At 47.1% G+C, this 57671-nt stretch carries 53 protein-coding genes (2 of these 53 only partly in view); 33 read left to right on the top strand and 20 right to left on the bottom strand.

The features are described from left to right. From GJR95_RS03310 to GJR95_RS03295, 4 genes are all read left to right on the top strand, one after another. A protein-coding gene (locus GJR95_RS03310; protein ID WP_162384533.1) for an aminotransferase class IV crosses the window boundary here: on the top strand, positions 1 to 402 show its 3' portion. It extends 396 nt beyond the left edge of the window; 402 of the gene's 798 nt are visible here — the last part of the coding sequence; the start codon falls outside the window, past its left edge; the stop codon is at positions 400 to 402. Positions 403 to 771: 369 nt separating this feature from the next. Further along, positions 772 to 1596, top strand: coding sequence for a nucleoside triphosphate pyrophosphohydrolase (mazG, locus tag GJR95_RS03305; protein ID WP_232541065.1), 825 nt, complete (start codon positions 772 to 774; stop codon positions 1594 to 1596). A 16-nt stretch (positions 1597 to 1612) separates the two neighbouring features. Then, positions 1613 to 2344 (top strand): metallophosphoesterase family protein, encoded by a 732-nt coding sequence (locus GJR95_RS03300; RefSeq protein WP_162384532.1) that lies wholly within the window; start codon positions 1613 to 1615, stop codon positions 2342 to 2344. A 36-nt stretch (positions 2345 to 2380) separates the two neighbouring features. Beyond that, a complete protein-coding gene (locus GJR95_RS03295; protein WP_162384531.1) occupies positions 2381 to 3343 on the top strand; it encodes a polysaccharide deacetylase family protein in 963 nt (320 codons plus the stop codon). A gap of 23 nt (positions 3344 to 3366) precedes the next feature. On the opposite strand, the gene GJR95_RS03290 is transcribed toward GJR95_RS03295, so the two are convergent. The 4 genes from GJR95_RS03290 to GJR95_RS03275 all read right to left on the bottom strand — a co-directional run bounded on the left by GJR95_RS03290 (position 3367) and on the right by GJR95_RS03275 (position 7498). Then, on the bottom strand, positions 3367 to 4101 hold the full coding sequence (locus tag GJR95_RS03290) for a potassium channel family protein (protein ID WP_162384530.1): 735 nt from the start codon (positions 4099 to 4101) through the stop codon (positions 3367 to 3369). A 191-nt stretch (positions 4102 to 4292) separates the two neighbouring features. Beyond that, on the bottom strand, positions 4293 to 5243 hold the full coding sequence (locus GJR95_RS03285) for an aldo/keto reductase (protein ID WP_162384529.1): 951 nt from the start codon (positions 5241 to 5243) through the stop codon (positions 4293 to 4295). 203 nt (positions 5244 to 5446) lie between these two features. After that, complete coding sequence (gene guaB, locus GJR95_RS03280; protein WP_162384528.1) at positions 5447 to 6919, bottom strand: IMP dehydrogenase; 1473 nt, start codon at positions 6917 to 6919, stop codon at positions 5447 to 5449. A gap of 156 nt (positions 6920 to 7075) precedes the next feature. After that, a complete protein-coding gene (locus GJR95_RS03275) occupies positions 7076 to 7498 on the bottom strand; it encodes a DUF2141 domain-containing protein (protein WP_162384527.1) in 423 nt (140 codons plus the stop codon). Between the two features lie 40 nt (positions 7499 to 7538). On the opposite strand from GJR95_RS03275, the gene recJ reads away from it, so the two are divergent. Next, positions 7539 to 9278, top strand: a complete 1740-nt coding sequence (gene recJ, locus GJR95_RS03270; RefSeq protein WP_162384526.1) for a single-stranded-DNA-specific exonuclease RecJ — start codon at positions 7539 to 7541, stop codon at positions 9276 to 9278. A 73-nt stretch (positions 9279 to 9351) separates the two neighbouring features. On the opposite strand, the gene GJR95_RS03265 is transcribed toward recJ, so the two are convergent. After that, positions 9352 to 10230 carry a Cif family virulence factor gene (locus tag GJR95_RS03265; protein WP_162384525.1) on the bottom strand — a complete coding sequence of 293 codons (879 nt, stop codon included), beginning with the start codon at positions 10228 to 10230 and terminating at the stop codon, positions 9352 to 9354. A 313-nt stretch (positions 10231 to 10543) separates the two neighbouring features. Here GJR95_RS03265 and GJR95_RS03260 point away from each other — a divergent pair, with 313 nt between their 5' ends. The 4 genes from GJR95_RS03260 to GJR95_RS03245 all read left to right on the top strand — a co-directional run bounded on the left by GJR95_RS03260 (position 10544) and on the right by GJR95_RS03245 (position 15042). Continuing rightward, a complete protein-coding gene (locus GJR95_RS03260; RefSeq protein WP_162384524.1) occupies positions 10544 to 11560 on the top strand; it encodes a sensor histidine kinase in 1017 nt (338 codons plus the stop codon). 49 nt (positions 11561 to 11609) lie between these two features. Beyond that, on the top strand, positions 11610 to 12404 hold the full coding sequence (locus GJR95_RS03255; RefSeq protein WP_162384523.1) for a LytR/AlgR family response regulator transcription factor: 795 nt from the start codon (positions 11610 to 11612) through the stop codon (positions 12402 to 12404). A gap of 380 nt (positions 12405 to 12784) precedes the next feature. Then, a complete protein-coding gene (locus tag GJR95_RS03250; RefSeq protein ID WP_162384522.1) occupies positions 12785 to 13534 on the top strand; it encodes a carboxypeptidase-like regulatory domain-containing protein in 750 nt (249 codons plus the stop codon). Positions 13535 to 13752: 218 nt separating this feature from the next. Beyond that, entirely contained in the window at positions 13753 to 15042 is a 1290-nt protein-coding gene (locus tag GJR95_RS03245) for a chorismate-binding protein (protein WP_162384521.1), read from the top strand. Positions 15043 to 15118: 76 nt separating this feature from the next. Here GJR95_RS03245 and GJR95_RS41665 read toward each other — a convergent pair whose 3' ends face one another. The 4 genes from GJR95_RS41665 to GJR95_RS03230 all read right to left on the bottom strand — a co-directional run bounded on the left by GJR95_RS41665 (position 15119) and on the right by GJR95_RS03230 (position 18235). After that, the gene (locus GJR95_RS41665) at positions 15119 to 15286 is read right to left on the bottom strand and encodes a hypothetical protein (RefSeq protein ID WP_174260181.1); all 168 of its coding nucleotides are present in this window, start codon (positions 15284 to 15286) and stop codon (positions 15119 to 15121) included. Positions 15287 to 15332: 46 nt separating this feature from the next. After that, on the bottom strand, positions 15333 to 15599 hold the full coding sequence (locus GJR95_RS03240; RefSeq protein ID WP_162384520.1) for an adhesin: 267 nt from the start codon (positions 15597 to 15599) through the stop codon (positions 15333 to 15335). 348 nt (positions 15600 to 15947) lie between these two features. Continuing rightward, positions 15948 to 17006: a sialidase family protein gene (locus GJR95_RS03235; protein WP_232541064.1), complete on the bottom strand. Its 1059-nt coding sequence runs from the start codon at positions 17004 to 17006 to the stop codon at positions 15948 to 15950. A 233-nt stretch (positions 17007 to 17239) separates the two neighbouring features. Beyond that, positions 17240 to 18235 (bottom strand): aldo/keto reductase, encoded by a 996-nt coding sequence (locus GJR95_RS03230; protein WP_162384519.1) that lies wholly within the window; start codon positions 18233 to 18235, stop codon positions 17240 to 17242. Positions 18236 to 18381: 146 nt separating this feature from the next. Between GJR95_RS03230 and GJR95_RS03225 the strand changes: the two genes are divergently transcribed. From GJR95_RS03225 to GJR95_RS03215, 3 genes are all read left to right on the top strand, one after another. Further along, entirely contained in the window at positions 18382 to 18738 is a 357-nt protein-coding gene (locus GJR95_RS03225; protein WP_162384518.1) for a winged helix-turn-helix transcriptional regulator, read from the top strand. Positions 18739 to 19294: 556 nt separating this feature from the next. Beyond that, positions 19295 to 20338 (top strand): glycoside hydrolase family 130 protein, encoded by a 1044-nt coding sequence (locus GJR95_RS03220; RefSeq protein ID WP_162384517.1) that lies wholly within the window; start codon positions 19295 to 19297, stop codon positions 20336 to 20338. Positions 20339 to 20575: 237 nt separating this feature from the next. Further along, a complete protein-coding gene (locus GJR95_RS03215) occupies positions 20576 to 23536 on the top strand; it encodes a S9 family peptidase (protein ID WP_162384516.1) in 2961 nt (986 codons plus the stop codon). 268 nt (positions 23537 to 23804) lie between these two features. On the opposite strand, the gene GJR95_RS03210 is transcribed toward GJR95_RS03215, so the two are convergent. After that, a complete protein-coding gene (locus GJR95_RS03210) occupies positions 23805 to 24197 on the bottom strand; it encodes a DUF1573 domain-containing protein (protein WP_162384515.1) in 393 nt (130 codons plus the stop codon). Positions 24198 to 24439: 242 nt separating this feature from the next. Here GJR95_RS03210 and GJR95_RS03205 point away from each other — a divergent pair, with 242 nt between their 5' ends. From GJR95_RS03205 to GJR95_RS03195, 3 genes are read left to right on the top strand one after another with little or no spacing between them, the layout of a single operon-like run. Beyond that, on the top strand, positions 24440 to 25729 hold the full coding sequence (locus tag GJR95_RS03205) for a sensor histidine kinase (protein WP_162384514.1): 1290 nt from the start codon (positions 24440 to 24442) through the stop codon (positions 25727 to 25729). After that, positions 25729 to 26403 (top strand): response regulator transcription factor, encoded by a 675-nt coding sequence (locus GJR95_RS03200; RefSeq protein WP_162384513.1) that lies wholly within the window; start codon positions 25729 to 25731, stop codon positions 26401 to 26403. Before GJR95_RS03205 ends, GJR95_RS03200 begins: the two co-directional genes overlap by 1 nt. A gap of 38 nt (positions 26404 to 26441) precedes the next feature. Then, entirely contained in the window at positions 26442 to 27542 is a 1101-nt protein-coding gene (locus tag GJR95_RS03195) for a hypothetical protein (protein ID WP_162384512.1), read from the top strand. A gap of 75 nt (positions 27543 to 27617) precedes the next feature. Here GJR95_RS03195 and GJR95_RS03190 read toward each other — a convergent pair whose 3' ends face one another. Then, positions 27618 to 28814, bottom strand: a complete 1197-nt coding sequence (locus GJR95_RS03190) for an alpha/beta hydrolase family protein (RefSeq protein ID WP_162384511.1) — start codon at positions 28812 to 28814, stop codon at positions 27618 to 27620. A gap of 453 nt (positions 28815 to 29267) precedes the next feature. Between GJR95_RS03190 and GJR95_RS03185 the strand changes: the two genes are divergently transcribed. The 3 genes from GJR95_RS03185 to glgX all read left to right on the top strand — a co-directional run bounded on the left by GJR95_RS03185 (position 29268) and on the right by glgX (position 33143). Further along, positions 29268 to 29993 (top strand): OmpA family protein, encoded by a 726-nt coding sequence (locus GJR95_RS03185; protein ID WP_162384510.1) that lies wholly within the window; start codon positions 29268 to 29270, stop codon positions 29991 to 29993. Between the two features lie 306 nt (positions 29994 to 30299). Continuing rightward, positions 30300 to 30755: a ferritin-like domain-containing protein gene (locus GJR95_RS03180; protein ID WP_162384509.1), complete on the top strand. Its 456-nt coding sequence runs from the start codon at positions 30300 to 30302 to the stop codon at positions 30753 to 30755. Positions 30756 to 31028: 273 nt separating this feature from the next. Further along, positions 31029 to 33143, top strand: coding sequence for a glycogen debranching protein GlgX (gene glgX / locus GJR95_RS03175; protein ID WP_162384508.1), 2115 nt, complete (start codon positions 31029 to 31031; stop codon positions 33141 to 33143). 53 nt (positions 33144 to 33196) lie between these two features. Here glgX and GJR95_RS03170 read toward each other — a convergent pair whose 3' ends face one another. The 4 genes from GJR95_RS03170 to GJR95_RS03155 all read right to left on the bottom strand — a co-directional run bounded on the left by GJR95_RS03170 (position 33197) and on the right by GJR95_RS03155 (position 35259). Then, entirely contained in the window at positions 33197 to 33925 is a 729-nt protein-coding gene (locus tag GJR95_RS03170; RefSeq protein WP_162384507.1) for a DUF3891 family protein, read from the bottom strand. 71 nt (positions 33926 to 33996) lie between these two features. Beyond that, positions 33997 to 34500, bottom strand: coding sequence for a pyridoxamine 5'-phosphate oxidase family protein (locus tag GJR95_RS03165; protein ID WP_162384506.1), 504 nt, complete (start codon positions 34498 to 34500; stop codon positions 33997 to 33999). 99 nt (positions 34501 to 34599) lie between these two features. After that, the gene (locus tag GJR95_RS03160; RefSeq protein WP_162384505.1) at positions 34600 to 35016 is read right to left on the bottom strand and encodes a four-helix bundle copper-binding protein; all 417 of its coding nucleotides are present in this window, start codon (positions 35014 to 35016) and stop codon (positions 34600 to 34602) included. Positions 35017 to 35052: 36 nt separating this feature from the next. After that, positions 35053 to 35259 carry a DUF2188 domain-containing protein gene (locus GJR95_RS03155; RefSeq protein WP_162384504.1) on the bottom strand — a complete coding sequence of 69 codons (207 nt, stop codon included), beginning with the start codon at positions 35257 to 35259 and terminating at the stop codon, positions 35053 to 35055. 590 nt (positions 35260 to 35849) lie between these two features. On the opposite strand from GJR95_RS03155, the gene GJR95_RS03150 reads away from it, so the two are divergent. The 5 genes from GJR95_RS03150 (at position 35850) to GJR95_RS03130 (ending at position 40918) form a co-directional block, all read left to right on the top strand. Then, complete coding sequence (locus GJR95_RS03150; RefSeq protein ID WP_174260180.1) at positions 35850 to 36527, top strand: response regulator; 678 nt, start codon at positions 35850 to 35852, stop codon at positions 36525 to 36527. Positions 36528 to 36609: 82 nt separating this feature from the next. Beyond that, the gene (locus GJR95_RS03145) at positions 36610 to 38019 is read left to right on the top strand and encodes a sensor histidine kinase (protein ID WP_162384502.1); all 1410 of its coding nucleotides are present in this window, start codon (positions 36610 to 36612) and stop codon (positions 38017 to 38019) included. Between the two features lie 207 nt (positions 38020 to 38226). Continuing rightward, a complete protein-coding gene (locus tag GJR95_RS03140) occupies positions 38227 to 38979 on the top strand; it encodes an acyl-[acyl-carrier-protein] thioesterase (protein ID WP_162384501.1) in 753 nt (250 codons plus the stop codon). Between the two features lie 76 nt (positions 38980 to 39055). Next, the gene (locus GJR95_RS03135; RefSeq protein ID WP_162384500.1) at positions 39056 to 39976 is read left to right on the top strand and encodes a DUF1338 domain-containing protein; all 921 of its coding nucleotides are present in this window, start codon (positions 39056 to 39058) and stop codon (positions 39974 to 39976) included. Between the two features lie 108 nt (positions 39977 to 40084). Next, positions 40085 to 40918, top strand: a complete 834-nt coding sequence (locus GJR95_RS03130; RefSeq protein WP_162391546.1) for a sugar phosphate isomerase/epimerase family protein — start codon at positions 40085 to 40087, stop codon at positions 40916 to 40918. Positions 40919 to 41070: 152 nt separating this feature from the next. Here the strand turns inward: GJR95_RS03130 and GJR95_RS03125 are convergent, their stop codons facing one another. The 5 genes from GJR95_RS03125 to GJR95_RS03105 all read right to left on the bottom strand — a co-directional run bounded on the left by GJR95_RS03125 (position 41071) and on the right by GJR95_RS03105 (position 46319). After that, positions 41071 to 41505 (bottom strand): hypothetical protein, encoded by a 435-nt coding sequence (locus GJR95_RS03125; protein ID WP_162384499.1) that lies wholly within the window; start codon positions 41503 to 41505, stop codon positions 41071 to 41073. 139 nt (positions 41506 to 41644) lie between these two features. Continuing rightward, complete coding sequence (locus GJR95_RS03120) at positions 41645 to 42706, bottom strand: aminotransferase class I/II-fold pyridoxal phosphate-dependent enzyme (RefSeq protein ID WP_162384498.1); 1062 nt, start codon at positions 42704 to 42706, stop codon at positions 41645 to 41647. A gap of 104 nt (positions 42707 to 42810) precedes the next feature. Next, positions 42811 to 43836 carry a dipeptide epimerase gene (locus GJR95_RS03115; protein WP_162384497.1) on the bottom strand — a complete coding sequence of 342 codons (1026 nt, stop codon included), beginning with the start codon at positions 43834 to 43836 and terminating at the stop codon, positions 42811 to 42813. A gap of 140 nt (positions 43837 to 43976) precedes the next feature. Then, positions 43977 to 45599 carry a hypothetical protein gene (locus GJR95_RS03110; RefSeq protein ID WP_162384496.1) on the bottom strand — a complete coding sequence of 541 codons (1623 nt, stop codon included), beginning with the start codon at positions 45597 to 45599 and terminating at the stop codon, positions 43977 to 43979. 12 nt (positions 45600 to 45611) lie between these two features. Continuing rightward, positions 45612 to 46319: a hypothetical protein gene (locus GJR95_RS03105; protein WP_232541063.1), complete on the bottom strand. Its 708-nt coding sequence runs from the start codon at positions 46317 to 46319 to the stop codon at positions 45612 to 45614. A gap of 562 nt (positions 46320 to 46881) precedes the next feature. Here GJR95_RS03105 and GJR95_RS03100 point away from each other — a divergent pair. The 10 genes in view from GJR95_RS03100 to GJR95_RS03055 are tightly spaced (at most 42 nt apart) and all read left to right on the top strand, a layout consistent with a single transcriptional unit that may run on beyond the window. Beyond that, the gene (locus tag GJR95_RS03100; RefSeq protein WP_162384495.1) at positions 46882 to 47709 is read left to right on the top strand and encodes a polysaccharide biosynthesis/export family protein; all 828 of its coding nucleotides are present in this window, start codon (positions 46882 to 46884) and stop codon (positions 47707 to 47709) included. A 33-nt stretch (positions 47710 to 47742) separates the two neighbouring features. Further along, entirely contained in the window at positions 47743 to 50094 is a 2352-nt protein-coding gene (locus tag GJR95_RS03095) for a GumC family protein (RefSeq protein WP_162384494.1), read from the top strand. A 42-nt stretch (positions 50095 to 50136) separates the two neighbouring features. Beyond that, positions 50137 to 50823: a sugar transferase gene (locus tag GJR95_RS03090; RefSeq protein ID WP_162384493.1), complete on the top strand. Its 687-nt coding sequence runs from the start codon at positions 50137 to 50139 to the stop codon at positions 50821 to 50823. A gap of 27 nt (positions 50824 to 50850) precedes the next feature. Further along, positions 50851 to 52299 (top strand): lipopolysaccharide biosynthesis protein, encoded by a 1449-nt coding sequence (locus GJR95_RS03085; protein WP_162384492.1) that lies wholly within the window; start codon positions 50851 to 50853, stop codon positions 52297 to 52299. Positions 52300 to 52339: 40 nt separating this feature from the next. Continuing rightward, positions 52340 to 53740 carry a hypothetical protein gene (locus GJR95_RS03080; RefSeq protein ID WP_162384491.1) on the top strand — a complete coding sequence of 467 codons (1401 nt, stop codon included), beginning with the start codon at positions 52340 to 52342 and terminating at the stop codon, positions 53738 to 53740. A gap of 41 nt (positions 53741 to 53781) precedes the next feature. Next, positions 53782 to 54561, top strand: a complete 780-nt coding sequence (locus GJR95_RS03075) for a glycosyltransferase family 2 protein (RefSeq protein ID WP_162384490.1) — start codon at positions 53782 to 53784, stop codon at positions 54559 to 54561. Between the two features lie 32 nt (positions 54562 to 54593). Next, positions 54594 to 55142, top strand: coding sequence for a serine O-acetyltransferase (locus tag GJR95_RS03070; protein WP_162384489.1), 549 nt, complete (start codon positions 54594 to 54596; stop codon positions 55140 to 55142). A gap of 30 nt (positions 55143 to 55172) precedes the next feature. Then, positions 55173 to 56207, top strand: a complete 1035-nt coding sequence (locus GJR95_RS03065) for a glycosyltransferase (RefSeq protein WP_162384488.1) — start codon at positions 55173 to 55175, stop codon at positions 56205 to 56207. A 15-nt stretch (positions 56208 to 56222) separates the two neighbouring features. Beyond that, entirely contained in the window at positions 56223 to 57359 is a 1137-nt protein-coding gene (locus tag GJR95_RS03060) for a glycosyltransferase family 4 protein (RefSeq protein ID WP_162384487.1), read from the top strand. Between the two features lie 13 nt (positions 57360 to 57372). Beyond that, on the top strand, positions 57373 to 57671 hold the start of the coding sequence (locus GJR95_RS03055; protein ID WP_162384486.1) for an acyltransferase family protein. 847 nt of this gene lie beyond the right edge of the window; only the first 299 of its 1146 coding nucleotides appear in the window; it begins with the start codon at positions 57373 to 57375; the stop codon falls past the right edge of the window.

Below are 57671 nucleotides of genomic sequence, written 5' to 3'. Positions count from 1 at the left end.
TATAGCACAATTCGGTTATCTGAATCACCAGTATCTGCCAGTAAAACGCTTAATTCGTTACCATATATCCTGGCGGGTTTATACAAGCAGGAGAATGGATTCAACGATGTCATCTTACTAAGTACAGAAGGGCATCTGGCGGAGTGCATTGCATCGAACCTGTTTTGGTTCAACGATCAAACGCTTTTTACGCCTTCGCTCAAAACCGGTTGCATCAATGGCATCGCCCGGCGGCAGTTGCTCCGGCGATATACCGATTGCCGGGAAGGTTTTTTCCTGCCTTCGGACCTAGAAGCTGCCGATGTCGTTTTTGCCGCAAACGTTATGGGTATTCAAATTTTGAGCGGAAAAATGACCGAAACACAAGTTGGTTCTCTTTCATCGATTTTCACTGGCTGTTAGTTTAGATTTTGTCTCTGTAATCATCAAGCGCCGTGCCATCGTTCATTACTAACTGACTGTCAGTCTATTACAAAAATACAATTACCCATCTCGTCCGTTCTCGGACAGCTTTTCGATCAAAAGCGGACAAATTTCAGCTCGTTTGTCTACGACAAATAAGGTCAGCAATACGTAGCTCCCTGGTCAGGCGAATCGGTCTTTGACCTGTCCTTACATCTCTTTTTCTCTTACCTTTACCTTAAGCAATGATAGCTGTTGACCGTATAAAACAACTCAGCGTATCCTTCAGCCTGATCGATTGACGCTATCGCCCCACGAAACTTTCCAAAACCAATATGACTTTTTGCGTCTTATTGGTTTATGAGCCAGATGAAACAATTTCAAGACTTATCCCCCCGCCGTCAGGAGCAACTCATGGCGTTTGATCGATTACTGACCATCATGGACGAGTTGCGCGCTCAGTGCCCCTGGGACCGCAAACAAACGATGGATAGCCTTCGACATTTGACCATTGAAGAGACTTACGAACTCTCCGACGCTATTCTGGAAAAGGATATGAATGAGATCCGTAAAGAACTCGGCGATCTGCAATTGCATCTGGTTTTCTATGCCAAAATAGCGTCCGAAACGGCGACAGAAGCATCAGACCGATTCGACATGGCCGATGTTTTGACCAGCGTCTGCGAAAAATTGATAAGCCGCCATCCCCATATTTACGGCGATACAGTTGCAGAAACCGAAGAACAGGTGAAAGCAAACTGGGAACAGCTTAAACTAAAGGAGGGCAATAAATCTGTTTTAGGGGGTGTACCGGGCTCGTTGCCTGCCCTCGTTAAGGCTATGCGCATCCAGGAAAAAGCACGCGGAGCCGGTTTCGACTGGGAAGAAAAACAACAGGTTTGGGAAAAAGTAGAAGAAGAGATGCAGGAATTTAAAGCCGAGTTCAACACCGATACGAACGAAGTGATCGATACCGAACGTGCTGAAGGTGAGTTTGGTGACCTCTTGTTCTCCCTCGTAAATTACGCCCGCTTTATTGACATAAATCCAGAAACAGCCCTTGAGCGAACAAACAAAAAGTTTATCAAACGCTTTACCTATCTGGAACAGCAGGCACGCGCCAACGGCAAATCACTCAATGAGATGACATTGGCTGAAATGGACGTATACTGGAACGAAGCCAAAACGATCTGACCTGACTACCCATATAATGCGAATCGCCTTTATCACTGACATCCATATCGATACTGCCGATAAAAAGCCACAGGGTATCAACGTACGGCAAAATTTTCTGAACGCACTGGCCTTTCTGACAGAGCTACAACCTAGTTGTCTGGTTATTGGCGGAGACATCTGTAATACGGTCGGCGACCGCGCCATTTACGAATGGGTAAAGCAGACGCTTGATACGTTGCCCTTTCCGTATTATGTTATTTCGGGAAACCACGACGATTCGGTGCTGCTCGCTGAGGTGTTCGGCAGAACGAACAACCTCCACAACGACGAATTATTTTATGCCTTGCCCCTTGAAGGTCGACCAACTTTGTTTCTGGATACGTCGAAAGGGGAATTCTCGCCAAAACAATGGGCCTGGCTACGTGAATACATGGCTGCTCTGCGCAACAATAATGTGCTGATCTTTATGCATCACCCACCCCTGCCAGCCGATGTGACGTATATGGACGCGCATTATCCGTTTCGACAAAGTGCTGATTTCCTTGAGCTAGCCAAAAGCTCATCGTGCCATATTACGGTCGTATGTGGACATTACCACGTCGAAAAAGTTGTTCAGCGGGGTAATCTGATGATGTTGCTGACCCCATCAACCTTTTTCCAGATGAAGCATGACCCAACCGATATGGTCATTGATAATCATTGTGTTGGTATACGCGAAATCAACCTTACCACCCACGGAACAAACAGCACAGTCCATTATCTTTAACGGCAGGAAATCTCCGTAAGTAGTTCGTTTAGGGTCATGCCACGCTTTCTGAGAATCGGTTGTTTGGTCATGCTGATCAGTGCCAATGCCATTGGCCAGATGAGCGATTACCGCGTTTATTTCGGAACAACGCTTCAACGGCCGCAACAGATCATTTTACGACAGTGGCAGCAAAATCGACAGTTACGCTATCTGACGGTGAACCCGCAAACGCTGGAAACGGCTATTGTTGCTCTGCCTTCCAGTAATGTTCAACCATTGCCGTGGGCAAAGCTGGCCCCGCAATTTCAGAAAACACCCTATCTGCGGGCCATTCGTGCCGAACAACAACGCGATCAGAATTTACAGGATGCCGGGCTGGAACGCGCCGATACGACTGAGCGGGGCTTTAGCCTGACCATTGACCTCTGTCCATCGAACAAACCGCTAACCCGTTCGGTATTTGAGCAGTTAATTGCCGCTTTCGAACCAGAAGAGAAACCGATTCCGATCACGATCACCATTACGGGTCTGTGGATGGCGCGCCATGCTCAGGATCTGGCCTATTTAAAAGGGTTGGTCAGTCGGGGCGATCTGGCTATTACCTGGGTCAATCATTCGTACTATCATCACTACGATCCGCGTCTGCCGTTGAGCGTCAATTTTTTGCTGGAGCCCAACACAAACCTCACGAATGAAATTCTGCTCAATGAACAGGCAATGATCAAAAATGGACTGACACCCTCGCCTTTCTTCCGATTCCCGGGTCTGGTTTCTGATAAGTTCGTGTTTGATCGGGTCCTGGCATTCGGCCTGCTACCGATCGGCTGCGATGCCTGGCTTGCCAAAAATCAACAACCCAAACAAGGTAGTCTGGTATTAATTCACGCGAATGGCAATGAGCCGGTTGGCATTGCCGACTTTATCCGGCTTATTCGACAAAAAGCAGACTCTATCCGGAATAAGACCTGGTTGCTGTATCAACTGCCAACGAGTATTGTCGATACAGTAGGGAAATGATCATCAGTCTAAAACGCCGGTCATTATTCCAGTCGTTTTTCCAGCGCTTCAACTTTCTGCCGTAGCTGACGAATTTCATCAATCAGTATATGCATCTCGTCCTGCTCTTTTTCCTGATCTTCTTCAATAAAAAAATTGGCAACATAACCCGTAAACGTACCAAACAGACCCACCCCGGCAATCATCAGTACAGCCGCAATGAACCGCCCAAGCGTTGTAACCGGAAATCGGTCCCCATACCCAACGGTTGTGATCGTAACAAACGCCCACCAGAGTGCATCAGAAGGGGTTTTGATGTTTGCTTCCGGAACCTTTTCCACGTATAAAATCGCCACCGCGCCGAAAATCATGAGTAACACCGAACTGAGCAGAACGACGGAAAGTGTGCCGTTAGCGCGGTTTCGGAAGAGATACGTCAGGAATTCGCGCATCGAACGGAACGCCCGAACCATGCGCAGGATTCGGACAACGCGCACTAATTGCCCTAATCGAAACCAGTCGAGGGCCGGAATGCTGGCCAGTAGATCGATCCAGCCCCACCGCATAAATTTCAGCTTGTCGGGGGCCTGATAGAGTCTCAGAAAGAAATCGAACAGAAAATAAACACAGATACCCGTATCGATCTGGTCGAGTAATTGCCGGGTATCCTCATACATTGGCGCCAGTTCCCGAATAAGCAGAGCCAGTACAACATACACGGACAAGACCAGCATGATAACCTGATGCAACGTCAGTTTTGAATAGGTTGGTTGGCTCATACCGGATAAAGTTGCTGATTACAGACCGGAAAATGCTGGATGAATCATAAAGCTGATTTAAAGAACCAGTAAAAGTTGCTTAATCCAATTTTTTTGTCAGGATTCTTTGGCTTTAAGCCGTGCCACGGTTATTATGAACGCAATTAGTAACCGTGGCACGGCTTAAAGCCAAAGAATCCTGACAAAATTAACTACCAGGCGCTGGCAGTCGTCAGCTTATCGATGGCTGATTTATCCAGTTTCACCTCGGTAGCTTTGGCTATATCGTGCAACTGATCGACGCTGGTTGCACTGGCAATAGGAGCCGTGATGCCCGGCCGTGCCATCAGCCAGGCCAGCGAAACCTCGGCGGGGGTTGCGTTATACTGCTCGGCTACCTCATCGAGCGCTTTCAGGATGGCAAATCCACGGTTGTTCAGGTATTTCTTAACGCCCTGCCCGCGCGGGCTTTTCGACAAATCGGTTTCCGAACGATATTTACCCGTCAGGAAACCACTTGCCAGCGAGAAATAGCTGATAACACTTATGCCATTTTGCTGTACAATTGGCTCATACAGCGTCTCATATTTTTCCCGATCGTATAAATTATATTCGGGTTGGAGGCTCTGATAGATTGGATACCCCAGTTTTTCGCTGATTTTCAACGATTCAACCAGTCGCTCAGGTGTAAAATTCGACGCACCAATAACCCGCATTTTACCCTCTTTGATTAATTTATCAAAGCCATCGAGCGTTTCTTCAATGGGCGTATCCAGGTCATCGTAATGGGACTGATACAGGTCGATATAATCTGTTTGCAGGCGTTGGAGGGAAGCGTCGACAGCGCGTTTTAGGTAATCTTTTCCTAATCCCTTTTTATCGGGAGCCAGTTCTCCACCAAGTTTGGTGGCAATGATAACCTGATCACGCTTGCCACTTCGTTTTAGCCAATTACCGATAATTGTTTCTGATTCTCCCCCCTGATTTCCAGGAACCCAGCGCGAATACACATCGGCCGTGTCGATCAGATTGAATCCGGCATCCACAAAGGCGTCCAATAACTGAAATGATGTCAGTTCATTTGCCGTCCACCCAAATACGTTACCGCCAAATGCCAGCGGTGCTACTGACAGCTCAGAACTGCCAATGGTACGTTTTTCCATTACGTTGTTGGTTTATGTTGCCATAAGTTTGAAAAGAAACCATGGTCATTTGACAACCGGCTCACCCGGTGAACAGTTTCCCAAAAACGTTACCAGATTATGAAGCAGGATAATGTCCTGCGCAAACAAAACGGCCCTGAGCGACCCGATCGGGTTGCTCAGGGCCGTTAAAGCACTGACTCAGAGTGGGCGTTACCGATAAACTACCGAGCTGAATAGTTCGGCGCTTCTTTCTGAATAGCAATATCGTGCGGATGGCTTTCGCGCGAACCCGCCGTAGTGATTTTCACGAATTTAGCCTGTTGCAGGGCCGTAATATCGGCCGCTCCGCAATAGCCCATCCCTGCTTTCAAACCACCAACCATCTGGTAAACGATTTCGGCTACTTTCCCTTTGAAGGGAACCCGGCCCACAATACCTTCAGGAACGAGTTTCTTGATATCGTCTTCGGCATCCTGGAAATAACGGTCTTTTGAGCCGTCTTCCATCGCTTCTACCGATCCCATACCCCGGTACGTTTTGAATCGACGACCTTCGTATAGTACGACTTCGCCGGGAGCTTCTTCAGTTCCGGCCAGAAGTGAACCAATCATAACAGTACTGGCACCACCGGCAAGAGCCTTTGTGATATCGCCCGAAAAGCGAATACCACCGTCGGCAATAACCGGAACACCCGTACCCTGCAAGGCCTTCGCCGACTCATAAACAGCCGTTAACTGCGGCATGCCAATACCGGCAATGATCCGGGTTGTGCAGATACTACCTGGTCCTACGCCTACTTTCACAGCATCGGCACCTGCATCAGCCAGCGCCTTCGCACCTTCGCCGGTTGCCACGTTTCCGGCAATTACCTGAAGTTTCGGGAACTGTTCCTTAATCTTACGTACGGCATCCAGCACTCCTTTCGAGTGACCGTGAGCCGTGTCGACACTGATTACATCGACACCTGCTTTCACCAGAGCCTCGATGCGTCGGTTCAGGTCAGGCGTTACTCCCACAGCTGCCCCTACGCGTAAGCGGCCCAACTCGTCTTTACAGGCGTTAGGATGGCTCTTTTTCTTCAGAATGTCTTTGTAAGTAATCAGACCGACCAATTGATAATCAGCATTAACGATTGGCAGTTTTTCGATACGGTATTCCTGGAGAATACTTTCGGCCTCTTCCAGCGTCAGACCTTCCCGCGCTGTAATCAGCTTTTCGCGGGTCATGATGGACGTAACCGGTTTCGAAAGATCGTTCTGGAAGCGCAAATCGCGGTTGGTCAGAATGCCGACTAGCTTGCCGGATTCATCGACAACCGGAATACCGCCAATTTTGAATTCGCGCATAATTTTCAGCGCATCAGACAGGGTAGCGGTTTCAAGCAGCGTGATGGGATCGATAATCATCCCACTTTCGGAGCGTTTGACTTTACGGACCTGATCGGCCTGTGCCTCCACGCTCATGTTTTTATGAATAATCCCGATGCCTCCTTCCTGCGCCATCGCAATTGCCAGCGCCGACTCCGTAACGGTGTCCATTGCCGCCGAAATAAGCGGAATGTTCAGGCGGATGTGGCGGGTAAGCTGGGTGGTGGTGTTCGTATCGCGTGGGAGCACCTCCGAATAGGCAGGTAGCAGCAATACGTCGTCGTAGGTGAGAGCCTCGTAAAGAAACTTACTCGTATCTAAGCTCATGGCAAATAAACAGGTGGTGTTATTTGCCGGACAAAATTACGAATAAATTCGGAACTATGATTACACAGATTATAGGATTTACAGGACTTTCCCACGTAGTTTAACCAAACTGGTCAATTTCCTGACGATTAAGCCTTCCGAAACGAATTAACCCAGCTAATTCAACTTGATACTGATCGTCTTTCCGGCATCGCCAACGCTGAATTTACAGTCATTAAATTTAGGGGCCGACATGGTTGGGCGAAAGTTATTGCTAAATCCGTAGGGCTCTTTGGGAATACCAAATATGCGTTTATCCATTTGTCCGTTCCCATTCTCATCGTGAAAAACCGCGACTGCATAATCGCCGGGTTCGACCGAAAATGTGGTTTCAACGCTCTTCTGAGTGGCTTCAATCTTTTTTCCGTCCAGCGGTTTTCCATCCGGAAAATTGCTCCCGGCACGAAATAAGGCTACATATACAGCGCCTTTCAATGTACGAACATTCTGAATGTCGACTTTTAGATTAGCTTTTTTGGGCGATTTTACCGGATCTTCGCCAGATAGAAAGAGGCTGATAGCTGAAAGCAAAATGAGCATAGAGGCAGTGTTTTTCTAAAAACGGATTTATCTTGCAATTATGATAGCCCAACCGCCACCTACCCCCAAACGATGGATCACCAAACCCTTTCCTGATTCGGGGGAGCAACAGGCAGCTATCAGGTCATTAGCCCAATCACTTAATGTCAGTCCATCGCTGTCCGCTCTCCTGGTTCAGCGTAGCGTACATACCTTCGACGAAGCCCGGACGTTCTTTCGGCCCGAAATCGGTCATCTGCATGATCCCTTCGAGATGAAGGATATGGATCGGGCTATTATGCGACTGCAAATGGCCATGCTCCCCGAACGTCAGGAAAAAATCCTGATTTATGGCGACTACGATGTCGATGGCACGACCTCGGTGGCATTGGTTTATGGCTTTTTAAAAAAATACCACCCAACGATCGATTATTACATTCCGGATCGATACAAAGAGGGTTACGGCATTTCGCTGCAGGGTATTCAGTGGGCAGCAGAAAATGGGTTCTCACTGATTATTGCGCTCGACTGCGGTATTAAATCCATTGAGCGCGTGGCCGAAGCCAAAGCCCTTGGCGTCGACTTCATTATCTGCGATCACCACCGCCCCGGCACTGAATTGCCCGACGCGGCTGCGGTACTGGACCCCAAACGGGAAGACTGCCCGTATCCATACAAAGAATTGAGCGGGTGTGGCGTTGGCTTTAAGCTATTGCAGGCCTTCTGTCTTTACAAAGAGATTGAGATGGATGAGTTATATCCTTATCTTGATCTGGTTGTTGTCAGCATTGCGTCAGACATTGTGCCGCTTACGGGTGAGAACCGCGTGTTGGCGTACTATGGCTTAAAATACATTAACTCCACACCGCGTACCGGCCTGAAAGCCTTAATTAAAATAGCTGGGTTTTCGCGGGAACTGGACATTACGAACCTTGTATTTGGGTTAGGTCCCCGGATCAATGCCGCCGGACGAATTCAGCATGCCAAAGCTGCCGTACAGCTTCTGCTCGCCGAGTCAGAAGAAGAAGCGGATGACTTTGCGATGGCGATCAATAAGCACAATAACAGCCGACGCGAATTCGATACCAGTATTACGGAACAGGCTCTGGCAATGATTCGGCAAAGCGAGTCCATGATGAGCGCTAAAACAACCGTTCTCTACGATGCCAGCTGGCATAAGGGTGTTATTGGTATTGTAGCCTCCCGATGCATCGAGCATTTTCACCGCCCAACCATCATTCTAACGCAGTCGCACGATAAAGCCGCCGGCTCGGCTCGATCGGTGCCGGGTTTCGATGTTTATGAAGCCATAGAGGAGTGTGCCGATCTGCTCGAACAATTCGGCGGTCACACCTTTGCGGCTGGGATGACGATGTCGGTTGAGAATATCGACGCGTTTCGCCAAAAATTTGAAGAAGTGGTGTCCCGTAAAATCACGGAAGAACATCTTACTCCGCTTATCGACATTGACCTGCCGCTGGACTTCAGCGAGATTAACGACAAGCTGGTTCGGATTGTGAAACAGATGGGGCCATTTGGCCCGCACAATTTGCAGCCCGTATTCATGACGGAGGATGTGTATTTAGCCAGCGATCCGATTATCATGAAGGAAAAACACCTGAAAGTCAGCCTGCGCCAGGGCCGGTCGGGGCATACGTTAACAGCTATTGGTTTCGGGTTCGCTCATCTGGCCGATCAACTTCGTCGTGGAGAGCCTTTCTCAGTCTGTTATCAGGTCGAACAAAATTTTTACAACGGAAATGTATCGTTACAGCTGATGCTGAAAGACATACGATGCTAACGGCAACTTCCAGTTATTCAGTTGTAGCGTAGCAATAGGCCGCGACAAATTGACCTACGACTACGCTACTGATTTATGGTAAATCCAGCACCTCGTGCGCTACTTTCCAGGACGAATCGGGCTGTCGTTTCCAGATGCGTATAAACGGCCCTTTTTTGTCCTGCTGTTCAACGTATCCGTACACAATACCCATATCCCCGGATGAGGCCACGGCCACCCGGCTAAGTGTGTAGGTAGCCGGTGCCGTTCCGGTTTCGGCCACATTCAGGGCGTCGGGACCAATGGCGGGCAAATGACCGGCTCGATAAAGCCGTACGGGCTGATTTTGGCCGATAGCGGACTGATAAGCGTCTCGTAATGATTGACTTCCGGCCAGTTTTATCAATTTCAGTTCAGCATCAAGCAGTTCTATCCGGCGGGCTACGGTATCAATTTTGTCCTGCATTTTCTGATTATAGACAGCCGGAACGATCAGATCAGCGATTGGTTGTTTTGGGTCATCATGCCGGATACCAACATCGGCAATAGCTTCCCATGTGCCCGTGCTATTTTTCTGCCAGATCGTTGTATAATGCCCAAAGCCAACGGGTGTATCCGTTTTGGTTTTAGGTCGCACTTCAAAAGGACCTGTCGTGTAGCCCAAATCTCCCGAAGCAGCAATGTCAGCATGAACGGGTCGCCACGAAAGAACACCCGGCAGGAAGGGTGCTTTTTCGTACAACGGCTTACCAAGCGCAAACTTGCCTTCCAGCACGACAACGGCCTCTGGCGATAAAAATTTAGAAAAGCCCGCTTTAACACCTTCCCGTTCAGTGTAAGCAGAGAAGGCGCGTTCAGCGCCTACCAGGGCCTGATAATCAGACGCAAGCGTTGGCAGTGCAGACGTCGATTGGGCAGCAACAGTACCTGCCACCTGTAGTAGTGTTACGAGTGCAATTAGTAGTTTTTTCATGAAGTGATTAGCTATTGACGTGATGACAACATATCTGAGTCACGCCGGAAAGTGCAAAGATTTACGCGTTGCTTATGGTCCGAAAGCGGAATCGAACCGAATTGATAAAAGATATAGTCTAATCAGCGTTGACAGGCGTTGAATTGCGTTTTTCGTTTGCGCTGTTCGCTACGCTTCTTCGTTACAGTTGATCGATTACCTCAGGCAATTCAACGCCATTTTTTCCCAATCCAATCAACTTTCACTTGATAGTCAATCCCGACCATCGCTATCTTTGATTAACCGCGGGGTAACTTTCTTAACTAAACATCACTTGAAACCAGTCAACGATCGATGGGTACGCGTCAGCGGTATTGGCCTGTTGTTGCTGCTTGATCTGTATTCAACCCAGACCTTTGTTCAGCCATTTGGCCTGGCGACACTCAAAGCTGTGCTTGAATTTGTGATCCTGACGACGATGACCTGGGAAGTCAATCGGTGGATTCTTGTGCTATTCAGGAAATGGTTTCCGCTGCTGTCTCAAACCAAAAAGCGGATTCTATTAGTGCTTCCGGTTTGCTGGATAGCCACGATCCTGATTGACTGGCTAGACATGTCGGTGATCAATGCTACGGGCTTTCATGCACCTTATCCACCCGCATCGTTTCTTAATACCCTGCCCGGCGCTTTGATTTGGAGTGTATTGATTGTGGGCGTTCAGGAAGCGGTCTATTATTTTGCCCGACTCCTGAAAGCCGAAAAAGAGACCGAAGCACTGAAGAAAGAAAACCTGCAAACGCAACTGGAGAGTCTCAAGCAGCAGGTTAGTCCGCACTTTCTGTTCAACAGTCTCAATACGCTGTCGTATCTGATTGGTGATGATGCCAAACAGGCGGAGAAGTTTCTGGATGAGCTTAGTAAAGTATACCGTTATCTACTCCGTAATAATGAAAATGAGCTAACGAATCTGGCAACAGAAATGCAGTTTATCCGGTCGTATTTCCATCTGCTCAAAACCCGATACGGCGATAGCCTTCATTTACAACTGGCCATAGAACCGCGTTACGAGGCTTATTTACTGCCTTCACTAACGCTGCAATTACTGCTCGAAAATGCGGTCAAGCACAATATTATTCATAAAACCCAACCACTGACGGTTCAGATCATGACCAAGTCGGATGGCCAGCTTACCGTAAAAAATAACCTCCAGAAGAAAACCCAGCATATGCCTTCGACCCGGATAGGTCTGGCCAATATTGCGGCAAAATTCCGGCTCCTCAATCAGTGCGAGATTATTGTCGAGGAAACGGAGCATGAATTTGCGGTAACCATCCCGCTTATGAGCAATTAACCTCTCATTTTCGAATAGCCCTCATCAACACGTCCTAACGTCAATTTACATGAATATCCTGATTGTTGAAGATGAAGAAATGGCTGCCAAAAAGCTCATTAAAACGCTGGCTTCCGTTGAACCAACAGCAACAGTAGTCGGTGTTACTGGCAGCATTTGGGAAACCGTTGCCTGGTTGCAGGCGAATGGTCCGGGTCAGGCCAGTGCACCCGATCTAATTTTAATGGATATCGAACTGGCTGATGGTCAAAGTTTTCAGATTTTCAAGGAAATCGATGTCAAATGCTCCGTCATTTTCACAACCTCCTACGACGAATATGCCATCAAAGCGTTTAAGGTAAATAGCGTCGATTATCTGCTTAAACCCATTCAGGCCGACGAACTGGAGGCCGCTCTGGCTAAATTTCATCGGTTAAAAGCACACTATCGGTCAGGCAGCACCGGCAACGCTCTAACGATGGAAAGGCTGGTCCAGGAGCTCCATCAGAAACTACAGCCCAAAGAGTACCGGCAACGGTTTCTGGTAACCTATGCTCACAAGCTGATCGCGATTGATACACAACAGATCGCTTACTTCTTCAGCGATAACAAAATGAATCAGTTCAAGACAATCGACGGTCGGAAAATGGCCATTGATTACACGCTCGACGAACTCGAAACAATGCTTGACCCCAGGCATTTTTTTAGGATCAACCGGTCCTTTCTCATATCCGTATCCTGTGTCGATCAGATCCAGCCATATTTCGGTAATCGGCTGGCGCTTCAGCTCAAACCCGCTATTGATAAAGAGGCCGTTGTGAGCCGGGAAAAACTGACTCCCTTTAAAGACTGGATGGGGAAATAGTTCAGGATTCAATCATTTTCTAGTATGCTGATTAGTTCGCCGAACAATCGGCAAAATCGGCATTCGCGTTAGCTGAATTCGTGTTCAGGAAACTCGAACAGCGTAGCAACTTATTTTTCGCTAATACCTACTACCAGTCAATCCGAAAATTATACGGTTCATGTAGCAATATAAGCACTTCATCCCGATCAATAATTGTTCCTGTGCAGGCGATGGTAGTTTTGTATATAGGACTTCGGCTTCGAGCCGTGCCACGGTTATTAGGAGTACGATTAGAAACCGTGGCACGGCTCGAAGCCGAAGTCCTAGTATAGAGAAAAGAGCGTCGGTTTAAAACTGATTTTCTTTTCTCTCGCAGGCAACTCCTCTCCAATCAACGCATGAAAAAGACGGCTCTTCTGTTTCTGATAAGCCTTATACTGATCGTTGCAGGCTGCAAAACCCAGAATGGTTATTCACCCGGATCAGACGCGGGCTATGCTACTGGCAAGGTGCTCGATACGCGGGGAAACCCTATTTCAGACGCTAAAATTATGGCGACCAATACTCTTTGTGCCAACACCCATCTGGTAGGCACAACGGATGCCAATGGAAATTATAAGATCAAAATTCCAGCTGGTGTCTGGAAGATGTCCGCTGAAATTGACCGTACGTACTACGGTCATCAGTTTCAACTATCGCTCCACCCCGACCATCCCGAAGTTTTCACGGGGCAGGACGGCGTCATCTGCAACTTTGAGTGGCGCCTTTATGGGCCTAAAGTTGGTCAAACCGATCGCTTTTACGGCGGTGAGGTAAAGATTAGCAAAAGCAAAAAAAGCCGGATTAATGACCTGGAAAACATTGTCTTTACCTTCATCCCGGTCAGTCCGCGAATTGACGGCTCAGCCGGTCAGCCCGAAACCATAACCTGCGGCCCTCGCGGCACGCAGGATTACGCCCGTTTCCCGGATTTACCGATTGGCCAGTACCGGATTTCGGCCAGATACCGCCCAACCGGGCAGCGCATCTATCTCCGCAATAACGCTGGTGGCACGTATCTGGCCGATGGCTCTGTAACCGCCGGATTCAGTGGGAATAAAAAATCTGACTCCTGCATAAACTGTATGACACTGGAATTCAGAGATTAGCGAGCGTATTTACGAATCGGTTCAGGTGCCGTAGAAGTGGTGATCGGGCACGTTGCTCTTACTACGTTTCAGATAAGTAACACCTTTGTTTAACCATAATTAAAAGTCGCTACAGAACGTATAACCAAAGCCTTACAACTGTTTTATCATATTTCGCACAAATTTCCCCTACAAACTGTTATGGTAATAATCGTCCCTAATCCGGTCGATTATCGACTATGCAATCTGATCCCGTTAGTACGATAGTTTCAGCAACGCGCCCAACAGAACCGCATCAGCGGGCCAGTCAGCCCAGCCCGACTGATTTTTGGGAAACGGCTCGCACCTTAGGCATACCCGCAGCCCTTTGGCGTCTGCCCAATCAGCAGGACAAACACCTGATCGTATCCTTTGACGAAATATTACCTCGTGTTTCGGCCGATCTGGAAGAATTACCCGCCGGATTTCTTATTAGCCCATTCGATAACCTGAATACAGATACCGAAACGCCCGCCCGAACGCTGTTTCTACGAGCCGACATTCAGGCTGCTTTTTCGGATAATGGCCAGATTCAGCCTGTAGTCATTACTCCTGGAGAAACGGCCCATCGATTTCAGGAAGTGCTCGCGGAGCAACCGAAACGTCGCGCTGCCCGGCAGCCGAAACCAGTAAAGCCTACACCTATTGTCGATCCGGCAGCCGAAGCACAGTATTTGTCTAACGTTGCCGAAGCCGTTGAAGCCATGCAGCGGGGTGAATTCAGAAAAGTAGTCTTATCCAGAACGAAACAGCTGGAGTTTGCCGATGCACCCAATGCGGTTGCCTTGTTCGATAAACTCTGTCAGAAATATCCGACAGCTTTTGTTTCTGCGGTTTCTATTCCCGAAAAAGGGCAAATCTGGATCAGTGCAACGCCCGAACGATTAGTGAGTGTTAACGCAGATGGCATTTTTCAGACCAACTCGCTGGCAGGAACTCAGCTGGCTTTTGAGCCGGACGGAACCCCAAAGCGGCCATCGGAAGCGATGTGGTCGCAGAAAGAAATTGAAGAGCAGGCATTGGTAAGTCGCTACATTATCGAATGCTTTAAGAAAATTCGATTGCGCGAATACCTCGAAGAAGGGCCGAAAACGATCATTGCGGGTAATCTGATGCACCTCGGAACCACATTCACGGTCGACACACAGGCAGTGCGTTACCCACAACTCGGAACAGTGATGTTGCGGTTACTCCACCCCACATCGGCCGTCTGCGGTACCCCCCGCGATGTAGCTTTTAACTTTATCAGGCAACACGAAACCCACGACCGCGAGCTATATAGCGGTTTTCTGGGACCGGTCAACATGAACTCCGATAATACCGTATTATCATCCAGCGATCTGTTCGTTCATATTCGCTGTATGAAGCTGGAGGGCCGGATGGCAACTTTATACGCCGGAGCTGGCCTGACTGAATACTCGGTACCCGAACGCGAATGGCAGGAAACTGAAATGAAATGTCAGACGCTTCTTTCCGTAATCAGCGAGTAATAAACAGTTTCAAATAGGCAGTTAGCAGATCTCAGTTCCCAATTGAGAATTGATCACTACTAACTGCCCATCGAAACTATTCTTCCGCTCCTTCTGCAGGATCGTTTGGCGCGCGCGACCCTTCTTCCGAAGTGCGATCACCGGCTTCGCTTGCAGCCGACGATTGGGTATCGGCGTCTGGTGCAGTGCCTTCGGTATCAGCATCTGCCGTCGTAACTAGTGGTTCTTCTTTAGATGGTGTCATGCTTTGCGGGGATTAAAGGGTTCATGTAAGGGACAAGAGTAGTTTTCTACTCCATGCTGTCGTCGTCCAGATCGTCGTCAATGCTGTCGTCGTCCAGATCTTCATCAAGATCAAGATCGTCATCGCTGAACTCGTCTTCAATGTCAGCTAAATCGGCTTCGCCGTAACCGCTGGCAGCCCCGGAGCCCAGGTCATCAAATTCGGCTCCGTCGAAGTCGTCGTCCTCATCATCGTCTTCAAAGGCGGCTGCTTCAGGGTCAGGGTTCAACATCAGCACGTCTTCGTCCTGATCAAACGTTGGCTGGTAAATCATGGTTGCAAGAGTCTATTAAGTGATTTCAAACGTCATAACGCGGCACTTTGCCAGATGTTTGCCGCGCCGTAAAATTATTGACTAAACGAATATAAACACCATACTAGGTTTCCTGCCTAAAAAATCAGACAATTAGTTTCGCTATCAACGGGTTAGCCTGCCCGATAGGCGCGCTATAGGCGATTTTCCGTCTTTTTTCAAGGAATAATCCTCTCTTATCGCGCTAATTTTTTTAAGTTTTTTTTCGAGGCTCACTATTTCGGCCCGCGATTATCTATAGTCAGCCAACCCGAACCCACGTTTTATATGGCTATGAGGCTATAAACGCGGTCACGTGAGTAAGACGTATTAGTTAGAAGCCAGTGGTTTAGTGGCCATCATTACCTGACCATCAGACTCCCAGGCACACACGACCGTTTTTCCCGCCACAGCCAGACTAGGCATCTGCCCCTTGCCCAAAACAGCAGGCAAATCACCACCAATTTTTATCCATACGGTCCCATTCTCATCCCAGGCCAATACGGGTGCGGTGGCTTCTCCGGCAAGGGTTATGTTCCTCCCAGTTGCTACGGCCTGTTCCGGCTCACCAGGGACACACGTGTACAGCGTGTTTTCGCGACGCCAAACCGTAAGAGGCTTACCCGTTTTCGGCACGACTACGGCGCCACCATCCATTGGGCAAGCCTTTACTTTCCAGGTGCCGGTGCCCAATTTCTGCGCGGGTGCATAGGTCAATCCACCATCGGTCGAATGAGCAAGGTAAAGGTCACGCGAGCCGCCAAGCCAGTTTCTAAATTGAACATAGACATCGTTATTCCTGGCTTTGACCGTCACGCGGCAACATTCGCATACCGTGCCATCGGGGGAGTAGTAGATAACCTTGTTGGGCGACCAACTGTGTCCTCCATCGTGCGATGTCGCCCCTACAATTTTATTACGCTTATCATCGCGCAAATCGAGCCAAACCGTATGAAAAGTGCCATCTGAAGCGCCGGATACTGACTGAAATCCTTCTTTAGCAACGGCAGGTACATCATTGATACGAACGGCCGGGGACCATTTACGGGTAGTTCGATTCATCGAATAGGCAAACAGATCGCCCTCCCGATTTACGGCCGTAATAACGACGTTCTGGCCAGCAATTGCCACTTGCGGACCTCGCTTGGCACCGGCTACCAAATCGGGCAGGGTAGCCACAGCAACTGGTGCTCCAAACTGAAATTCCGGAGCGCTGGCGGTTGCATAAAAAATGGTCGAATCACGGCCATACACTAAATGCATCGTCCCCTGGTCGTCAGCAATAATTACAGGAAGATGTCCGGGCGCAACGGAGTAGTTAACACTCGGTGTCTGTCTATGTTGGACATGGATAAAAAGGTACAGCAGCAGATAAATCAGGTAGTTCATGGCAAGGAATTAGGGGAAACAAAAATACATCACTTTACTGCAAAATTCCCTATCACTACTACCTCAATACCTAATCATCATGAGTAATCGCTTAAACAGTATCCATCATTTTTTCAGGGATAGAACCGTACGGTATAAAAAGAATAGTGCAGAGACCAGACAGATCCCTGCACTATTCTTAAACGCAGACTATGGGTAAAATCTAGCAAAAAAGGGTAAGGGGTAGGAAAGGACTACTTGATTAATGTCAATTCATTTAACTGACTGGTAATGAACTCTATCTCTAAGGGGGTTAGCTCTACATCGGCGGCAGCAGCATTTTCCAGCGCCTGTTTTTCATTTCGGGCACCAACGAGTGCAATAGTAATTCCTGGCTGCTCAATAGTCCATTTCAAAACCAATTGACCAATTGTCACCTGTTTGTCTCTGGCAAGTGGAGTGATTGTCTCAAGAAAGGCATTGACTCGCCGTAGGTTTTCGTCTGTGAAAAAATACAATGAGCCTCTGTGGTCGTCTGGTGCAAATGTATAGCCTGGCTTCATTTTGCCCGTTAATAAACCCCGTTCCAGTGGACTATAGGCAAGAATCGATAGGTTATGTTCTCTACAATAGGGTAAATCCTCTTTTTCAATGCTACGCTTTACCATGCTGTAGGGCACCTGATCAGAAACCAGATTCATATATCTGGACGCTTCTGCCAGTTGGTCGGCATGGTAGTTGCAAACCCCAGCATACAGTACTTTTCCCTGTTCGATAAGCAGCGAAACCGCTTCCATCGTTTCCTGAATAGGGGTTGTTTTGTCGGGCCAATGTATCTGGTAAAGGTCAATGTAATCGGTACGCAACCTTTTCAGGCTATCTTCACACTCTTTAATGATGCTTTCTTTCCCGGCATATTTATAAATATCAATGGGCTTACCGTCCGTATTTTTACTTTTCATGGCAAAGTCGCCACGAGGCAGATCCCATCTCATTCCATATTTGGTGAGCAGCTGAACATTGTCACGGGGAATATCTTTAATAGCCTCACCAACAATTTCTTCGCTAAGCCCCTGACCATAGATTGGCGCGGTATCGATGGAGGTTACACCCGCATCATACGAGGCTCGAATGGCTCTAATCGCTTCTTTTTTTTCGGTACCACCCCACATCCAGCCACCGGCGGCCCAGGCTCCAAACGTAATGACTGAAATGTTAAGATTTGAATTTCCTAATTTCCGGTATTGCATAGACCTACATGTAAAACGTAATCTGTATCTTTAGGGAACAAACCCGACGCCTTGATAACTATTCTGCCACAAAGGAATAGGTAATTGCTGCATGTGACAAGATCTTTAGTAATAGTTAGTTACTCCTAAAAAAGTTAGTTACAACGATGAGAAAGTTAAGCTCCACTAATTATTTCAATCAAACATTTCTTGAAGAAAAATGTGCTTTGAATGAGCTTATTCATATGCTAAGCAAACGGTGGTTAACCGAAGTATTATTTAGTATAGAAGAAGGGAATAACCGATTTTCAAGTATAAAGGAAGATCTAAAACTAATTAGTGACAATGTGCTGGCCGACCGCTTAAAATTACTGGAGCAATATAAGCTGATTAATAGGAATGATAACTTTCGTGAGGTTCCTGCCAGAGTAGAATATTCATTAACGTCAATAGGCGAAAAATTGAGCGAAATACTGGACGTATTGTGTAAATTTTCAGAAAATGAAATGGAATTTCCCTCCTGACTATTGATCAGGACATTATTAATTACTGAAACGTAAATCATTCATTAAGAATAGGTTATTTTATTCACAATTAGACTGATATACTGGTCTGTTTTTCTTATCAGCATAACGAAAATAGTAGGAAACTCCAATCGTTAACTAACCCGATTCGCACATTTCTTAGTCAGAAATTCAACTATCCTGTTGGCAAATCCTTCAGCTTTACTATCCACAAGCCATAAACCTTCTTACCTGATAATCAGCGGGTAGTAACTCAGTACTATAATTCATCATTTTGAGCTAATAATCGACAAATCATAATAGCAGAAAAACTATTTTTAAGCTAATTCGTTTTAATTTCCACATCTTGGTAATCTCGGATTGCAGTTTGTACAATCTGGCTTTATATGGTATAATGTACAAAACTGTATTAACACAAATCGATTAATCTTTTTGGCAATCAATATATTAAAAGCCATTTCCGAGCTTCTGGTTTTGAGTTGATTAATTTGTGATTTTCTGCTAATTACTGCTGGCGAAACACAGAAATTACGAATAAACGAACACGAAATTTTCAATGAAAGATTATAAACTTCGTCGATTATCTGACCAGCCGATTCTAAAGACAAGTGATGTTAAACCCTCTGTTGACGGATTTGAGGTACTTGGCGCATTTAATCCCGCAGCCTGTCTTGTTGGCGATGAGGTCATTTTGCTGTTACGCGTTGCCGAAGCACCCCCCAGAAAAGAAGGATTCATAGTAGTGCCACTTATCGAAGAACTAAATGGCGTTCCGGAGTTGGCAATAAAAGAGTTTAATGAGCCAGCAGAACCCTACGACCCACGAGTGGTTACGCTCAATGGTAAAGTCTATCTGACCTCATTAAGCCATTTGCGAATTGCCCGCAGTCGCGATGGCATTCAGTTTACAATCGACGAAAAGCCCTTTTTATTCCCGGCCCGAATGGATGAATCATTCGGTGTAGAAGATGCCCGTATTACGTTTCTGGAGGGTAAATACTGGATTACGTATACGGCCGTGTCTGAACATGGTCCGGGCGTTGGGTTAGCGATCACAACCGACTTTAAAACTGTTGAGCGCATTGGTATGATTTTACCTCCGCCCAACAAAGATGTCGCCCTTTTTCCGCAACGTATCAACGGTAAATACATGCTTCTGCATCGTCCAATGGTTTCTGATATCGGCAAACCATCCATCTGGCTGGCAGAATCGGAAGACGGCATCCATTGGGGCAATCACCGCTTTTTGTTCGGAGGTCGGGGCCTGGCCGATAATCCGTTTGCCTGGGAAGGCGCCAAAATTGGTGCCGGGCCGGAGCCGATTTTAACCGATGAGGGCTGGCTCCTGTGTTATCATGGTGCCGACCCAACCCACTCCTACTCGCTGGCTCTGGCATTGCTCGACAAAAACGATCCGGCTAAAGTGCTCGACCGCTCCGATGCTCCTATGCTAACGCCGGAACTCCTCTGGGAACGCGAAGGCTTTTTCCCCAATGTCGTCTTTTCAAACGGGTGGATACGGTGGCCTGATGGACGGATCTGGGTCTACTACGGTGCAGCCGATTCGGGTGTTGGCGTAGCCGAATTGGTGCGGGAATAAATTCACATCTTGCCGTGTATCCTCATTGCAATTTTAATTGACTTGACAAATCAGGTGCGTATCTTGTGGATCTTATGAATCCACTTCCTGAGCATGGCCAGAGCTCAACAAACATGATAATTATAAGATAGTATGAAGATTTTGCAATAATTCTTCATGCAGCAACTTAAACATCTCTTTTTTATCAATTTTTACCCTTTTTACAGTATTTTCGTTGGTTGCTAACGTTCCTCCTACATGAATCGCTTCAATCAACTTCTACTCTGTTTATTTCTCTCAGGTTCCCTATTTGCTCAGACTCAAAAACGACCACTCACTGCCGCCGATTATGACCGATGGCAAAGTGTGCGAGCTGAAAAAATCTCAAACGATGGTCGCTGGATTGCTTACCAGATTGACCTGCAGGAAGGTGACGGACGCCTTGAGGTCACCAGTACCGGCGGTAGTACCAACCGCACACGCTATGTTTTTCCACGTGGTTATCTGGCACAGTTTACGCCCGACAGTAAGTTTCTGGTCATGAAGCTAAAAGCGCGCGCGGCTGATACCAAAAAAGCCAAACTGAAAAAGAGAAAGCCTGATGAAATGCCGAAGGATAGTTTACTAGTGCTGAATCTGGCAACTGGCAAACCAACCAAAATGCCCAACGTGAAATCAGTTGCGTTTGGTAAAGAGACTGGCTCATGGCTGGCGGTTGTGCAGGAGCGCCGGGACAGTCGCGAAGCACCAGCTACCAAACCAGTTGCTCAGAAAGATACGCTCACACCATCACCCCCGGTTTCGACTACCACCGTAGCTACTCGAAAAGGCCCGGTTAAAAAGCCCAAAGGCGACGACCTTACACTCCTGAATCTGGCCGATGGTACACGCAAAACGGTTCGTTATGTCTCCAATGTGGTTGTATCCGACAATGGGCGTGCTATATTTTACAGCAAAGAATCGGCCAATGACTCCCTCAAAACAGGCGATGCCGCCGTACCTGGGGTCTTTTTATTCAACACAGCCAACGGCCAGACGGCGCTGATCGACACCAGTTCGAAACGCAAGATTTACAAAGGGCTGGCCGTCGATAAAACGGGTGATCAACTGGCCTGGATGGCCTCCGCCGACAGCGCAGGGGCAGATGTTAAAGTATTTACACTTTATTATAAAAACCTGTCGCCCGCAGTTCCGCCAAAAGGGAAGGCGAGTAAAACACCGGCCGTTGTAGCGCCATTCCGTGTTGTTGCCGACACATTGGCAACTGCTTTGCCTAAAGGCTGGTCGGTCAATGAGTTTCGTGAGCCTAAATTCGCGGACGATGGCAAACGACTTTATTTTTCTACGTCACCCATTCCGCCGAAGCCCACGAAAGATACCCTAACGCCCGATGATGAGAAGGTAAGGATGGATGTCTGGACCTGGCAAGACAGCCGTCTGCAACCGATGCAGCAACGACGGCTCAAAGAGGAAAAAGAGCGCGGTTTCCTGACGCTTTATGACCTCGCATCTGGTAAAGTAATCCCCTTAGCCAACCGGGAAGTTCCAACCGTTACCTTTGATGAGAAGACGAGTACTCGCTACCTGCTGGGCCTGAGTGACCTCCCCTATCAGGTTCAGGCATCGTGGGACCCCGGCCATACAGATCTGTATCTAATCGATGCGCAAACAGGCGACAAGAAGCGTATTGCAAACGACGTGATGGCTTCGCAGCCACGAATGTCTCCCGAAGGAAAATATGCATACTGGTTCGATGAGCGTGATTCGCTCTGGCGTGCGTGGTCGGTGCTGGATGGCAAACGCATCGATCTGACTCGTGGTTTGCCCAGCAAGTTTTTCGATGAAGAACACGATACGCCAAACCTTCCCGGTTCTTACGGATCAGCTGGCTGGACAACCGGCGACCGCTATGTCTGGCTTTATGACCGGTATGACATCTGGCAGATTGACCCAAGCGGTCGCGAAAAGCCAACCAACCTCACTGCTGGCTGGGGCCGTAAAAACAAAATTCGGCTGCGCCGTGCCGATATGGATAGCGAGAGTGATGATTCGCCCGGCCGACGTTTTGGCGCTATCGAAAAACCAATTGATCCCAAAACCGAATTATTCCTGACCGGCATCTGGGAAAGTGACAAGGCAACCGGAATTTTGAAGAGCAAGAATGGACTGGCCGTTGCTGAGCCAGCCGTGATTACGCGTAGTAATCACCATTATTTCGGGTTAAACAAGGCTAAAGATTCGCCAATTGTGACCTTTTATCGCGGAAATTATCAGGAACCGATTAATCTCTTCCAAACCGATACTACACTGGCCTCGCCCGTGCAATTGACTCGTGTGAACCTGCAACAGGACAGCATTCGATGGGGCAGTGTAGAGATCGTCAACTGGATCGGCACTAACGGTATTAAGCTCGAAGGGTTACTCTTCAAGCCAGAAGGCTTCGACCCCAAGAAGAAATACCCCATGCTGACGTATTTCTACGAGCGCAATGCCGAAACCTTAAACGACTATCGGGCACCGTCGCCCAGCCGATCAACCATCAATGTTCCGTATTGCGTTTCGAATGGCTATCTGGTGTTCATACCAGACATCGTATACACAACCGGGCAACCGGGCCCGAATGCCTATGACTGCATCGTTCCGGGCGTACTGAGCCTGCTCGATAAAGGCTTCGTTGACCGCGACCGGCTTGGTATTCAGGGGCAAAGCTGGGGTGGATATCAAACAGCCTACATTATAACCCGTACCAACCTGTTCCGGGCAGCCGAAGCCGGTGCTCCGGTAGCGAACATGACGTCGGCTTACGGGGGGATTCGCTGGGAAACGGGCATTAGCCGGGCATTCCAATACGAAAAAACACAAAGCCGGATCGGTGGTACACTCTGGGATAAGCCCATGAATTACATCGAGAACTCTCCGCTCTTCTTCGCTAACCGCATCGAAACGCCCTTGATGATGACGCACAACGATGCCGACGGAGCCGTTCCCTGGTATCAGGGGATTGAAATGTTTTCCGCACTTCGTCGCCTGAATAAGCCCGTTTGGATGCTGGTCTACAACGGAGAAGGCCATAACCTGACCCAACGCCACAACGCGAAAGACCTGAGCATTCGGCTGTATCAATACTTTGATTATTACCTCAAAGATGCACCGATGCCCATCTGGATGAAAGAGGGACGCTCGGCTGTGGAAAAGGATCGTGGGGAGATGAAGTACTAATTTCCACGATAAAGAGCATAAAAAATGCCTGGGAGAGCTTCTGCTTCCAGGCATTTTTTATGCTCTTTTATAACAATCTGCCATGCATCGGCACCGCCAGGTTTAACAGATTCGTCAACCTAGTTCACGGCCAATTTAAACCTATAAGCCGGGCCGCCGATGCGGTTTTTGAAACCTTATAGGTTTGTAATTATTATAAACTATAAATTAGAAGAGTGCCAGATAGACCCAGTCCGAAACAGCAAATAAACTGACTGATACCCCTGATTTACTGGGCTGAGGCTCCTTCTTTCGTTACTTCTCCCTTGATGTAGAGCGTTTGTATCCCACCTTCAGCATTTGATTCTACCGATACGGTTTTGTTAAAAGCACCCGGTGAAGCGGCATTGAACGTAGCCTTAATGGTTCCCGACTGACCAGGCATAATAGCCGCTTTCGGATAATCGACACCCGTACAGCCGCAGGAGCCCTGAGCGTGATTAATGACCAGTGGCAACTCGCCTTTGTTTTTAAAGGAGAATTCGGCTGTTACGGGTTTCCCCTGTGGAATTTTCCCGAAATCATGGGTTGACTTATTCCAGTTGAAAAGCGCCGATGGGGCAATCATGGCAACAGATGCCATCAACAAAACCAGCGAACCGAAGAACAGGATACGTTTCATAAAAAGAGTTGATTTGGTAAGGTTTATTACTTGATAAGCCGCTCACCCGAGCGACATTGCAAACCTACTCTTACGATTATCACAACGCTGTTAAACACTTCCTAACGTTTGTTAATGAGTTGTTAACGATTTGCGGACGACAACGCATCGGCTATCTTTGAATGACTGAATGATCGACTAATTGACTTGCTGAATGAGTTTTCTCCGCCAATTAGTCAACAAGTCAATTAGTCGATACCCCTATGTCACGTCTGCGCCTATTAGTCGTTCTATCCGTGTTGTCCATTATTGGCATCCTGGCTGTACAGGCAATATGGGTGCGCAATGCCTATGCCCTGCGCGAGCGGCAGTTCCGGCAATCGGCATTTATTGCCTTACAGGATGTGGCCGACGACGTAGCGCGTCTGAATCATTTTACGCTTAACCGGTATGCAGTCACGCAGCTTTCGGCCGATTATTTTATCGTCAATACCGACGCACCCATCGATCCTGTTACGCTCGAAGCATTCATCCAGAAATCACTTCAGCAGCATAATCTGATTACCGATTTCGAGTACGGAATCTACAACTGCGAAAGTGACCGTATGGTCTATGGAGCTTATGTTAGTACGGGCAGCACAACTGTCACCAGAAGTCGGAATTTACCCAAATCCCCCCGCTACACGTATTATTTCGGCATTCGCTTTCCGAATCAATCCGGTTTTGTGGCAGGTCAATTGAGTGGCTGGCTATGGTCGACCGTGGCCGTACTGCTGGTCGTTGTCTTTTTTGGCTATACACTTACCGTAGTGCTCAAACAACGCCGGTTAACGGAAGTGCAACGCGACTTTATCAACAACATTACCCACGAATTGCAAACACCCGTATCGACCATTCGGATTGCGGCCGATGTACTTCAATCCGATACGATCATTCAGCAGCCCGACCGGCTGAAACAATACGCACGGGTTTTAAGCGAAGAAAGCCATCGTCTGCAAAAACAAATTAACAACGTCCTGAAATTAGCCCGGTCTGAACGCCAGGGTTTCCTGCTTGATCTGGCAGAGGTCGATCTGCACGAAATTATGACCGCTGCGGCCAATGCGTTTTCGCCTTATGTAACACTTGACCTGACCGCTTCTACAATTACGCTCCAGGCAGATCGCTATCATCTCGAAACGGTACTGAACAATCTGATCGACAATGCGCTAAAATATTGTACGACATCGCCCTGCGTCGTCTTGCACACGCATAACGAAAATGGAAACCTGGTCTGGTCGGTGAGTGACAATGGCACAGGTATTGCCCGCGAATATCACAAAGCTATTTTTAAACAGTTCTTTCGCATACCCTCTGGGCACACGCATGATGTGAAAGGTTTCGGGCTTGGTCTGTATTACGTTCGGCGAATAGTGCTGGCTCATGGCTGGAAACTGAAACTCGACAGCCAACCCGGCCGGGGAAGTACGTTTACCATGAGCGCAGGGGTGATCGAACGAAAAGCTGACGTTTCGCGCATGCGCTCATTCACACTTTCACCGTTTCGCTCCTGATGCCTGCCCGCATTCTGTTCGTTGAAGATGATGTCAATCTTGGCTTTGTTATCCGGGATACGCTCGAAAATGTGCCATTCGCCGTCACACACTGCGTCAACGGTGCTGATGCCTTGGCTATGTTTCAGACCGAACCGTTTGATTTATGCCTGCTGGACGTGATGCTTCCCCAGAGTGATGGTTTTACATTAGCCCGGCAAATACGGTCGATCAACACGCAGGTGCCCATTCTGTTTCTGAGTGCTCTGGCCAATAAAGACGATCGATTGCAGGGACTGCGTCTGGGTGCCGATGACTACCTGACAAAGCCATTCAGCATCGAGGAATTAATTTTGAAGATCAACGTTTTCCTGCGCCGAACCGCTTCCAGTAAAGACGTTAATCATTCACCCACCGTATCAACATTCCTCAATCGACAGAATCTAACCCTCACCAGTAACGGGCAAACACAGACACTTACCCATCGGGAAGCCGACGTAATGGCTTACCTGCTCGACCGCCCGAACATACTTGTCCGGCGTGACGAACTCCTGCGGGCCGTTTGGGGTGACAATGACTACTTTATGGGCCGTAGCCTCGATGTATTCATCTCCCGGCTTCGCAAACGACTCGCCAGCGACCCAACAATCCGCATAGAAAATGTCCATGGCGTAGGATTCGTTTTGCGGCAGTAATCGCGTAGTTTGCAGAATTGTTGTGCTATATACTTTCTATGACTACTCGATTATCCACCATCCTCCTGATTGCCGTTCTATTTTTAACTGGTTGTAAAACGGCTAAACTTCCTTCCGGCTCCACAGCGGCCATCACCGAAGAAGGGTTATTAAATTGCTTCACGGCAGGCACCTCACTAAACGGACAGCCGGTCTGGTGCGAAGCATCAGCTGTGCTCTTCGACGGCACTAACGTTCTGATTGCGAACGACAAAGACATGCCTGCTGGCCAGAGCCCGGTGTTTATGAAAACGCCCGCTACACTGGCTGACTCGACCAAAGCACCGATTTATCTGACCCAACCCGCCTTCATTGCCGCTCGAAAATATGAAGATTTTGCCCGTACACCCGATGGCAAGTTTGTCTTTCTGTCCACTGGCTTCGACCGAATCAAAGCGGGTAGTCACGACTGGGACGGCTATAATACGATTCTGTACTGGCGTAACGGCGATCCAGAACATCCACTTGTTCTGGCACCCGACGATACCAGTCGAACGTCCATTGCCTACCGCCAGCGCATTGCACAGGTTCTCGCCACAAACGAATTTCCGGGCGCAATACCCTATTTCAAGATCGAGGGTTTAGCCGCAACAGACCGTCAGTTATTGTTTGGCATTCGGGAAGAGGGCAAATCGTACGAAAGCTTTACATATCGGGCAAAAATCATTGCCGTAAGCTATACCATCGAACAAACAGGTAATACCGAGCGAATCCGGCTGGCCGACGATTGGAAAATCATCAACAATTTTGATATCGCCAGTGCCGAACCAACCCTTCCGAAGCCACTGGCTTTGTCCAGCCTTGAATATGATTCGTACCGAAAACGGTTCTGGATGCTTACTTCGCTGGAGTCAAATGGCAATCTGGATGCCTATCTCTGGTCTATTTCGCCCGACGATCTCTACGCTGGCAAGCCGTTTACGCTCGTGCGCGATGCCCAGGGGCAGCCGCTCCACATGAATCACAAAGCTGAAGATCTGACTCCCTTGGATGCTCATCGCCTGTTGCTTATTCATGATGATGACCGAACTCCAACCCGCGTTGGTTCTCGCGTTCGACAGGCCAATCAGGCGGCTTACACCATTATCACGGTTCACTAAGGCATAAAACACAACATCCCGACAGCTCTAAACTGTCGGGATGTCCGTTTCATCGTGTATTGGCCAATAACCTAGCTATTGAAGCGAACTAAAGAAATCGTAGGTGCCGCTGATATAGCTTAAAATTGCCGTAGCATGATTGGCTCCCTGAACTGGAATTAACTGTACGTTGGTAGCTCCGCGCTTTATCATGGCATCATATGTATTCTGTGAATTCAGAAAAAACACCGTGTTGTCTGCATCGCCGTGATAGAGTCGAAGTGGCGTTTTGGGCTTCCAGTCATGAATGTCATTATCCTGAACAGCATCCAGAAATGTCTTATCCGTTCCAGTATTGATGCCTTGCTTAAACGCATCCGTAAACGCCAGATTCAGACTAACGTTTATGTCAGTATCTTTGCCGGTAGCCGTAATCTGGGTAGCATATGGTTCTTTAAAGTAGTAAGACATGGGATGATTAAGGCCATAGAGTCGATCATACGTCAGCAATACCCATAAGTAAAGCCGGTTGATGCTGGGCACACCACTCGTCGTTTCGTTGATGATCTGTTTCATAAACGAGGGTTTATCATAAGCCCCAGCCCCACAGCTCGACGCGACCAGATTAAACTCGCTGCCCGTTTCTTCCTCAATTTTCTTCTGTAACGCCAGCGTCGCGTATCCCCCTTCCGAATAGCCTGCAATGAATAGTCGCTTGTTCCAGTTGACACCCTTATCGCTCAGGAAGTCGCGCGTTGCCCGAATCATATCAAGTGACGAAGTCGCTAAACCATTCCGTTGTTCATAGGTATGGGGCGTAGCTTTCGATGCGCCATAGCCAATAAAGTCTGGAGCCGAAATGATATATCCCTGTGAGCCAAATAGTGCACCGAACGTGTAAATCTCGCTTGTCGATTGATAGTTCGAAGGTGCATCGGCCTCTACAGCCAGCGTGCCATGCTGCATGCTTAGCAAAGGAGCGGCAGTGGTTGTAGTAGGAATGATTACCGCCCCCGAAGCGGTAATACTTTTACCATCGGTGTTGGTCGTTGTGTATTCCAGCCGGTAAACGCTGATATTATACTTAACGAATGCCTGAAGAATTTGACTCGAACCCGTAAAACGACTTCGTAATTGATCGGCTGTGTACTCACCAATCAGCGAACTTTTTGTGAGTACCCGTGGAAAGCTGGTTACAGGATCAGGGCCATTGTCCTGTTTACAACTGGTAGGAGCAAGAAAAAGCATGCCACCAACCAGCAGAAGGGATAGAAGGGATTTCAGTCTAATCATGAAAGCGTTATGGAGAATCGAGCAAGAACCCGTCATATAAACAAACGCGATTTTCACGGTTTTCGTCTGTCATATCCTGGATAAATGCATTCGGCAAAAAATCAACAATCAATTGACTATCAACAAATAACGTTTTTTACACTGGCTTATTGACGGGTTTCATGCGGGTTTCCATTCGTTTATCTAAACTAATTTAATAATCTACTAGCGGACTGTGGTATTTGTGGAGTCCGCTCCACAAAGTAGGCATTCGGCTTCCCGCTTTACTCTATTCTGGCAATTGTTCATGTGAGCACCAGTACCTTTTTCTACTTATCCTATCCTGTGGCAACTCACTGTATACTAGTTTATTAGGCGGCCTTTATTGGGTTCTCTAATTGCGCATAGCAAGCATCCTATTAAACTGGTATAGCTTTTGGCTATCAAAAGGCAGTACCAATCATTCACAACAACATGAATAATCAACTTAAATCAATTGGAACAAAGTCGCTTGTCGTCTTATTAACGGCGAGTCTTTTGTCTGCTAGTGTCATTACAAGTTGTAAATCTCAAAAAAATTCAATGAATAAAACCCAGAAAGGGGCCGCCGTTGGTGCAGGTGGCGGTGCGCTGGTGGGTGGCATTATCGGCAAAAAATATGCAAAAGGTAACACTGTATTGGGTGCCATCATTGGCGCTACGGTTGGTGGAGCAGCGGGGGCGGTCATTGGCCGTCGGATGGATAAGCAGGCCGAAGAAATGAAACGCAGTATGCCAAATGCTCAGGTAGAGCGGGTTGGCGAAGGGATAAAAATTTCGTTCGGCTCCGATATTCTGTTTGATGTCGATTCATATGAGTTAAAATCTGAGACCAAGAAACAGTTGATTGATTTTGCTCAGACGCTGAACAAATACGAAGACACCGACATCCGGATAGAGGGGCATGCTGATGCAACAGGTTCAGATGATCACAACCTTAAATTATCGCGGCAACGGGCCGACGCTGTTGGCAGCTTTCTGGAAGCGCAGGGGGTAAAAACGTCTCGTGTCGATGAAATGGGCTATGGGGAATCACAACCTGTTGCCGACAACTCAACCGAGACTGGTCGTCGGAAAAACCGCCGGGTAGATATCGCCGTCTTTGCAAATAAGGAAATGCAGCGAGATGCTAAAGATGGAAAGTTAGACTCAACTAATTAAAAAATTGGCAGGACAACGGCAACGGTGAATAAAGGCAATGAGGTAGAATGGAAGTAAAGGTAGTGCCGGAAGCACCGTTGCCAGCGTCCCCCAAAGAGTTAAAGAACTTAAATACAGGCAGAAAAAGAGCGCATAACCCAGCATGAGAATAGTTTACACTTGATTACCCGTGTTCTGATTAGAGCACGATGAAATGCAGAAAGTCAATTAATGAAAAAGAATTGCGGTAAGCTTTTCTGATTTACTCAACAACAACGAACGTTACGAAGTCTTTTCAATTCAGAGCACAACCAAAACAACAACGTTATGACTGTTAAAGAAACCCGTGGAGAAATCCTTGATCAACTTAACCGCCTGCTGACTCGTAATAACGATGCCGAAAAAGGCTATCAGGAGGCCGCAGACAACGTAAAAGATACTGAGCTTAAAAGCCTGTTTCTGGCCCAGTCGCGGCAGCGGGGTGAGTTTGCCATAGAGATCGATCGGGAAATCCGGACTCTTGGCGGAGAACCAGACAACGGCACCAGCTTTGCCGCCGATCTTCATCGGGCCTGGATAAATGTGAAAGCCACATTCTCTAGCGATGATGATAAAGCAACCGTAGAAGAATGCAAACGGGGTGATCAGGAAGCCCTCGAAAATTATAATTCTGTCCTTCAGGAAACGGACTTAGTCGCCAGTACCCGCGAGTTACTGTTACGTCAAAAACAGAGCATCGAGTCAGCTCATGCCTCGATGGCTCGTCTGGCCTTGGTAGTGTAGTGAATGGTGGGATCGGAAAGCCTGCGCCCATTGGGAGCAGGCTTTTTTGTTATATCCTACAATTCCCATTGACTATGATTACAAATACCTAAAAGCAGATAATTATACACAAAACATTATCTTTTCTCAGGAGGTTATCTCCAGTAAACCCTGGCCTTGATTCGACGTTATCAGCACAGGTTAACTATCGTTTGTAACGGTCAATTGAGGCTAATAACGATCAGGATCAAGTTTAACAAATTGCAGGCGGATGAACCATTCCTACAAAAATTTATGAGTAAACATACATCGGCAGCCTCCGGTGAAGAGGCTGTCCAATCGAAGCCGGGTAAACCATATCCTCTTGGTGCTACCTACGATGGCGAAGGGGTTAACTTCGCCCTTTTCAGCGAAAATAGTACAGCTGCTTTTCTATGCCTCTATGACTCAGCCGATCCAGGTCGGGAAACGGCTCGAATTCCACTTAAAGAACACACTGATCTTGTTTGGCATATTTATCTGGAAGGATTACAACCGGGTCAATTATATGGCTATCGGGTAGATGGTCCCTACGATCCCAAGGCAGGGTATTTTTTCAATCCCAATAAATTATTGCTCGATCCTTATGCCCGTGCTATCAATGCGCCGGTCAATCACGATGATTCATGGCTGGGTTATGATTACAAAAACCCGTCGGATGATCGTTACCTGATCATGAATCATGAAGACAGTGGCCCAACCATGCCTAAATCGGTTATTGTCGACCCAACCTTCGATTGGGAAGATGATCAGGCACCGGCTACTCCCTTGCATCGATCTGTGATTTATGAGTTGCACGTTAAAGGATTTACCCATCTTCATCCGACAATAGATGAGCCGATTCGAGGCACCTATGCCGGGTTGGGCTCAGCAGAAAGTATCGACTATCTAAAAAAACTGGGCATCACGGCTGTTGAGCTTTTACCCGTACACCAGTTTACGGATGAAAGTTATTGGGGCTACAATAGCATTGGGTTCTTTGCGCCCCAAAATACCTATTCTTCATCGGGAATGGCCGGTCAGCAGGTTACCGAGTTTAAGCAGATGGTTAAAAATCTGCACAAAGCTGGTCTGGAGGTCATTCTGGATGTTGTTTATAACCACACTGGGGAGGGCAATCAGTTTGGGCCTATGCTCTCGTTTCAGGGCATCGATAACCGGGCCTATTACCACCAGGTTGGCGATCAGCCCGAGTATTACATGGATTATACTGGTACGGGCAATACGCTTAATATAAGCCATCCCCGTGTGCTGCAGATGGTCATGGACAGCCTGCGATACTGGGTTACGGATATGCACATCGACGGCTTCCGATTCGATCTGGCAGCCGCGCTTATTCGCACGGATGAAGAGATTGGTCGTGTATCGTCATTTCTGGATACGGTAGCCCAGGACCCTATACTGGCGCAGGTAAAGTTGATTGCTGAACCCTGGGATATTCAGTCGTATCAGGTTGGAAACTTTCCGGTACGCTGGTCAGAATGGAACGGCAAATTCCGTGATGCGCTCCGGGCGTTTTGGAAAGGTGACGATGGCAAAGCCGCCGAAACGGCGCTGCGATTACTGGGAAGCCCGGATTTGTATTCTACAGATGGGCGCGCTCCGGCCAACAGTATCAACCTGATTACGGCCCATGATGGATTTACACTCAATGATCTGGTGACTTATAATGATAAGCATAATGAAGCCAACGGTGAGGACAACCACGACGGGTCGAACGATAACTTAAGCTGGAATTGCGGTGTTGAAGGGCCCACCGATGATCCGGAAATAAATGCTCTGCGCGAACGACAGAAGCGTAATTTCCTGACAACTATGCTGCTCAGCCAGGGAACGCCCATGATTGTGATGGGTGATGAATGTGGTCGTACTCAACACGGCAACAACAACGGCTACAATCAGGACAGCGAAATCAGCTGGATGGATTGGCACTGGAACGAAAAACAGCAAGCTCTTTTCGATTTTACCAGCCAGCTTACTGCGCTTCGCCGGGAGATGCCGATTTTAAGCCGACGCAAATTCTTTGGTACTGAGCAAGTGAATTACGTGCGGCCCGATGGTAAGGAAATGACCAGTGCCGACCTCAATAATCCAGGCACACACTGTTTAGCCCTGTTTATCGACGGGATGCGCGTAACCGAACAAACCGAAGATGGTCAGGACATCGGCGATGAGCAATTGCTCTGGATACTAAACGCCTTCTGGGAAGACATCCCATTCATGTTGCCAAGAGTAGGCCGCAAACAGTCGATGTGGGAGGTAGTTGTTAACACCTACGACGGCCAGTTCAAGTCTCCAGCGGAAACAATTAAAGGAGGCCATGAATACAACGTTCCAGCCCGTTCGTCGGTATTGTTACGGATGAAATAGTAGCTGTTCTGTTAGTTCGATACGCCATCACGGGAAGTTATGGCGTATCGAACTTATTTTTTTCTAAACGTCCATTCCTTCACCTGAAAATCTGCACACTGAATCGCGTTATAGAGTTCTTTATCGTCGGTAAAAGCCAGTTGAGTAAGTTCGAACGCTTCGACATGAACATTTACTGTGGGTTCGTCGAACGGCCAGGGATCTACAGACAACGATCCATCTTTTCGTTGAAGGATATAATAAGCGATACCGTCAGGTCCAACGCTGACTTCCAGCCGTCGCTCTTCGGGCGGGATCTGATCCATACACAATATCAGCGACAACGCATCGCACCATTGCACAAAATCATACGCGTATTGAGCCGTTGCTTTTGTTGCACCGTACATCGTTCGCCATTTTTTCTGATTGTCGATCTGCTGATCAAGAAACTCATCCAGTTTTTTATCCTGACCACGTTTTTGCTCGTACAGAAATGACGTGTGCATAGAAAGCATCAGTGCATTCCAGCGACTTTTCTGCAAACTAATCTCAATCATCTGGCGGCATTGCTCAACCGAATACTGGAGAATTTGAAAATGAAGCGGAGCACCAGCCTCTGTTAAGTGATTACGGTTCTTCCACGGGTCTTGTCCATCATCATGCTCCGTCAGGGCGACCAGGGTTTCGATCCAGTTTGTAGGGCGTTTCCGGACCTGCCAGTGCAGTGCTAGTTGAACGGCCAGCATACCATGAGCCTGCTGATTAATAACCTGCCAACCCGAATTAATTTGGGTAACGATCATACATAGGCAAACGAGTGAATGAGCAAGTACTTATTGGAATTGCTCATTCACTCGTTTTGTGCTTTTCTGCGTTAATTATATACTTTGACATTCTCGCCCATTTTTGGCGGGTTACCTGTAATGGCCGCTGTAGCCTGCTGAAACAAGCGCACCATTGTGCTATCGCTCGCGTTCCAGTACTCGGCCATGTCGGTATGCACTTTCAGCAGAATCAACTCCGGATCATCTTTCCCTTCAGGAAACCATGCCTTGGCCTGTGGGTTCCATAGTTCGTTTACCTTAGCCCGATCGTCCAGTTCGTCGGCGGTTCCCGAAATTGACACATAATCGGCATCACCTACGTCGGCAAAGGCCAGATTAACGCGGTGTTGGTTATTATCAATCTGATCGACTTTGGGAGAAGAACGTTTTGTAAAGAACCAAATCGTACCATCTTCATCCATTTGTAAGGCAGCCATTGGCCGACTGACCAAATGGCCAGCTTCGTCAACAGTCGTCATCATGGCGATACGAATGTCTTCTACTAATTCCCGAACCTTATCCAATTGTGGGTTTTTCTGTGATTTAGTTTCCATAACGTATGAGTAAAAACGTCAGTCGATAGTCGAAGGATATTAATTGGACAGAACGCCCAATTAACCCCCAATGACTACCGACTGACGACTATTAACCGATTAATTATAAAGCGTTTCGCGCAGATCGATGCCGTAGAACAGCGATGCAGGCGTGGTTGCTGGATTTTTAGACTCAGCATCTGTCTGGTAAGCCATATCTAAAAGACCAATGCAACTACAAATAGTCTGCTGGCACATCGTCTGCACTTGTTTGCAACGTGTCGTATCGAACTGGCTCATCTCCTGAGCACATTTTTCGCAGACCTCAATACAAGCCTTAGCCAATAGTCGTGTATTTTCTGACCCTCGTACATATAGCATGGCTAGTTGACGGCACAGGTCGGCACAATCCAGATTAAGAAAAATACTCCGATACCAGTTTTCAATATCCTCAGAACGAGAGCATTCTGTAGCAAATTCGTCACAGAGGGCAGCACAGCCTGTCAGTGAATCGTAAATGTTCTTTTTCCAGATCATCACTAAGTTGAGTTTATAAATAGGTTAGGAGATTAGCTACACGTGCGGTTGCCAACCTTTAGTAATCGGCTCCGGCTGAACCAAACGCGCCAACCTACGGGCTTCATCCACACTAAGTGCAACAATCCGCTGTTTATCCAGCGCACCTTGCTCCAACAAGCGATTCGCAATTTCAATGGCTTTGGCGCGGGTACTCGGGTTGAGTGAGCGCATAGCGGCAGGAAAGTGAGTCGGTGTCCACATATCGTGTTGGTTGTCTTTACACCAAACAGAATGCTTTAATTGTGCCAATTCTTTTTGGTATTCATACCGGCACCTTGCCCCTAAAAGTATAGCCCTCATTATCAAATCGATACAAACCAAAAGCCAGTTCGAATAAACTGCTTTTTTGCCGCATCAATTTGTTTAAGTGTAGAAAATATCTGGGGGAGTGTAGACGTTTTTACCCAATCGTATTCCCCAGAAGCAAAGCGAGTTAGCCTTAGTCTTAGACTAAATATAAGCTGTCTGATATAGCTGCCAGATCCTGTTCAATCGATAAAATTCTTAAGTCAGCCGGCCGGGTTTTTCGTCCGGTTTCACGGCAGGATGTTCGATTCGATGTCCGGCAAGAAACGCCCAAACGAATGATTGTGACAACACTGATCTTAAAAGTGCATTAATAATGCACAATATGTAATAAAAAAATGCCCGACATCAGTTATTAAAAAAACTAAGGTCTATTGGATCAGAACAAGGCTTTCGGTAGGAAATCCTCTCTCAACGTGATTACGCTAAACTAATAAACCGGTTTACCGCTTTTAAATCAGAAAATAGCTATGTATGTTTCCGACATGAAGATTCTAGTGGTTGAAGACGAGCCCAAATTGGCTTCGTTCGTAAAAAAAGGTTTAGAGGAGCAATCCTGCGAGGTGGATGTAGCCTACGACGGGCAGCTAGGGCGTAATATGGCCCTAAGTAATGCCTACGACGTCATAGTTATGGACGTTAACCTACCCAAAATGAACGGCTTTGATGTGGTGCAGGCGCTCCGTCAGGAACGTGTCAGCACACCAGTGCTGATGCTGACTGCTATGGGGTCGGTAGATGATAAACTAACCGGTTTTGAGTCAGGTGCCGATGACTATCTGGTGAAACCATTTGAATTTCGGGAGCTAATGGCGCGCTTACGCGCCCTCACGAAACGAGGTAGTGAAGCCGGTATGCAGGCCAATGTACTAAAGGTGGCCGATCTGGAACTAGACCTGAACGAGAAAGTAGCTCGTCGGGGCGATAAGCGAATAGAGCTCACTGCCAAAGAGTTTGGTCTACTCGATTATTTGATGCGCAACCGCGGACGCGTTGTATCGCGGGTGGATATTGCCGAAAAGGTCTGGGATATTCATTTCGACACGGGTACCAACGTTATCGATGTCTATGTGAATTTCCTCCGTAAAAAAATCGACAAGGATTTTCCCCAGAAACTGATCCATACCGTAATTGGTATGGGATACATGCTCAAAGAGGAGTAAGAAGCGAGAAACGGGGAGATAAAATAGGGGGGGTCAACAGTATCTCCTCCGCTTTCACTTCTTGCTCCTAACTGGTCAAAAAATGAATATCCGTACCCGATTAACGCTACTTTTCGTACTGCTGGTCGCTTCGATCCTGTTGTTGTTTTCGGTATCGGTATACTACCTCTATGATCAGTTTCGGCAACAGGAATTTGAGCAGCGGCTGGAAGAGAAAGCATTCACTACCGTCCGATTGCGCGAAGATGTTGGTGAGGTACCTCAGGCCGATCTGCCGGTAATGGCCGATGAGCAGATTACCATTTACAATGACCGGGGTCTGGTCCTCTATAACCAGGGCAACCAACGGCCGCGTTTTCCGATTTCTCCCAGCTTTCTGCGAAAAGTTACCCTGAAACAGTCCCGATATGTCCGTTTAGGCGATCTTGAGGCTGTTGGTGTTCGTTACAGGACTCAGCGGGGCGAATCATTTGTTATTGTCGCATCGGGTAATGATCGCTATGGGTTCAGTAAACTTGACAGATTACGCCAGATCCTGATTTTTGGCTGGATACTCTGCCTGTTTATTGTCGGTATTGCTGGTTATTTGTTTGCTACCGACGCACTCAGACCCGTAGCTGAACTGATTGCTCAGGTAAACGCAATTTCGGCTACGAACATCCACGAACGGCTTCGTGTTGGGCGTCAGCGCGACGAGCTGGCCGATCTCGCCCGTACCTTCAATGCCTTATTGAGTCGGCTCGAAGAAGCTTTCGTTTCACAGAAAAGCTTTGTTTCCCACGCATCGCACGAATTGCGGACCCCACTCACCGTGATGATGGGACAAATTGAAGTGACACGACTTCAGGCCCGTTCTACAGATGAGTATGAAGTTGCATTCGATGGCCTGCTCGATGAGGTCAAAAACATGATTCGGCTTGTCAATGGTTTGCTGGAACTGGCTCGTGCGAGTGCGGATGCAGCTACACTTAACTACCAGCCCGTCCGAATCGACGAATTACTCTGGCAAGCGCAAAGCCAGATTATCCAGAAACGACCTGACTATCAGATTGACATTGATTTTGAAAATCTACCCAGCCAGGAAGAAGACCTCGTGATCGTAGGTGAAGAATCGCTGTTACAAACGGCCTTCCAGAATCTGATGGAAAATGGCTGCAAATACTCTCCCGACGAAAGTGTACTGGTCCGAATTTCATTTGAACCCGGCCAGATTCAATTGACCTTCACCAACCAGGGGCATGGTATTCCTGCCACAGACTTGCCGCATATCTTTGAGCCCTTCTACCGTTCCGAATCGACCATGACCATTCGGGGTCACGGAATCGGCCTCGCTCTGACACAACGCATCATCACGCTCCACCGCGGAAAAATCAAGGTTGAATCTACCATCGGAAAAGAAACCAAATTCCGAATAACGCTTCCAATCGCAAATGCACCCGCAATTGACACAGGTAGTGCAGTCGCAGCAACAAGAGTCTTACAGCAAGGCTAGGCTTTTGACCTGATAGAGAGCCGTTTCCGTACTGGCTTGAAGGCTAATTTCCGTTTTGACAGTTACCTGCCTCATCCACTTGTGAAAACACTATGTGGGTATAGTCTATGCCAAATGGCATTGTTTGAAAGGGTTTTCAGGGCGATTCAGACGCCTTGTGGATAAGATTTCCACAAGGCCTTATTTGTGCCGTATTACCTTTACAGCATGGCTTTTATTCAGACAGACACGTTTACAATACGTGGCTACGAAACCGATGCGTTCGGGCGACTGAGCATCCTGGCACTGATGAACCTGATGCAGGAATCAGCGAACCGGAATGCAATCGATTATGGGATTGGAATCGATGATCTTGCTCGACAGGGATACGGATGGATGCTAATGCGCTTCCGGTTACGAATGCACCAGTACCCACGCTACGGACAGACAATTCGGGTAATAACCTACCCAACCTCCGTTGAGAAGTATTTTATTCATCGCGACTTTCGGGTGGTGGCCGACGATGATACGCTGCTGGCCGATGCCGCCAGTACATGGCTGGTATTCAGTATCGATAAGCGATCCATGGTGCCCCTGCCGGATTTTATTCGTGCCTTAGCTGTTCCTACCGGTATAAGTCCGCTACCCAGGCTATCGCTTAAACCCAACTTTCAGTTTAATCTGGCTGAACCATCCCACGAAAAAGAAGTAACTGTTGGCTGGTTCAGTATTGATCAGAATCAGCACGTCAACAATGTGTCGTATGTAGAGTGGTTGCTCGAAGCGGTGGATAAGAAGCGACTGGAAACGCGGGAATTAGCCGAAATTGATTTAGTTTACCGTACCGAAACGCATTGGGGTGACCAGCTTCGAATTCGATCCATTTCTGAAGAAAACGAAACTATAATTCACCGGATCGACTATACCGACGAATCGGGCAAAGATGTGCTATTGGCCAGAAGCCGGTGGCGAATTAGTTAAATGTAACGTTTTTGACCGGCTGGTGCTGATTAGTGCGGTCTATTGAAAACCATAAACGACAAACCGTAAATCAATCATGACTTCTTCACTTCACAACTCTACCGACACTCAAACCCTCGATGCCGTGCTCGGTGGCCTGATGCGCCGGTACAGCGAGCGTGTCCCTGATGTACAAAATGTAATCAATGCCATGATTGATGAAGGCGTTATTCAGACACCGGATGAGATCGAAAACGACCACATCGCCTTCCGGACAATGGGTGTTGCTAATCTTGGGTTGGCCTCGTTCGAGAAAATTTTCAGGCACTACGGGTATGAGAGACGCGATGAGTACAATTTTATTGAAAAGAAATTGACAGCTTATTGGTACGCTCCGCCCGAACCGAAATACCCACGCATTTTTGCCAGCGAACTGCGTGTCAGTGAGTTATCCAACGAAGCCCAACGCATTATTCACCGCTACACCGACACCGTAACGAGCGACCCGGTCGATGCATTGAATCTTGATGATGCCGACGCCGTCGATCAGTTTTTACACCAACCGCTCTGGACAACGCCTACCCTGGCCGATTACCAGACGCTTTTGAAAGAAAGCGAATATGCCGCCTGGGTGATCTACAATCGGTATTACCTGAATCATTTTACCATCAGCGTTCACAACCTCAAACCAGGCTATAATACCATCGACGAATTCGTGGATTTTCTAACAAATCGAGGTTTTAGACTCAATTCGGCGGGGGGTACCATCAAAGTTAGCCCTGATGGTGATTTACGGCAGGCATCGACTGTTGCACAAATGATTGACGCCGAATTTGCGGGGGGCGATGTTTTTCGCATTGCCGGATCGTATGTCGAATTTGCAGAACGGCGGGTGTTGCCTCCGTTTCGCAACTTACCTCCCGATCAGATTACCCGCCAGCACCGACGCGAAGGCTTTGAAACAGGCAATGCCGACAAAATTTTTGAAAGTACCTTCACTGCCCAGACAGGTAAATAGTTCACATTAGTTGGTTTACGATTAGTCAGCCAACCGAATACCGGCTGGATTCGTACGTACCAAACCGATTATCGTAAACTAAAAACGATAAACCTATACCCTATGAAAATGAAACTATACCTCCTGCTGACCGGGCTATTGTTATCCGGCTTTGGTACGATGGCGCAAAAAGCTGCGCCCGTAGGATTACAACTCTATAGCTTTCGTACCCAATTCGCCAAAGACGTTCCGGGTACAATGGCCAAAGTGAAGCAGTTAGGATTTCGCGAGGCCGAAATCGCCGGTACTTATGGGCTCAGCCTGGCCGACTTCCGCAAGCTTCTGGACCAGAATGGGATCAAGGCAATCAGTACGGGAGCCAGTTATGAAGATCTGGATAACAATGTTCCTAAAATTTTAGCCGAAGCTCGGGTATTGGGGGCTAAATACGTTACCTGCGCCTGGATTCCTCATGGGGGTGATGCATTTACAATCCAGGATGCCGACCGTGCCATTGATGTGTTCAATACGGCCGGTCGATTGCTGGCAGAAAATGGCATTACATTCTGCTATCATACGCATGGCTATGAATTCCAGACCTATCAGAATGGCACATTTTTCGATTATTTAGCCGAAAATCTGGACCCCAAATATGTCAACTTCGAAATGGACGTATTTTGGGTAAAAGCCCCTGGTTACAATCCGGTTGCCCTCTTGCAGAAATACCATAAGCGGTTCTTGTTGATGCACTTGAAAGACCGCAAGCCGGGAACTCCCGACACAAACACCGGCCACTCAGATGTAGAATCCAATGTGACGCTGGGGCAGGGCGACGTTGGTATTGCAGACATTATGAAACAGGCGAAGAAATCGGGGGTTAAACACTTCTTTATCGAAGACGAGTCGTCGCGCTCGATGGAGCAGATGCCGGGTAGTCTGGCGTTTCTGGAGGGGCTGAAGTAGCCGGAAGCTTACTAAAGAATTAGACTTCCCGCACATAAAAGACTCCGGCCGACTCTTACCCGACATCCTTTCTGCTGTCTGATTAAGAGTCGACCGGAGTCTTACTGTTTTGTAGTATGTATCTAAACCAGAGAGCTTTCCCGGTTTAGTCGTTATTTTTTTCCTCTTAAAATTAATCGATAGGGCTGGGAATCCTGTGGGTCGGTATCGATAGAAATAGTTGTTCCATCGGCCGTTCCAATTTTACTGGAACCGTCATACAAGTCATACGTATTACCATTCGCCTGCACAGTAACGACTCCTAAGCCCGAACTTGAGTTCTGACCCTGGATTTGTAACGAAACGCCAACACTATCGGTAGAGGCAGTCAAACGAGAGACCTGAATTGTTCCGGAAGCAATTGTGGTACTTCCTACGATATAAGGCAAAACCAGGGAGTCGATCACATTAACAGAATCCTGTCGGATGTAATTTAACTGATAGGTTCCCGCAACCTGAGTTCCCGCATCAGGCGCAGCATCATTGCTCTTACTACAAGCGGCAAAAGCCAGCGGTATCAACACAAAAAGCGCATAACGTTTTTTCATAAGACAGAGTTTTTCTATCCGTTACGTCGCTATATCGCTTTTTGTGGCAGTCAGTAGTTAAAAAATCGGTCAGAAGATTCATATCGACGCCGAGTGACTTGGCTCTCAAAACGTTAACCTGGATTTGTATTGCCTCCGCTTAAAAACAATAAGCGTAGACACATTCAGCTAACTTCTGAATATCAGCCAATTCGTGAAAGGCACTAATAACGATTCTGGAATTGGCCCGGTCGGTGGCTGTTGGGTAGGCAAATGAATAAATAAATACATCCCGCTCGAGAAGAAAGGGGTATAAATCATCCTGTTCGGTGAAGAAAACCGGATAGCCTTTGGCCTGTGTGAACAAGCCCGTTGGTACCAGCAGTTTTTCGGCTAACATCAGGTTCTGCCGAAGTTTATCCCGGCCTTCTTCATAAAGCGTACCAGCTTGTAGATAGGCGGCCAGATAAACCGGCGGGATGGGCGAACAAGCGCCGAAAAATGCGGTTCCACGTAGCTTATTCAGCGTTTCGGTATTACCAAAAATCACCCCTCCCGGCAAGCCCATTGCTTTGGCCGTAGAAGCCATCACAATCAGATTCATATTGGGCTTCTGAGACACCTGCGGCCAGATTCCACGGCCGTTGTTGAGCACCCCCAACCCGTGCGAATCGTCGATAACAAGAGTTATCGGTCGGTCGGTGGGCAGGTTATCGACCCAATCAAATGAATAATATTCTGAGCGGACAGCCTCAATCGAATTAACCAGAACCGCAACCGGGCCGGGAGCAACTTTCTGTAGCTGATCAGGTAACTGAGCAGCCCAGTCAGAAAAGCGCATGGAAGGTATGTTAACGTTCGGCCCATTCCAGATTGCCGGATGTGCTTTAGGCCCGTAAACAAACTCGGTCTTTTGTGCCTGCAACAGATTCACAACGGCCTGTCCAGCCATCATACCGGACGACAGTGTTAAAGCAGCTTCGGCCCCTACGGTAGCGGCTAACTTTGCTTCAGCTTCTTCGTAAATACTGAGCTGCAAATTGCCGTTTCGAGAGCTACCAAACACCGAACCGAAACGGCCAATCTGATCAGCCAGTAGCTGCTGAAACGCCGGATTTTGCGGCAACCCTAAATAAGCTGTACCACTAAAAAATAAGTATTCCCGTTCCTGGTAAGTAATCGTCCGGTTTGGAAGGCCGTCTATAGTGAAAGTAGCTGACATGTTGAGATCATAAAAATCGAACAGAAACACTCATGAGCAGTGTGCTGTCATACAGTTGTGGACTGGCAATTGTGGGCTTAAGCAGGTATTTGACGCGGAAACACTCACGCAATCGACGTGAGTAAACTGGCCCCGGTTCCATTCCGGTCAGCGTAAATAACGCGACCATACTCAAATGTGACACCAGTTGCCGGGTCGTTGGCGATAAGCAATGATCCATCAAGGTCGGCATAATCGAGTAACGGAAGCAGTTGCGCTATGGCTGAAATACCGACGCTCGACTCGGTCATACAACCGACCATAACGCGCAGACCAAGCTCGCGGGCGCGGGCAATCATGCGTCGGGCAGGTGTTAATCCTCCGCACTTGGTTAGCTTGATGTTGACGCCATGAAAATACCCTGCACAGCGGTCAACATCAGCCTCAACGATGCAACTCTCGTCGGCGATGATGGGCAGAACCGTTTGTTCATATACCGCTTTGGCTCCCGCCCAATCATCGGCCGGAAGGGGTTGTTCAATAAACTCAACGCCTAATTCAGCCAGCGCTCCTGATTTTACAATCGCATCGGCAACTGTCCAGCCACAGTTGGCATCTACCCGAAACACAGCATCCGTATGGCTTCTCAACGTCTGCATAATTGACAAATCTGCTTCGGGCCGTCCCAGCTTAATTTTATAGAGCGGCCAGGGCAACTCCTGCATTTTTTCAACCATCCGTTCAGGTGTATCCAGGCCGATGGTATAATTGGTCAGGGGGCTTTGGGCAGGATCGAGGTTCCAGAGTTTATAGAGTGGCTTTCCCTGCTTTTTCGCCCACAAATCCCACGCAGCCTGATCGAGGGCACAGAGAGCGAAGGGATTTTGTACAAGATACGGCTGCATATCGGCCCAGAATAGTTCAGGGTCCATCAGGTCATAGGCTTCTATCCGGTCACGAAGCGACTCGAAAGCGGCCATCATACCGTCAATAGTGATGCCATAGTAGCGTGTGGCCGTCGCTTCGCCAAAACCCCGGTAGTCGCCGTCGCGCAGTTCGACAATAAGCGTCGGCTGTACGTCGCGACTATCGTGAGCAATGGTAAAGGTATGTTTCAGGCGTAAATCAACCTGGTGAAGTAACAACTGCATGGGTCGGCGAATTTCGTAAACGATAGATCAGCGGTTACAGAGTGAATTTGAAACACCCGCACCACGATCGATTTCGTCCGAAAGTTACATGCCGAAATTTATAAATGCCGGATACAACGCTGGGTATGATTTCTGGCTGCTTACTTACAATACATTTCTGCCTTGATTTTCAGCACCCACTCCGGCTTATCGACCAGATAATCGTTCTGACGAAGTGGCCAGGATGCGCCCCCATCGGTGCTGGCCCGGAAGTCGTAGGTTTGGCCAATTTGTATTTTGTAGGAAGATACTTTTCGCTGGGTACGCGTAGCCGTGATCAGGTCATGCCAGTTGTCCTTACCGGCTAAACTATACTGAGTTCGTATTTCGGCAGGCAGGGCAGATTCATCCAGCGTCATACCACCAGGGCAGGAGAAATTAAATTCCAGCTTCATAATTGGCGGTACGGGTAAAGCGCTCAGGTTAATCGGGATCTGCGTCTCGTCGCAGGTTGCTCCTTTGGCCGATTCCGCGATTAATCCACCTTTTTTACCTTTCCCCCAGGCATCAGTTTCGTCATATATCTGCAATTTATATTGACGTCCTCTGGGTTGGTTATACACCCTGATTATCGAGTTATTATTGGCATTGGCGTAAAAGGAACCTACCTGCGCTCCGGTAGTTGCATCAATTAATTTACACAGGTAATTCACATCGACGCTATTGAGTGCGCTGCCAACTACTTTGAAGACAGGCCCCACATCACAGATCGATTCAGCCCAGGTAGCCACATATGCACCTACCGATGGAGCCTGTGCCTGATACTCGAGAGTACCGGTCTGGCTATTGAGCTTCACTACGCCAGGCGTCTCCTCCTGCCATCGGTTCGTAAAGGCATCATAACTATAGAGCGGTATCGAATCACCGGCCTGTACGGCCCGACCGGTTACTCCATTAATCGTAGCCGGATTCAGTTCCATTGACCAGCTCGCGGATTTTGAAAGCTTATTTGCCAGTTGATAGGTTTCATTATAGATCTCAAACGTCACTGACCCGGCAATTGAGGCTATGCGTAATGTACCAAGTGATGGCGAGCCATTGCGCCCGTTGACATACGACATCACACCGCCCCCAGGCACCTGGCTTGTGGCATTACTAGTCCGGGCATTCGTGTGAATAACAGACATTGTCAGCCCTCCACCCACAGGCTGGCCATCGCGGTCGATCAGTTTCGTTCCTGACCCAATGGTTACCGTAGCATGATCGATGCCCTTTGTCTGCTCAGCGGTTGTCAGACCAAGAGCTGCCGACACAGTACCATCTGTAGCAGCACGCCCAGTCGTACGGGCCGCCGTAAGCGTACTAGGGGGCTTAAGCATATTGATCCGACGAACAGTGCGCGTTACCCGACTAGAGCTTGTTAGTGTAATCGGTTGTACAACTGTTAGATAATCGTCGGCTTCAACCACGGCTGTGAATCGAAACGGTGTTTGATTGGACAGGGTCACTGAAGGCGAAGCCGCCAGCAGCAAATTGCCATCCGTGTTAATCTTATACCGTGTCGTATTGAGTGTGGTTACAACCTGGGCAGCGTTAGCGCCAGCTATTTTAACCCAATTGGTTTCGGGTATCGGGTTTCCGGCCGGGTCATAGAAACGGTATTCGACTACCCCCGCCTGGATTGGATCTTTTACCCGGAGTTCTACTCCGTCGAGAGGGTTCTGGCAAGAATCGATCAAGGCCGGCAATCCGATCAGGCAATACAGTAGGCAACGACGGTTCATACAGTATAGCAGTTAATTGGAACGATGAAGAGCGTATGAAAGAGTGAAATTGATAGAAGGCAAATAGCGATAGTTCGATAGATTCCGTTCAACAACCGGGACCTGTTCGTCGATCGTTGTCGTTTCCAGAAATCCTTCATAATCGAGATGTACGCTCGGCCGACCGAGGTAGTAAACGCCCATCTCAAAACCAACGCTAATGCGTTTGCCGGGAATTGTCTGCCCAAATCCCCAACCCAGGTAACCAACTACCGGATGCCAGCGAAAACCCAGATTAACCGTACCTACGTCTTCTGGTTTCAACTCCAGCCCTCCCAGATTCAGATTGTCGTTGGAGGTAATAACGAAATTCAGATTTGGATGCCAGGTGTAACCTACCCCAGCGACAACGAAAAAGGAGCTACGTGGCAGCGGGTACCATTTCAGGCCCGCCTGAGCAATGCCAATTATAAAGTCAGGATCGATGGCTATATACGAGTCTGGGGCCGTCTTGACACGTACTGTTTTTCGGTAGGCCATATACTGTCCGCCAACTCGCGCAATCAATCGATGCGGCTGGCTAAGTATACGATTGTAGAATACACCAACACCTGTTGTTCCTAATTGTGCACTAACGGACTGACGAGAAGCCCCTCTATCTGTAGAATCTGGCTTCAATTGAGCCGAATACCCTATATAGGGCAATACAAGCAATCCTAAGAATCTTACTAAAGCTATCATATCAATAACATATTCCTTATATACTATTTATTATATCACAATAAAGGTAACATTTAAGTTATTATAAATTATTGAAAATTACCTGAATTTTTACGTTAAAGGGCCTAAAGCACCAAATAGACGAGCTTTTTATGGAAAACAGCCTATATGATATAAACCGTATTTTATTTCACCGAAACAGCATTTTACCAAATAAATACGCAAAAAATAGATCAGTTAACAAGCTTTGGCTGGCCATACAATAGATAATGAACTTGTATCTTATAATAAAAAAAACAATAAATAAGACTAAAGGATGACTGAGGGCCTTTTTTAGCTTATTTTAAAATTACCGACCATTAAATTAACTTTATCATGTTTTCGTAAATAAAAATTTTACTAAATTTGCATAGTACTCACAAATGAAGCAAGAAGTATATTTACTTATTAAAATCAAATTACCCTTGTCAATCAATCATATGTATAGTAGCATCTTGCTTCACAGATTGACGCCAGTAGTAACGAATTGAACTGGCTTATTTAATTTCTTTTCATTTCAGATAGTACACAAAACGTTAGCCTTATGAGGTCTTATTTAAATCGCTTTATCCGCAGTCAACGCTTACGGGTTGCTCTAGTAAGCTTCGTGTTAGGAGGCACCTGCCTGACTAGTTGCGTATCAACAAAACATCTTTCTTATTTTCAGCAGGAACCTGGCAAAGCCGATGCGTTAACAGTTGCAGCCCGCTACGTACCCACAATTCAGCCAGGTGATGTTTTATCGATACAGGTCAACAGTCTGAATCCCGAAGCTTCTTCGTTCTTCAATCCATATGCTGCCTTTGCTATAGCAGATAGAGGGCCTCAGACAAATACCATTGCCAGCACAACTCCGCTACCTTCTATTAATGGGTATATCGTTGATAATGAAGGCAAGATTGAGGTACCCATGCTCGGCAAAGTAGATGTAAAGGGCAAAACGGTAACTGAAATAAAAGACCAGTTACGCCAGTCGTTAAAAGAGTATTTGAAAGAACCCACAGTTAATGTTCGGAATCAGAATTTTCGGATTTCGGTCATGGGTGAAGTCGCCAGACCTTCTTTATATACGATTCCGAACGAACAGATCACGCTCCTGGAAGCCCTCAGCTTATCGGGTGATGTAACAATTTATGGTCGCCGGGATAACGTTCTGCTCATTCGTGAAGAAAACGGTCAGCGCACATTCACGCGAATTGATTTAACCCGCCGTGACTTATTTACCTCTCCTTATTATTACCTGCATCCCAATGATGTAGTTTATGTAGAACCGGGTCGCGCCCGTGCTGCCACTGCCGACCGTACCAATCAATTGCTCCCTATTGTGTTGAGCGGCTTATCGTTTGTCGCCATCATCTTTTCGCGTTTCTAGACTTTTCTTTTATCTAAATAAACAGGCATCACTATGTCCAATCAGAATAACTATGCGTATGCTCCGTACCAGGTGTATGAAGCCGAGAATACGCCTAATCTGCGGATGATACTTATGCGGTATGCGCAACACTGGAAGTGGTTCGTGCTATCGCTCCTATTAACTGCGGGTGCTGCTTATGCCTATTTGCTCTACCAGACACCTATTTACAAGGTACAGACCAGCCTGTTGATCAAAGACGACAAGAAAGGGCTTAGTGAAGACAACATTCTGAAAGAAATGGACATTTTCACGCCCAAGAAAGTCATTGAAAATGAAATGGAAATACTGAAGTCCTACGCGCTCATGGACAAAGTCGTAACCCGGCTTGGCCTGGACGTTCAGTATTTTCATCCCACAAATACAATTAAGCAGGAGATTTATAATCAATCGCCAATTCGGGTCATTGTTGAAAAAGGCCGCCCGATCCTTTACGAAACAGATTTAACGATTACGGTAGAAAAACCCGGCTCTGTTCGTATTGACGATGCTGTTTACCCAGTCAATCAGAGCATCAAAACGCCTTATGGTCGCCTACGGATATTCGCCCGTGATCCGTTAAAAACCAGCGCAGAACCAATTATAGTGCGCGTGTCGCCCCGGCAAAAAACAGTTGATGGCTTTCTGAAGCGGCTAACCGTCGATCCAAGCAGTAAGGCTTCAACGGTATTGCTGATGACCCTCGAAGATGCCGTTCCGCAAAAAGGGGAAGCGGTACTCAACGAATTAATTACCGAATACAATTCAGCGGCTATCGTCGATAAAAACATTGTCGCATCAAATACGCTGAACTTTATTGAAGAGCGCCTACAACTGATTGCGGGCGAATTATCGACCGTTGAAAAGGGTGTTGAATCGTACAAATCGGCCGAGGGCATAACGGATCTAAGTTCGCAGGCGGCCGTATTTCTGGAAACGGTGAAAGAAAATGACGACCAACTGAATCAGGCAACCATTCAGCTCGGCATCATTCAGGATCTCGAACGCTATGTTAACAGCAAATCTACGGAACGGGGTGTAGCTCCAAGCGCCCTTACGATCAGTGACCCAGTATTACTTGGTTTGGTTGGGAAGGTAAGCGAGCTGGAATTACAGCGGGATCAACTGAGCCGAACGACAACGATCAATAACCCGCTTCTGCAATCATTGGATTCACAGATAAAGGCAACGAAAGAGAGTCTGTCCGAAAATATTCAGAACCTCAAACGGACATTAACCAGTACGCAATCCAAGCTAAAATCGACCAATCGGCAGTTAGAGGCTCAAATTCGCACGATTCCGACTAAAGAACGAGCATTGGTAAACATCACCCGCCAACAGTCGATCAAAAACAATCTGTATACCTATCTGCTGGAAAAGCGGGAAGAAACGGCTCTTTCGTATGCGTCAACCGTAGCCGACAGCCGCACTATCGATCCACCCCGCAGTGGAAGTGAGCCCATCAAGCCCGTAAAAAGCACCATTTTTCTGATGTTCGGTCTATTGGGTCTGGTATTACCGATTGGTGTTCTGGGTGCGCGTGATGCGTTAAACAACCGTATCAGCCGCCGATCTGACGTAGAGGCCATATCGCAGGTTCCAATTTTAGGCGAAATTGTATCCAGCCGAAATGTAGATCCACTGATTATGGTATCGGGGCAACGCTCCATCATTGCTGAGCAGATCCGAGCCTTGCGTACCAACCTTCAGTTTTTGCGCAGTAACCCAACCGGCAGCCAGGTTGTGATGTTCACATCAAGTATCAGTGGCGAAGGTAAGTCGTTTTTATCGCTGAATCTTGGTGCCAGTCTGGCACTGGTCGATCGTCCGACTGTAATCCTGGAAATGGATCTTCGTAAACCGAAAATTCACTCGGTGCTTGGAATTACCAATACAATTGGCATTAGTAATTACTTAATTCAGGAAGCAACGCTTGATGATGTATTACAGGAGATTCCGGGCTTTCCGAACTACCACATTATTACCTGCGGACCGATTCCGCCGAACCCATCCGAACTTCTGAGCAGCCCCTCTTTAGAAAAGTTGTTCCTGGAGTTGCGTGAGCGGTTTGCCTACATTATTGTCGATTCGCCACCGATTGGTTTAGTGACAGATGCGCAGTTAATCGCGCCATTCGTCGATGCTACGATGTTCATGGTTCGCCATGATCATACGCCCAAAGCGTACCTCCGCATGATCGACAATCTCTATAAAGAGCATCGTTTCCAGCGCCTGAACCTAATTCTGAACGCAGTAGGTGGTGGTGAATCGTATCAATATGGGTATGGGTACGGTTACAGCAATTATGGTGGCTACTATGAAGAATCGAATCAGGTAGCCAAAGCGTCGGCCCGTAAACGGCGCTAACGAAATGACTTTAAGTTAACGGACTACTAACCCGCTCATCACATGCTCGACTTTTCATTGCCATCGCTCAATGACCCAGCGGTAATCAACGAATCGTTTTCAGCAGAAAGTAATGCTACAACCAGGTCGGCTCAGATATACCGATGGGTAAAGCGTCTGTTCGATGTTATGGTATCCAGTGTGGTCATTATTTCGCTGCTGATCTGGCTGGTGCCAGTAATTGGTTTGCTCATTCGGCTGACCTCACCCGGCCCAATCGTGTTCATGCAACTGCGAACAGGCCGGAATGGTCGTCCATTTCGATGCTTCAAGTTTCGTACGATGACTTACGAACGGGAAGCTGAATTTCGGCAAGCCACTAAAAATGACATGCGCGTAACCCGTGTTGGTCGCTACCTGCGAAAGTCGAATCTGGATGAATTGCCACAGGTTTTTAATGTACTGCTGGGCGATATGAGCATTGTGGGGCCTCGCCCCCACCCGATTCAACTGGATGCGAAACACTGGAAAACGATGCCAGGTTACCCGGCCCGCTATGTGGTAAAGCCAGGGATTACAGGACTGGCCCAATCGCGGGGTTGCCGGGGAGAAACGGCTCATTTGCTTGACATGAAGCATCGAGTCCGTTACGATCACCTCTATATCCGCAGGCAATCGTTACCGCTGGATCTTAAAATCTGTTTCTGGACGGCCTACAAAATGGTGAAAGGCGACGAAAAGGCGCATTGATCCACTCCACCAACTTATCTGATAAGCATGAAGTTACTGCATAAAAATTCATTGAGTGGCGTTGGACAATTAGTATTAACAGCTGGTTTGACATTTTTCAGTATTCCTGTATTTATCAGGGTGTTGGGCGATGAAGCATATGGAGCGTTTTCGATTGTTACACTGGCTGGGAACCTCAATATTTTTGCCAATCTTGGCCTAAATACAGCATTGCTAAAATTCCTATCAGTACAGGGTAAATCGCGGGAATCAGACTATGACATTGCCGTGACTCTTTGCTTGCTGATACTGATTATGGTTCCACTTAGTATACTTGCGATTAGCTGCCAACAGTACATTTTGCAGGGGCTACTTGGCTTATCTGATATACTTTATAGCCAGGTGGCTTCTTTATATCGCTGTGTAGTGCTGGCAAACCTCATTATCCTGTTAGGCCAAACTTTCACCACCGTTCTGGATTCACAGCAACGAATGTATCTAACAAACTTCTACCAATTAATTTACAGTATACTATACTGGGGAGGCATTATCGTAGTGGTTAGTTTCGGAAATGGACTCCCTGAAGTGGGTTTGGTAATTCTAAGTGCTTCAGTAATTTGGTTTGGCCTTGTTGTTGTGGCTGCCTGGCGAACCTGGGGTTGGTTACAATTAGGAGGGCTTCAAACTGTAATGATTCAGATTGCCCGTAAACAGGTATCGTTTAGCTCTAAAGTATATGCAGCAGGCCTATTAAGCATGCTTTTTGAGCCAATGACCAAAGTACTTGTAGCTCGTTTAATTGGTGTTCGGGAGGTAGGTTATTTAGAAATTGCATACAAAGTTCGATCGCAGCTATGGTCACTAGTAACGAAGGTAACTTATCCGCTTTATCCGAAAATTGCTCAGGAAAATGACCTTGGACGACTAAGCCGCCTTATCGGCAACTACCAAACAGGCATGCTGCTTGTAATGGTGCCGTTCTTACTGTTTTTCGTGATTGCTTTACCTGATTTACTCGGGTTCTGGCTCCCTAGTGCGAACAGAATAGTCTTTGTTGCTACTGTATTTATTGCCACCACATTTACACTAAACAGCTTAGGAATTCCGCCTTACTACTTCCTAATGAGTCGCCATCATGTAGGCAAAACAGTATGGGCACAACTAACCAACGTGGTTGTTAACCTACTAGTTAGTTTGCTGACTTATCAGCTGCTGGGTATTTATGGCTTTATACTAAGTAATTCATTAGCTATTCTGTCATCGTTGGTTTTATGCCTGTACTACCAAAAAAAATATATCGGCTGGATTGAAATTGATATCCAACAAGTACGGCGACTGGTAACTATTACAACGCTAGTCGGCGGCCCGGCTTTCTTGATTAGTTCGTTACTGATTGAACCTTGGGAACGGATAGGCCTAATAATGCTCTCTACCTTGTTGGTTTATTTTCTTCTGTTTCGCCACTCGTACAAACAGCTTAAATCGTGGGGTATATAACAGTTAAAGATCACGATTTATAACTCAATCTAAAACTATTATGCTGGGAATCGGACTCTTGCTTTTAGCTATTGGGTTGTATCTGACTCATAGTTATTTCTACGCCTTACTGCTTTTCTTCGGCTTTGTTACCAACGGCTATCAGTTGATTCCTCCAGCATTACTAATGGCAGGAGCACCCACTGATAAATTAACTGACTTGGCCTTAGTCTTTTTATTAGTTGCCTTGGTTTCCCGAAGCCGTATGCTCTGGTGGTCAATTCGTCGTGATCAACTATTCCGGTGGATAGGCATATTTATAGGCTTTATAGCTCTCGACGGTTTATACAGTATCTGGTCGGAAGGCTATGAGCTAGGTGGAGTCCTCCGAGTGTTTCGTGTCAATTTATTTTTACTCAGTTTTGGAGTGTTTTTCATCGTACCTACTCCAGTATTGATGAGGTTATTTCATACAATAGCCGTAATAACTGTTATTCAGAGTGTAATCTTTTTATGTCAGCTTGTAATTGGCCAGGCTTTATTAAATTCTACAATGGCCGGTAGTGAAGTAGCTACTACAACTGTTGAGAAGTTTGCTTTTACACGCTTTTATAACACACCTGTTTTCCTGACACCTACTGTTTTTTATTACCTATTCCAATTTCGCTGCCGGTCTAGGGCAATACATTGGGGCGTACTTAGTATTCTTCTAGTAACAGTTATAGCTCCATTACATCGAAACTATATTTTTGGTATCGTTGTAATGTCCAGTCTCTATGTCTTGTTTCAGCAGACACGAAGCCAGCGGGCATTTTACATCTCCCTCTTGGTAGTAATCGGCTATGGTGTTTCAACTGTCGACATGATTAGCTCTCGAATTAATGAAGGGCTGACGGATTTTAACAAAACGTTTACAACAGGACAATCTCTGGCCACAACGGATTATGGTGAAAACACCTTTGCCTTCCGTATGGCGCACCTCTTTGAACGCATTAATTACATTACAGCCAAACCAGGAGGTTATGTGTTCGGGATTGGATTGCTATCGGAAAACACCCGCCAGGCGGAGCAACTCTCATTTGAAGTAGGAGCATTCGACGAACGAACGGGACGCATTTCCCAGATAAATACAGGAGATATAGCCTGGTCGCTCCTAATTCTACAATTGGGATTTGTCGGTACAATCCTCTTTATTATTGTACTCATTCAATTCATACGCTTATTCTACAGGCATCGTTTAGTGCCATTCAGTGTTGTCGGACTACTAACTGTTTCTGTTACATTTCTGATCTCGTTTGCCGGAACAGAATTACTCATGATTCCCTTTCGGACTCTCATCGTCTTTTTGGCAGTAATAGTTACCAAAGCAGCATACAATTCTCCCATTCGAACCATTCAACAACGATCTGATTCACCTGACCTTACCCAGGCTCAATCATTAGAAATAGAACCGGCCTGGTAAAGCTTTATTCGAATAATCCTGCTTGAAAACAGATAAAATTTATGGACGCTATACTTCCCAAAGTAACAATCGTTACGCCTTCTTATAACCAGGGGCAATTTATCGAAGCTACTATTCAATCAGTGTTAAACCAGACGTATCCGAATATCGAGTACCTGCTGGTAGACGGTGGTTCTACCGATGAAACAATGGATATTGTCAGTCGCTACCGTGATCGTATTGACATCGTCATTCATGAACGAGATAAAGGACAATCTGATGCTATCAATAAAGGGTTCCGGGCTGCAACGGGCGATTTGGTTGGCTGGATAAACTCTGACGACGTCTTGCTTCCAGATTGTGTCACACAGATAGTCAATCTATACAAGCAACATCCAGATGGAGGAATTTATTACGGGAATACGCTTCGTATTCTTGATGAACAGAATCGTGATCTCGGTGTAATTAAAACAGATATCCCTAACCGAACGCATCTGTTAAACCAAAATTACGATGTAATCCAGCCTGGCTCTTTTTATCCTACCAAATTAGTACAACAGGTTGGCTACGTGAATGAAACTATTCACTATTGCATGGATCTGGATTTATGGTTACGCCTGTTAGACTATGCTCCTATTTATCGCTATTCTGAAAAACCAATTGCCGCTTATAGGCGCTGGGGAAATACAAAAACCAGTACGGGTGGACGCAGATTCTACCGTGATATTCAACAGGTTTTACAAAAACATGGTGCCAACGCTTATAGTCGCACACTAATGAAAACACGATACTATACACTTAAAGATATTGCTAAACAGATTTTGCTCACAAAATCAACCTAGCTTTTACTTCATCTAATAACAAAACGGAACTCATGGACGAACTAATTAAAGCGGATTTATACCGCTACGCTGGACGTACCGATTTCCGCAGCTTTCTCCGCAGTCTTCGAATTCCTGGATTTCGCTATACGTACTTCATGCGAAAATCTGCGAAACACGGAAAATACAGCCTTGCCGGTATATTCTACCGCATTTTCTATCACCATTATACCTACAAATATGGCTTTCAGATTGCCCATCACACAAAAATTGGAAAGGGTTTTCAGATTAGTCATTTCGGATGTGTCGTCATTAATAGTAAGGCCATTATTGGCGACAACTGCTACGTGTCGCATAACGTCACGATTGGGCAAACTAACCGGGGTCGAACCAAAGGTTATCCCACTATTGGAAACAAAGTATGGATCGGTGCTGGGGCGGTAATTGTAGGGAATGTCACAATTGGCGATAACGTGCTGATAGCCCCTAATGCTTATGTACCATTCGACGTACCAGCCAACAGTGTTGTTATTGGGAATCCAGCTAAAATCATCGCGAATGAACTGGCTACAGCCGACTACATCGTCAATACAGTTCATTAAAATTCAGTAAAGCTTAATATGGCCACGCCAATGAAAATCGTTCATATCAACTTTGGTTTAGAGACGGGTGGAATCGAAACCATGCTGGTGGATATTCTCAACGAGCAGTGTGCGTATGCAACGGTGTATTTATTACTGATCAACGAGCAGATTGACGTCAATTTAATAGCGACAATTGATCCTCGTGTGGTGATTTTGCGCATTGGACGTCCAAAAGGTAGTCGAAATCCACTGTACATTACAAAACTAAATGCAGCCTTACTCCGGCTAAAACCAGATGTTGTCCACTGCCATAATCATCAGATTGCCAGGCTACTCTGGGGTCGCACCGGACGGCGCTATCTAACGATTCACGATGTACAGGTACCAACCTCCTACTTTGGTCGCTATGATAAACTATTTGCGATTTCCGACATTGTTCGGCAGGATGTTTTGCAACGAACAGGCCTGGATGCGTACCGGATTTATAATGGCATCCGGACAGAAGCGATCGTAGCCAGAACTGCCTATACAGCCAATGAAATATTTAGAATTGTGCAAATCAGTCGACTACAGCATAACAAAAAAGGCCAGCATATTCTGCTAAACGCTTTACGCGAATTGGTTTACACCTACCAACTTACTCACTTGCGGGTTGAGTTCGTGGGCGAAGGTGAATCAAGGACTTATTTGCAGCAACTAACCAATGATCTTGGCCTGAACAACTATGTCACCTTTGCGGGCTTGAAAACCCGGGCCGACTTATACCAGGAATTACAAAACTATCATTTGCTGGTACAACCTTCTCTCTATGAAGGCTTTGGCCTAACGGTAGCTGAGGGTATGGCCGCCGGAGTACCGGTATTGGTATCAGCCATTGACGGCCCAATGGAATTAATTGACAACGATCGATTTGGCTATTCTTTCCCTTCGGGCGATGCGCATCAACTCGCCGAACGCATTCGGGGGTTAGTGCTGGATTACGAATCCAAAGCTGTCCGGACGATGGCTACCAGTGCTCGGCAACATGCCTGTACAACTTTCGATGTTCGACAAACGGCTAGTCGGTATCTGGCTAGCTATTGATAAGCTAAAAACACGATGATAACAGCCACTTCTCCTCCCAGAAACGATGATGCATTAGTACCCCAAGGCATCGCAAAACAAGTGCTGACCGCTGGCCCTGATCATATAAACTACCGAGGTGGTATCGGCAGTGTTATGAATGTGTATGCCCGTCATTTTGCCATTTACAAATGCGTTACCAGCCATAAACCAACTGCGAAAAAGTGGCAATTGATTCCATTCTTTCTAAAACAGTATGGCCGATTTATCCGAACCTTATGGACTGATAATGACATTCGTATTGTGCACCTTCAGGCTTCATCACACGGTAGTTTCTATCGCAAGCTAGTCTTGTTCATAACTGCTAAATATGGTTTTGGCAAGCAGGTTATTTACCATATGCACGGCTCTCGCTTTGAGAGTTTCTATCTACAAAGCGATCCAGTAAGCAAACGCTTCATTCGTTTTCTGGTTGAACATGCCGACATGGTTATTGGCTTATCGACTTACTGGCAAGATTTCTTTGCCCAGAATTTCCAGACAAAACGTCTGGAGGTTCTAGGCAATGTCATTCATCAGCGCGAATCCAAAGATTCACCCCTAGCTCTAAAGCCAGTTAACGGCCCACTCAATGTCCTGTTTTTAGGGGCAATCGGTCATAGAAAGGGAATTTTTGACCTATTAGATACCGTGCGTCTTCATCAGGCAGCACTTCATGGTCGTCTATTGCTTCGGGTGGGTGGTAACGGCGAAACCGAACAACTACAAGCTTACATCGCTGAGCATAAACTCGAATCGCTCGTACGGTTCGAAGGCTGGGTATCAGGCGAAAAGAAGCATGAGCTGCTGAGTAGTAGTGACGTATATATTTTACCGTCCTACAACGAAGGGCTACCGCTGTCAATCCTAGAGGCCATGAATTACCATTTGCCCATTATTTCAACGCCAGTTGGTGGTACGGCCGAAGCAGTACATGAGGGTATTAATGGATTTCTGGTCCCCCCCGGCGACAAAGAAGCGATCTATAATCGATTACTCCGATTTATAGCCGAACCCGATCTAGTTACACAAATGGGAGCCGCTTCGGGGCGGATTGTTCAGCAGTACCAACCTGAAACAATCTTTCCAAGACTACGAGGTATCTATGAATCTATGCTGGTGAAAACAGCCTAAACCAATCTTCGGTATGCAAGCAAATACGACGTTACTCGCAGGCAAAAGCTATGTTCCTGCCTTAGACGGATTTCGAGGACTCGCTATTATGGTAGTCGTTATCAGTCACTATGGATTAGGTAAAGTGATTCCGGGCGGGTTTGGCGTTACTTTATTTTTCTTTATCAGTGGTTTCCTGATTACCAGACTTCTGATTGCTGAGTATGAAAAAGAGCACCGGATTGATCTTAAAAGTTTCTACATCCGACGGGTCCTTCGGCTCTATCCTGCCTTGTTTTTTATGGTTGCGATTGCCATTGGTTTTACGATGTT

Origin of the sequence: Spirosoma endbachense (assembly GCF_010233585.1) — a bacterium.
In the GTDB taxonomy this organism is placed as follows: Bacteria; Bacteroidota; Bacteroidia; order Cytophagales; family Spirosomataceae; genus Spirosoma; species Spirosoma endbachense.
The sequence above is the reverse complement of the archived record's forward strand: the minus strand, read 5'-3'. Positions and strand labels throughout refer to the sequence as shown.

Coding starts and splice junctions, on each gene's coding strand:
- GJR95_RS03150 (WP_174260180.1), top strand. CDS start 35,850: ATGAAGATTCTAGTGGTTGAAGACGAGCCCAAATTGGCTTCGTTCGTA.
- GJR95_RS03265 (WP_162384525.1), bottom strand. CDS start 10,230: ATGAAAAAACTACTAATTGCACTCGTAACACTACTACAGGTGGCAGGT.
- GJR95_RS03275 (WP_162384527.1), bottom strand. CDS start 7,498: ATGCTCATTTTGCTTTCAGCTATCAGCCTCTTTCTATCTGGCGAAGAT.
- GJR95_RS03235 (WP_232541064.1), bottom strand. CDS start 17,006: ATGAACTACCTGATTTATCTGCTGCTGTACCTTTTTATCCATGTCCAA.
- GJR95_RS03240 (WP_162384520.1), bottom strand. CDS start 15,599: ATGATTTACCAGCCAACGTTTGATCAGGACGAAGACGTGCTGATGTTG.
- GJR95_RS03250 (WP_162384522.1), top strand. CDS start 12,785: ATGAAAAAGACGGCTCTTCTGTTTCTGATAAGCCTTATACTGATCGTT.
- GJR95_RS03190 (WP_162384511.1), bottom strand. CDS start 28,814: ATGATTAGACTGAAATCCCTTCTATCCCTTCTGCTGGTTGGTGGCATG.
- guaB (WP_162384528.1), bottom strand. CDS start 6,919: ATGAGCTTAGATACGAGTAAGTTTCTTTACGAGGCTCTCACCTACGAC.
- GJR95_RS03205 (WP_162384514.1), top strand. CDS start 24,440: ATGTCACGTCTGCGCCTATTAGTCGTTCTATCCGTGTTGTCCATTATT.
- mazG (WP_232541065.1), top strand. CDS start 772: ATGAAACAATTTCAAGACTTATCCCCCCGCCGTCAGGAGCAACTCATG.
- GJR95_RS03065 (WP_162384488.1), top strand. CDS start 55,173: ATGAAAATCGTTCATATCAACTTTGGTTTAGAGACGGGTGGAATCGAA.
- GJR95_RS03070 (WP_162384489.1), top strand. CDS start 54,594: ATGGACGAACTAATTAAAGCGGATTTATACCGCTACGCTGGACGTACC.
- GJR95_RS03200 (WP_162384513.1), top strand. CDS start 25,729: ATGCCTGCCCGCATTCTGTTCGTTGAAGATGATGTCAATCTTGGCTTT.
- GJR95_RS03130 (WP_162391546.1), top strand. CDS start 40,085: ATGAAACTATACCTCCTGCTGACCGGGCTATTGTTATCCGGCTTTGGT.
- GJR95_RS03210 (WP_162384515.1), bottom strand. CDS start 24,197: ATGAAACGTATCCTGTTCTTCGGTTCGCTGGTTTTGTTGATGGCATCT.
- recJ (WP_162384526.1), top strand. CDS start 7,539: ATGATAGCCCAACCGCCACCTACCCCCAAACGATGGATCACCAAACCC.
- GJR95_RS03140 (WP_162384501.1), top strand. CDS start 38,227: ATGGCTTTTATTCAGACAGACACGTTTACAATACGTGGCTACGAAACC.
- GJR95_RS03110 (WP_162384496.1), bottom strand. CDS start 45,599: ATGAACCGTCGTTGCCTACTGTATTGCCTGATCGGATTGCCGGCCTTG.
- GJR95_RS03300 (WP_162384532.1), top strand. CDS start 1,613: ATGCGAATCGCCTTTATCACTGACATCCATATCGATACTGCCGATAAA.
- GJR95_RS03165 (WP_162384506.1), bottom strand. CDS start 34,500: ATGGAAACTAAATCACAGAAAAACCCACAATTGGATAAGGTTCGGGAA.
- GJR95_RS03090 (WP_162384493.1), top strand. CDS start 50,137: ATGCTCGACTTTTCATTGCCATCGCTCAATGACCCAGCGGTAATCAAC.
- GJR95_RS03085 (WP_162384492.1), top strand. CDS start 50,851: ATGAAGTTACTGCATAAAAATTCATTGAGTGGCGTTGGACAATTAGTA.
- GJR95_RS03160 (WP_162384505.1), bottom strand. CDS start 35,016: ATGATCTGGAAAAAGAACATTTACGATTCACTGACAGGCTGTGCTGCC.
- GJR95_RS03255 (WP_162384523.1), top strand. CDS start 11,610: ATGAATATCCTGATTGTTGAAGATGAAGAAATGGCTGCCAAAAAGCTC.
- GJR95_RS03125 (WP_162384499.1), bottom strand. CDS start 41,505: ATGAAAAAACGTTATGCGCTTTTTGTGTTGATACCGCTGGCTTTTGCC.
- GJR95_RS03115 (WP_162384497.1), bottom strand. CDS start 43,836: ATGCAGTTGTTACTTCACCAGGTTGATTTACGCCTGAAACATACCTTT.
- GJR95_RS03290 (WP_162384530.1), bottom strand. CDS start 4,101: ATGAGCCAACCAACCTATTCAAAACTGACGTTGCATCAGGTTATCATG.
- GJR95_RS03295 (WP_162384531.1), top strand. CDS start 2,381: ATGCCACGCTTTCTGAGAATCGGTTGTTTGGTCATGCTGATCAGTGCC.
- GJR95_RS03120 (WP_162384498.1), bottom strand. CDS start 42,706: ATGTCAGCTACTTTCACTATAGACGGCCTTCCAAACCGGACGATTACT.
- GJR95_RS03095 (WP_162384494.1), top strand. CDS start 47,743: ATGTCCAATCAGAATAACTATGCGTATGCTCCGTACCAGGTGTATGAA.
- GJR95_RS03285 (WP_162384529.1), bottom strand. CDS start 5,243: ATGGAAAAACGTACCATTGGCAGTTCTGAGCTGTCAGTAGCACCGCTG.
- glgX (WP_162384508.1), top strand. CDS start 31,029: ATGAGTAAACATACATCGGCAGCCTCCGGTGAAGAGGCTGTCCAATCG.
- GJR95_RS03245 (WP_162384521.1), top strand. CDS start 13,753: ATGCAATCTGATCCCGTTAGTACGATAGTTTCAGCAACGCGCCCAACA.
- GJR95_RS03060 (WP_162384487.1), top strand. CDS start 56,223: ATGATAACAGCCACTTCTCCTCCCAGAAACGATGATGCATTAGTACCC.
- GJR95_RS41665 (WP_174260181.1), bottom strand. CDS start 15,286: ATGACACCATCTAAAGAAGAACCACTAGTTACGACGGCAGATGCTGAT.
- GJR95_RS03145 (WP_162384502.1), top strand. CDS start 36,610: ATGAATATCCGTACCCGATTAACGCTACTTTTCGTACTGCTGGTCGCT.
- GJR95_RS03100 (WP_162384495.1), top strand. CDS start 46,882: ATGAGGTCTTATTTAAATCGCTTTATCCGCAGTCAACGCTTACGGGTT.
- GJR95_RS03195 (WP_162384512.1), top strand. CDS start 26,442: ATGACTACTCGATTATCCACCATCCTCCTGATTGCCGTTCTATTTTTA.
- GJR95_RS03075 (WP_162384490.1), top strand. CDS start 53,782: ATGGACGCTATACTTCCCAAAGTAACAATCGTTACGCCTTCTTATAAC.
- GJR95_RS03220 (WP_162384517.1), top strand. CDS start 19,295: ATGAAAGATTATAAACTTCGTCGATTATCTGACCAGCCGATTCTAAAG.
- GJR95_RS03215 (WP_162384516.1), top strand. CDS start 20,576: ATGAATCGCTTCAATCAACTTCTACTCTGTTTATTTCTCTCAGGTTCC.
- GJR95_RS03155 (WP_162384504.1), bottom strand. CDS start 35,259: ATGTGGACACCGACTCACTTTCCTGCCGCTATGCGCTCACTCAACCCG.
- GJR95_RS03225 (WP_162384518.1), top strand. CDS start 18,382: ATGAGAAAGTTAAGCTCCACTAATTATTTCAATCAAACATTTCTTGAA.
- GJR95_RS03180 (WP_162384509.1), top strand. CDS start 30,300: ATGACTGTTAAAGAAACCCGTGGAGAAATCCTTGATCAACTTAACCGC.
- GJR95_RS03080 (WP_162384491.1), top strand. CDS start 52,340: ATGCTGGGAATCGGACTCTTGCTTTTAGCTATTGGGTTGTATCTGACT.
- GJR95_RS03170 (WP_162384507.1), bottom strand. CDS start 33,925: ATGATCGTTACCCAAATTAATTCGGGTTGGCAGGTTATTAATCAGCAG.
- GJR95_RS03230 (WP_162384519.1), bottom strand. CDS start 18,235: ATGCAATACCGGAAATTAGGAAATTCAAATCTTAACATTTCAGTCATT.
- GJR95_RS03185 (WP_162384510.1), top strand. CDS start 29,268: ATGAATAATCAACTTAAATCAATTGGAACAAAGTCGCTTGTCGTCTTA.
- GJR95_RS03105 (WP_232541063.1), bottom strand. CDS start 46,319: ATGATAGCTTTAGTAAGATTCTTAGGATTGCTTGTATTGCCCTATATA.
- GJR95_RS03135 (WP_162384500.1), top strand. CDS start 39,056: ATGACTTCTTCACTTCACAACTCTACCGACACTCAAACCCTCGATGCC.